The 44,163-nt window shown below is 67.4% G+C and carries 37 protein-coding genes, 1 tRNA gene and 2 pseudogenes; 15 read left to right on the top strand and 25 right to left on the bottom strand.

Annotated elements, in window-relative coordinates:
* Positions 1–374: pseudogene (locus OS124_RS0121930) on the bottom strand (6-hydroxynicotinate reductase); the annotation flags it as partial.
* 194 nt (positions 375–568) lie between these two features.
* Here OS124_RS0121930 and OS124_RS0121925 point away from each other — a divergent pair.
* Positions 569–1,006, top strand: coding sequence for a MarR family winged helix-turn-helix transcriptional regulator (locus OS124_RS0121925; protein WP_010142162.1), 438 nt, complete (start codon positions 569–571; stop codon positions 1,004–1,006).
* 401 nt (positions 1,007–1,407) lie between these two features.
* Here OS124_RS0121925 and OS124_RS0121920 read toward each other — a convergent pair whose 3' ends face one another.
* The 6 genes from OS124_RS0121920 to OS124_RS0121895 form a co-directional block, all read right to left on the bottom strand.
* Complete coding sequence (locus tag OS124_RS0121920; protein ID WP_010142160.1) at positions 1,408–2,115, bottom strand: ABC transporter ATP-binding protein; 708 nt, start codon at positions 2,113–2,115, stop codon at positions 1,408–1,410.
* Positions 2,115–2,849 (bottom strand): ABC transporter ATP-binding protein, encoded by a 735-nt coding sequence (locus tag OS124_RS0121915; RefSeq protein WP_010142159.1) that lies wholly within the window; start codon positions 2,847–2,849, stop codon positions 2,115–2,117. Before OS124_RS0121915 ends, OS124_RS0121920 begins: the two co-directional genes overlap by 1 nt.
* Positions 2,846–3,784 (bottom strand): branched-chain amino acid ABC transporter permease, encoded by a 939-nt coding sequence (locus OS124_RS0121910; RefSeq protein WP_010142158.1) that lies wholly within the window; start codon positions 3,782–3,784, stop codon positions 2,846–2,848. The genes OS124_RS0121915 and OS124_RS0121910 overlap by 4 nt, the downstream gene beginning before the upstream one ends.
* The gene (locus tag OS124_RS0121905) at positions 3,781–4,716 is read right to left on the bottom strand and encodes a branched-chain amino acid ABC transporter permease (RefSeq protein WP_010142157.1); all 936 of its coding nucleotides are present in this window, start codon (positions 4,714–4,716) and stop codon (positions 3,781–3,783) included. The genes OS124_RS0121910 and OS124_RS0121905 overlap by 4 nt, the downstream gene beginning before the upstream one ends.
* A gap of 162 nt (positions 4,717–4,878) precedes the next feature.
* Positions 4,879–6,186 carry an ABC transporter substrate-binding protein gene (locus tag OS124_RS0121900; protein ID WP_010142156.1) on the bottom strand — a complete coding sequence of 436 codons (1,308 nt, stop codon included), beginning with the start codon at positions 6,184–6,186 and terminating at the stop codon, positions 4,879–4,881.
* Between the two features lie 173 nt (positions 6,187–6,359).
* Positions 6,360–7,742: a hypothetical protein gene (locus OS124_RS0121895; protein ID WP_237708155.1), complete on the bottom strand. Its 1,383-nt coding sequence runs from the start codon at positions 7,740–7,742 to the stop codon at positions 6,360–6,362.
* A gap of 188 nt (positions 7,743–7,930) precedes the next feature.
* Here OS124_RS0121895 and OS124_RS0121890 point away from each other — a divergent pair, with 188 nt between their 5' ends.
* Positions 7,931–9,982, top strand: a complete 2,052-nt coding sequence (locus OS124_RS0121890) for a hydantoinase/oxoprolinase family protein (protein WP_010142154.1) — start codon at positions 7,931–7,933, stop codon at positions 9,980–9,982.
* A 133-nt stretch (positions 9,983–10,115) separates the two neighbouring features.
* Positions 10,116–11,849: a hydantoinase B/oxoprolinase family protein gene (locus OS124_RS0121885; RefSeq protein WP_010142153.1), complete on the top strand. Its 1,734-nt coding sequence runs from the start codon at positions 10,116–10,118 to the stop codon at positions 11,847–11,849.
* A 160-nt stretch (positions 11,850–12,009) separates the two neighbouring features.
* On the opposite strand, the gene OS124_RS0121880 is transcribed toward OS124_RS0121885, so the two are convergent.
* Both OS124_RS0121880 and OS124_RS0121875 read right to left on the bottom strand, forming a co-directional pair.
* On the bottom strand, positions 12,010–13,716 hold the full coding sequence (locus OS124_RS0121880; protein WP_010142152.1) for an ABC transporter permease: 1,707 nt from the start codon (positions 13,714–13,716) through the stop codon (positions 12,010–12,012).
* A 3-nt stretch (positions 13,717–13,719) separates the two neighbouring features.
* On the bottom strand, positions 13,720–14,697 hold the full coding sequence (locus OS124_RS0121875) for an ABC transporter substrate-binding protein (RefSeq protein ID WP_010142151.1): 978 nt from the start codon (positions 14,695–14,697) through the stop codon (positions 13,720–13,722).
* A 276-nt stretch (positions 14,698–14,973) separates the two neighbouring features.
* Between OS124_RS0121875 and yghX the strand changes: the two genes are divergently transcribed.
* Entirely contained in the window at positions 14,974–15,873 is a 900-nt protein-coding gene (yghX, locus tag OS124_RS0121870) for a YghX family hydrolase (protein ID WP_010142149.1), read from the top strand.
* Positions 15,874–15,995: 122 nt separating this feature from the next.
* On the opposite strand, the gene OS124_RS26285 is transcribed toward yghX, so the two are convergent.
* The 7 genes from OS124_RS26285 to OS124_RS0121835 all read right to left on the bottom strand — a co-directional run bounded on the left by OS124_RS26285 (position 15,996) and on the right by OS124_RS0121835 (position 26,002).
* Positions 15,996–16,553 carry a YbjN domain-containing protein gene (locus OS124_RS26285; protein WP_010142148.1) on the bottom strand — a complete coding sequence of 186 codons (558 nt, stop codon included), beginning with the start codon at positions 16,551–16,553 and terminating at the stop codon, positions 15,996–15,998.
* Positions 16,554–16,763: 210 nt separating this feature from the next.
* Entirely contained in the window at positions 16,764–18,737 is a 1,974-nt protein-coding gene (gene rpoD / locus OS124_RS0121860) for an RNA polymerase sigma factor RpoD (protein ID WP_010142147.1), read from the bottom strand.
* Between the two features lie 144 nt (positions 18,738–18,881).
* On the bottom strand, positions 18,882–20,879 hold the full coding sequence (dnaG, locus tag OS124_RS0121855) for a DNA primase (RefSeq protein ID WP_010142146.1): 1,998 nt from the start codon (positions 20,877–20,879) through the stop codon (positions 18,882–18,884).
* 83 nt (positions 20,880–20,962) lie between these two features.
* Positions 20,963–21,517, bottom strand: coding sequence for a sarcosine oxidase subunit gamma (locus OS124_RS0121850; protein ID WP_010142145.1), 555 nt, complete (start codon positions 21,515–21,517; stop codon positions 20,963–20,965).
* Positions 21,510–24,443, bottom strand: a complete 2,934-nt coding sequence (locus OS124_RS0121845) for a sarcosine oxidase subunit alpha family protein (protein ID WP_010142144.1) — start codon at positions 24,441–24,443, stop codon at positions 21,510–21,512. Before OS124_RS0121845 ends, OS124_RS0121850 begins: the two co-directional genes overlap by 8 nt.
* Positions 24,440–24,697 (bottom strand): sarcosine oxidase subunit delta, encoded by a 258-nt coding sequence (locus OS124_RS0121840; protein ID WP_010142142.1) that lies wholly within the window; start codon positions 24,695–24,697, stop codon positions 24,440–24,442. The genes OS124_RS0121845 and OS124_RS0121840 overlap by 4 nt, the downstream gene beginning before the upstream one ends.
* Positions 24,698–24,748: 51 nt before the next feature.
* Positions 24,749–26,002: a sarcosine oxidase subunit beta family protein gene (locus tag OS124_RS0121835; protein WP_010142141.1), complete on the bottom strand. Its 1,254-nt coding sequence runs from the start codon at positions 26,000–26,002 to the stop codon at positions 24,749–24,751.
* Between the two features lie 270 nt (positions 26,003–26,272).
* Here OS124_RS0121835 and OS124_RS0121830 point away from each other — a divergent pair, with 270 nt between their 5' ends.
* The gene (locus OS124_RS0121830; protein WP_010142140.1) at positions 26,273–26,764 is read left to right on the top strand and encodes a flavodoxin-like protein; all 492 of its coding nucleotides are present in this window, start codon (positions 26,273–26,275) and stop codon (positions 26,762–26,764) included.
* Here OS124_RS0121830 and OS124_RS0121825 read toward each other — a convergent pair.
* Positions 26,761–28,191 carry a Glu/Leu/Phe/Val family dehydrogenase gene (locus tag OS124_RS0121825; protein WP_010142139.1) on the bottom strand — a complete coding sequence of 477 codons (1,431 nt, stop codon included), beginning with the start codon at positions 28,189–28,191 and terminating at the stop codon, positions 26,761–26,763. The genes OS124_RS0121830 and OS124_RS0121825 overlap by 4 nt on opposite strands.
* Before the next feature lie 349 nt (positions 28,192–28,540).
* Here OS124_RS0121825 and OS124_RS0121820 point away from each other — a divergent pair, with 349 nt between their 5' ends.
* Genes OS124_RS0121820 through OS124_RS0121810 form a run of 3 tightly spaced genes read left to right on the top strand, consistent with a single transcriptional unit; the run spans position 28,541 to position 31,037 of the window.
* Positions 28,541–29,956 (top strand): TadE/TadG family type IV pilus assembly protein, encoded by a 1,416-nt coding sequence (locus OS124_RS0121820; RefSeq protein ID WP_168161503.1) that lies wholly within the window; start codon positions 28,541–28,543, stop codon positions 29,954–29,956.
* On the top strand, positions 29,956–30,486 hold the full coding sequence (locus OS124_RS0121815) for a TadE/TadG family type IV pilus assembly protein (RefSeq protein ID WP_138919615.1): 531 nt from the start codon (positions 29,956–29,958) through the stop codon (positions 30,484–30,486). Before OS124_RS0121820 ends, OS124_RS0121815 begins: the two co-directional genes overlap by 1 nt.
* A complete protein-coding gene (locus tag OS124_RS0121810; protein WP_010142136.1) occupies positions 30,483–31,037 on the top strand; it encodes a TadE/TadG family type IV pilus assembly protein in 555 nt (184 codons plus the stop codon). Before OS124_RS0121815 ends, OS124_RS0121810 begins: the two co-directional genes overlap by 4 nt.
* On the opposite strand, the gene OS124_RS0121805 is transcribed toward OS124_RS0121810, so the two are convergent.
* On the bottom strand, positions 31,034–31,531 hold the full coding sequence (locus OS124_RS0121805) for a hypothetical protein (protein WP_010142135.1): 498 nt from the start codon (positions 31,529–31,531) through the stop codon (positions 31,034–31,036). The two genes, OS124_RS0121810 and OS124_RS0121805, sit on opposite strands and share 4 nt — an antisense overlap.
* 126 nt (positions 31,532–31,657) lie before the next feature.
* On the bottom strand, positions 31,658–32,266 hold the full coding sequence (locus OS124_RS0121800) for a TetR/AcrR family transcriptional regulator (protein WP_029375649.1): 609 nt from the start codon (positions 32,264–32,266) through the stop codon (positions 31,658–31,660).
* A gap of 90 nt (positions 32,267–32,356) precedes the next feature.
* On the opposite strand from OS124_RS0121800, the gene OS124_RS0121795 reads away from it, so the two are divergent.
* From OS124_RS0121795 to OS124_RS0121780, 4 genes are all read left to right on the top strand, one after another.
* Complete coding sequence (locus OS124_RS0121795) at positions 32,357–32,620, top strand: hypothetical protein (protein ID WP_010142132.1); 264 nt, start codon at positions 32,357–32,359, stop codon at positions 32,618–32,620.
* Between the two features lie 101 nt (positions 32,621–32,721).
* On the top strand, positions 32,722–34,038 hold the full coding sequence (locus OS124_RS0121790) for a homoserine dehydrogenase (RefSeq protein ID WP_010142131.1): 1,317 nt from the start codon (positions 32,722–32,724) through the stop codon (positions 34,036–34,038).
* 49 nt (positions 34,039–34,087) lie between these two features.
* A complete protein-coding gene (recJ, locus tag OS124_RS0121785) occupies positions 34,088–35,833 on the top strand; it encodes a single-stranded-DNA-specific exonuclease RecJ (protein ID WP_010142130.1) in 1,746 nt (581 codons plus the stop codon).
* A 126-nt stretch (positions 35,834–35,959) separates the two neighbouring features.
* A tRNA-Glu gene (locus tag OS124_RS0121780) sits at positions 35,960–36,034 on the top strand.
* A 135-nt stretch (positions 36,035–36,169) separates the two neighbouring features.
* Here OS124_RS0121780 and OS124_RS0121775 read toward each other — a convergent pair.
* Positions 36,170–37,315, bottom strand: a complete 1,146-nt coding sequence (locus tag OS124_RS0121775) for a mandelate racemase family protein (protein ID WP_010142129.1) — start codon at positions 37,313–37,315, stop codon at positions 36,170–36,172.
* Between the two features lie 258 nt (positions 37,316–37,573).
* On the opposite strand from OS124_RS0121775, the gene OS124_RS0121770 reads away from it, so the two are divergent.
* From OS124_RS0121770 to kduD, 3 genes are all read left to right on the top strand, one after another.
* Positions 37,574–38,272 (top strand): FadR/GntR family transcriptional regulator, encoded by a 699-nt coding sequence (locus OS124_RS0121770; RefSeq protein ID WP_237708154.1) that lies wholly within the window; start codon positions 37,574–37,576, stop codon positions 38,270–38,272.
* A gap of 93 nt (positions 38,273–38,365) precedes the next feature.
* Complete coding sequence (kduI, locus tag OS124_RS0121765; protein ID WP_010142127.1) at positions 38,366–39,190, top strand: 5-dehydro-4-deoxy-D-glucuronate isomerase; 825 nt, start codon at positions 38,366–38,368, stop codon at positions 39,188–39,190.
* Positions 39,187–39,915 (top strand): 2-dehydro-3-deoxy-D-gluconate 5-dehydrogenase KduD, encoded by a 729-nt coding sequence (gene kduD / locus OS124_RS0121760; protein ID WP_010142126.1) that lies wholly within the window; start codon positions 39,187–39,189, stop codon positions 39,913–39,915. The genes kduI and kduD overlap by 4 nt, the downstream gene beginning before the upstream one ends.
* A gap of 160 nt (positions 39,916–40,075) precedes the next feature.
* On the opposite strand, the gene OS124_RS0121755 is transcribed toward kduD, so the two are convergent.
* The 5 genes and pseudogenes from OS124_RS0121755 to OS124_RS0121735 all read right to left on the bottom strand — a co-directional run.
* Entirely contained in the window at positions 40,076–40,975 is a 900-nt protein-coding gene (locus OS124_RS0121755) for a PfkB family carbohydrate kinase (protein ID WP_010142124.1), read from the bottom strand.
* Complete coding sequence (locus OS124_RS0121750; protein WP_010142123.1) at positions 40,975–41,829, bottom strand: amidohydrolase family protein; 855 nt, start codon at positions 41,827–41,829, stop codon at positions 40,975–40,977. Before OS124_RS0121750 ends, OS124_RS0121755 begins: the two co-directional genes overlap by 1 nt.
* A 3-nt stretch (positions 41,830–41,832) precedes the next feature.
* On the bottom strand, positions 41,833–42,966 hold the full coding sequence (locus OS124_RS0121745; RefSeq protein WP_010142122.1) for a mandelate racemase/muconate lactonizing enzyme family protein: 1,134 nt from the start codon (positions 42,964–42,966) through the stop codon (positions 41,833–41,835).
* A gap of 8 nt (positions 42,967–42,974) precedes the next feature.
* The gene (gene kdgD / locus OS124_RS0121740) at positions 42,975–43,877 is read right to left on the bottom strand and encodes a 5-dehydro-4-deoxyglucarate dehydratase (RefSeq protein ID WP_010142121.1); all 903 of its coding nucleotides are present in this window, start codon (positions 43,875–43,877) and stop codon (positions 42,975–42,977) included.
* 70 nt (positions 43,878–43,947) lie between these two features.
* Positions 43,948–44,163 (bottom strand): annotated as a pseudogene (locus OS124_RS0121735) (aldehyde dehydrogenase (NADP(+))); the annotation flags it as partial.

Below are 44,163 nucleotides of genomic sequence, written 5' to 3'. Positions count from 1 at the left end.
GTGTCGATCTTCACCTTGACGCCGCAGTAGGAATAGATCGCCTCGGTCACCACGGTGACGGTATCCACGCCCTCGACCTCGCGCGAGACGATGAAGGGGGCGGGCTTGAAATCGGGATAAGTTGTGCCGGCGCCCAGCCCCGAGACGAAAAGCTCGCGGCCCGGGATCATGCTGCCGTCCCAGTCCTCGGCGCCGGGCAGGAAGGGGCGCACCTCTTCCCCTGCAGCAAGGCGGCGGTCCAGCACCGTAACCGGATCGCAGCGCACGATCCTGCCGTTTTCATTGGCATATCTGTCGCAGGCCCCGGTCCTGCCCTCGGCCACGTAGCACATGACCGGGCAGGCATCGCATCTGATCTTGTCTACCGGTGCCATGGGCGACATCCTTTCAGGGTGACATTCAGGGTGGTGTCCCGATCCCCGCGCCTTGTCGAAGGTCAGGCCGTGCTGCGCGGGTTTCACGCTACGTCATTTTCGTTCGTACACAAATGGTATTGACTCGAACAGGTCGCGGGTGTCAATGCCTTTCGCAGTCGCCGATAGATTGAAAACCGGAGAGATCAGTTTCGATGCATTATGACTTCGCGGATGCCCGCGCCGCCAGCTACCGCCTTGACGAGCAGGTTGGTTTCCTGCTCCGGCGGGCCAGCCAGCGCCATCTCGCGATCTTCGCCCAGCGTCTGCCCGGGCTGACTGCGACACAGTTCGCCGCGCTGGCCAAGCTGTGCCAGCTCGGCCCGACGTCGCAGAACGCCCTGGGGCGGGCCACCGCCATGGATGCGGCGACGATCAAGGGCGTGGCGGACCGGCTGCGTGCCCGCGGTCTGGTCGAGGCCCGGCCCGACCCGGACGACCGGCGCCGCCACTACCTGAGCGTCACCGACGAGGGCCGCGCCCTCTACGAGGCCTCCGCCATCGCCGCGGTCGAGATCTCGACCGAGACCATGGCCCCGCTCTCGGCATCCGAGCGGGAAGCCCTGCTGGCACTGCTGGCAAAACTGGGCTGATCGGCCTATTGGCAGGCCCCGGGCAATGCGCGCCGGGGAGGAATTGACGAGGTGTGTGTCGGGCCTCCGCCCCGGTCTCTCTCTACGGGGGTCGGGAGGCCGTGACGGGGTCCGCCCGGAGCCAGTGGTTCCGGGCGGTTACTCTTTCGCCTGCCGGGCGCCGGAGGCTCCCGTGTGATCGGTCAGGCGCAGGCACCGGACGGATGACGACCGCCCCAAAGGGCAGGACAGCAAGACAGGATCGGTTCGGGAGCATACCCGGCCGCAACAACAAGGTCCGCGGCGCCTTCGCCCCGACGGACCCCGATTTTCAGGGGTATGCCGCGCCGCAGGGTGCGGAGGTTAAACGGTTCAGGGGCCGGGTCCGATGGATCCGGCCTCACTTCGTTTGCACAGCGCCCTCAGACGCCCAGATGTGCCCGCAGCCGCGCTTCGCCCGGCGCGATCTCGTCGCGGCCGAAGTCCTCGGCATTGCGGCCCATCTCGATCACGCTGATCCGGTCGGCAAAGCCCAGCACCGCGTCGATTCGCTGCTCGACCAGCAACACCGCCAGGCCACGGTCGCGCATCTGGACCATGACCTGCCGGATCGCCTCGATCATCGAGGGCTGCAAGCCCTCGGTCGGCTCATCCAGCAGCAGCAGCTTGGGCTTCAGGCAGAGCGCCCGCGCGGTGGCCAGCATCTGCTGTTCGCCTCCCGAGAGCGTGCCGGCGCGCTGCTGCATCCGCTCGGCAAGGCGGGGGAAAAGCTCGAGCATCTCGTCGCGGGTCTCACGGCGCGTCGCGGCATCTCTCGGGCCGGCACCAAGGCCGATCTCGATGTTCTGCGCCACCGTCAGCTCGGAGAACAGGCGCCGGCCCTGTGGCACGTAGCCCACGCCATTACCCGGAACCCGGTGTGGCGGCAGCAGCGCGAGGTCGGTATCGCCCAGCAGGATCTGCCCCGCCTGCGCCTTCACCAGACCCATGATGCACTTCATCAGCGTCGTCTTGCCCGCCCCGTTGCGCCCCATCAGGACGGTGATCTCGCCCGCCTCGGCGCTCAGGGCCACGTCGCGCAGGATCACCGCCTGGCCATAGCCCGCCGTCAGCCCGTCGATCTTCAGCATCACGCGGTCTCCGTTCCAAGATAGGCGGCCTGCACCGCCGGGTTGGCGTGGATCTCGGCCGCCGTGCCATGGGCCAGGATCTCGCCGAAGTTCAGCACGGTGATCTCGTCGGCCAGCTCCATCACCACCGACATGTTGTGTTCGATCAACAGGATCGTGGTCTCGGCCGAGAGCGCCCGGATCAGCGCCTTGAAGGCGGCGATCTCGCTTTCGGCCAGGCCCTGCGTCGGCTCGTCCAGGATCAGCAGGCGCGGTGCCGAGGCCAGGCCCATGGCGATCTCGAGCAGCCGCTGGTGGCCATAGGAGAGATCGCCCGCCACCTCGTCGGCCCGCTCGCCCAGGCCCACGCGCACGAGGGCATCGGCGACGACCGCCTCGACCTCGCCCTTGCCGCGCCCGGCCTTGCGGCGGGCAGCGAGGGCGACATTCTCGTGGCAGCTCAGGCGGCTGAAGACCGAGGTGATCTGGAAGGTATAGCCCATGCCCAGGGCCACCCGGCGATGCGCGGGCATCTCGGTCACGTTCTGCCCGTCGAACCAGATCGCCCCGTCGGTGGGGGCCAGCCGTCCGATCAGCATGGAAACGAAGGTGGTCTTGCCCGCCCCGTTCGGCCCGATCAGCGCATGAACGCGGTTCTTCCTCAGGGTGAAGTCGATGGCGTTGTTGGCGCGCAGCCCGTCAAAGCTCTTGCCCAGCCCCTCGGTCGAGAGGATCACGTCGCTTGCCTGTTTCATGGCAGGTCCTTCCACAGCCGGCGGCGGATCTCGCCCACGATGCCCTGCGGCGCAAAGAGCGTCAGCAGCACCAGCACCACGCCGGCGATCAGCATGTAGGCCTCGGTCACCTCGGTCGCGAGGTCGATCAGGTAGAACATGAAGAGCGTGCCGATGAAGGGGCCCAGCACGGTGCCCGCCCCGCCCAGAAGCACCCAGAGCAGGGCGAAAATCGAATATTGCACCCCCGCGAAGCTGCCCCCGACATAGCCGAAGAGCCCGGCATAGGCCGCCCCCGCGGCGCCCGAGATGGTGCCCGAGATGACCAGCGAGGCCAGCTTGCGCCGCCCGGTGTCATAGCCCAGCAGGCGGGCGCGTTCCTCGTTCTCGCGCAGGGCGACGAGGACCCTTCCGAAGGGATGGCGCACCAGCCAGAGCGAGAAGAGCAGCGCGGTCGAGAAGAGGATCCAGGCGACGATGTAGCGGGTGCCCTCGTCCGACAGGTCGAAGGGACCGATGGCGCGCAGCGCACCGGGGATGACGAAGCCGTCATCGCCCCGGGTGACCTCGGAGAAGTAGAGGATGATCAGGTAGGCCGCCTGGGCGAACATCAGCGTGACGATCATGAAGCTGACATCCTGGGTGCGCAGGGCCAGCAGGCCGACGACGAAGGCCAGCGCGGCGGCGCAGGCGACGCCGACGAACCAAGCAGGCAGCGCCGGAACCCCGAAGTGGTACGAGACCAGCCCCATGCCGTACATCCCGGCAGCAAAGAACATCGCATGGCCCAGCGACAGCAGGCCGGTGTAGCCGAAGGCGATGTTGTACCCGACGGCATAGACCGCCAGCACCATGACCCGGGCAAAGATCCCGTGATGATAGGCGGGCAGGATGAAATGCAGCGCGAACAGCAGGGCGACGAGGCCGAGGTGGAGGGTCAGGTCCTTGCGGCTCATCGGGTCTTCACTCCGAACAGGCCCTGCGGGCGGAAGACCAGCACCAGCGCGACGGCCAGGGTGGCGATGATCTTGGCCAGCGTCGGGGTGAAGAAGACCGAGATGATGCCGTCGGACATGCCGATGATCACGGCGGCAACCACGGTGCCGGCAAGACTGCCGAGGCCACCGATGATCACTACGATGAAGCTGAGCAGCAGCGCGTCCCCGCCCATCAGGTAATGGGCCTGCTGGATCGGCACGATCAGCACGCCCGCCAGGGCGGCCAGCGCCGCCCCGGCGCCGAAGACCAGCGCGTAGACCTTCTCGACCGGGATGCCGAAGGCGGTGGCCATGTCGCGGTCAAGCTGGGTGGCGCGCATCACAAGACCGGCGCGCGAGCGGGTCATGAAGAGGCGCAGCGCAAACAGCAGCACCACGGCGGCGACGATCACGAAGAGCTTGTAGGAGGTCGTCGACAGGCCCCAGGGATAGTACATCTGGAAGCCGTTCTCGCCGAACTCGAACCAGGGCAGCGCGATGCGCTGGTTGAAGGGGGCGACGACGGGGCGGGCGTCGGGGCCGTAGCCCATCAGGGTCGCCTGCTGGATCACGTAGAGAAGACCGATGGTGGCGACGATGACCCGCTCGGGGTCGTAGTCGAGCCGTTTCAGGATGGTGACATCGGCGGCGGCAGCAATGGCGCAGACGATCAGCGGCGCCAGCACGGCGGCGGCGATGAAGTTGACGGCGGCCCCGCCACCGAGACCGGCGAGGAACTGGGTCACCACCCAGGCCATCACGGCGCCCAGCATGTAGAATTCGCCATGCGCCACGTTGACCACGCGCATCACCCCGAAGACGAGGCTGAGGCCGCTGGCCATCAACGCCAGGACAGCCGCCAGCACGGCGCCTTCCAACATGGCCAGCAGAAGATAGGGTCCGAAGTCCATCGGTCTCTCACTTGGGAACAGTTCAGGGAACGGCCGGCCACCCGCGAGGGGCGGCACGAAGCCGGAGAGGGGCGCCCTGCCCCGCCCGCGGGGGGCGGGCCAGGGCGCGGTCCGGGGGCTGCGCCCCCGACCCCGTCCCGGCCCGCCCCGGATCGCGGAGGATCAGAAGCTCATCGACGTGTAGTCAACCTCGTCGGGGTAGATCGTCTCTTCGTAGGGGACGGTCTTGACCACCGAGAGCTTGCCGCCCTCGACCTTCGAGATGTACTGCGGCCCGAAGACCTGGTGGGTCTTGCCGTTGAACATCTTGGTGCCCTGGGGATGGGCCGGCCCGGCCTCCATCATCGACATGACCTCGACGGCCTCGACCAGCTTCTGGCGGTCGGCGGTAGACTGGTAGCCCGCCGCCTCCATGCCGGCCTTGATGATGTGCAGGGTCTCCCAGCAGCCGAACATGTGGGCCGAGGTCGAGACATCCGAGGGATCGGAGACCGAGGCGCCGTTCTCGTCCAGCCCGACCGCATCGCGATAAGCCTTCACGTAGTCGGGCGCATCGGCCTGCAGGTAGCGCGGGTTGCCTTCCCAGAAGTAGGTGCCGTCCAGGAACTCGAGTCCGGGCGAGGTCAGGTCGGTGGCCTCGAGGCTGTCGATGAAGCCGAAGATCTCGGGGCGGGAGGGACCGAAGAACTCGCCCATTTCCTTGACGAAGGTCAGCACGGCGGGGCCGATCATCACGTGGTAGATGACATCGGTATCGCGCGGGATCTGCGGGAAATACTTGGTGAAGGAGGTCTCGGTCGGCGGGATGGCGATCTTGGCCACCACTTCGCCGCCAGCCGCCTCGATGGCGGGGGCAAGGTTGTCACGGTGATCGTAGCCGAAGGCATAGTCGGGGTAGATCATGGTGACCTTCTTGCCGAGCGTGCCGGTCAGGAAGGGCGCCATGGCCGAGATCTGGCTTTTGACGTCGGTGATGCCCGGCTGCAGCGTCCAGCGGTTCAGCATCCCCGAGGCAACGTGGTGGCCTTCGGAGACCACGAAATAGGGCAGCTTCAGCTCTCCGGCGCGGGGCGCGGCACCGACGACGACATGGCTGAAGAGCGTGCCGAAGGCGACATCGCAGTCGGACTGGTTGGCGAATTTCTCCAGCACCTCGGCGGCGCGGCGGGGATCGGTGCCGTCATCCTCGGTCACCAGCTCGACCGGGCGGCCGTTGATCCCGCCCTCGGCGTTGATCTTGGCCAGGGCGGCGACGGAGGTGCGCTCGTACCAGCGGCCATAGGCAGCGCCGATGCCGGTGGCGTGCTTGCCGAAGCCGATCTTGATCGGCGCGGCGCTCTGCGCGCTGGTGTAACGGGCCCAGAGCGGCATGGTGGCGGCTGCCCCGGCGCCGGCAGCCAGCGTCTTCAGCGCGCCCCGGCGGGTCGGGCTGATCAGCCCTGTCTTGGTCTTGCTGGGTATCTCGGTCATGTCCACATTCCCTGTTGGAGACGGATTTATCCTGGATCTTATTAAGCTGACCCTAGGGTCGAAGTCTGTAGGCACACAAATGATCTGTCCAGTGCTTTGACGATTTCGTCGAAATTCCCTGTCGCCCTCCGGGGCGGCTCTGCCCAAGACGCGGGCAGCCATAGAGGGACGCATCAGGCTCCACGCGGCGAGGCCAGCAGCCAGAGGCCGAAGAGGGTGTAGAGCACCATGAACAGGGCCAGCGGTGCCTGGCTGAGCGCTGCGCGCCGGTGGCTGGCATGCAGGCGAATCGCCGCGGCGTGGCTCATCAGGATGGCCAGGACATGGCCCAGGACCACCGCCCCCGCCTGGCTGAGCCAGATCACCCGGACCGAGGCCTGTCGGTTGAAAAAGCCAGTGGTGACAGGAATTTCGGGCAGACCAAGCAGGGTCCGCAAGAGGTTCCAGAGGGACTGCCCCTCGACCAGCGCGGCGGGCAGGTAGTGGGCGATGTGATAGCCGAAGGCGATCGGCAGGATCGCCGGGGCCAGGGCGCGGAAGCTCTGCCGGAAACCGCCCGCGTCGATCAGCACCAGCCCGGCCTTGATGGACAGCCCGTAGACCGCCACCAGCAGCGGGCCGGCCAGCAGCAGGCCCGCCAGGTTCTGCCCGACGACCGCCGAGCGGCCGGTGAATTCCAGCGGGTTCATCCCGATCCAGCCCAGCCAGGCAAAGGTCTCGTTCAGCCCGTCGAAGGAGCCGAGGGCGAGGGTCAGCAGCATGAAGACCGCCAGAGACAGTGCGGGGGCGGCGCGGCGCTCCAGCTCCCAGCCGGGCAGGCCGAGGCGCCAGGCCCCGCCCTGCCGGCGCAGGGGGGCGAGGCGGGCAAAGAGGCGCATCAGCAGGGTCAGCCCCTCGCCGCGCAGCAGCCAGCGCGGGCCGAACAGCAGGCAGCCCGCCAACGTCCAGCCCCAGTATCCCAGCACCATGACCGCCAGCCGGTCCGGGTCGGTCGGGGCGATGTGCACCATGAGCACCCCGGCAAAGGCGAGGTAGCCGAGCAGCGCGGGCCAGTACCCCCAGCGGGGACGATAGCGCAGCAGGGGGCGCAGCCCGAACAGACCCGGCAGCGCGGCGGTCATCCGGAACGGGCTGAGCCAGCCCCAGAGGTCCCCAAGCACCCCCTGTCCGCTCAGCAGGAACAGCCACATCCCGCTCCAGACCAGTAACGGCAACGGGTTGCGCACCGGATCCTGAGTGCCCGCCAGCCCCTGCGAGACCGCCCAGAGCAAGAGCACCGCCGAGAGCGCCGAGGTCACCATCTGCCCGCGCCACCGCCCCGCAGAGGCGATGCGACGTGCGCCGAACATCCCGTGCGCCCGCGCCTCGGGCACGAGCGCGATCAGCAGCACGGTCAGCGCCACCGAGGCGACCCCGCCTGCGATGTAGGCATCGGTCGGCAGCAGCAGCACGAAAGCCCCTTCCGAAGCATGGGCCAGCGCCGCTTCCGGCAGGTTCACCGCCATGCCGCCCGCCACCATCCCTGCCGCGACCGCCCTGCCTCTGCCCTGTTTCACCGCGTGCCCCACTCTTGTTGCGCCCTGTCCCCACCATCCGCCGGCGGCGTGGTCACGGGCTGGGCATCCCTCGACGCAAGCTGCCCCCTCCGCGCCCGGGATGCAAAGAGGGAATTGACTTCACGCTCCGCATCGGAAATTCATTTGCACACAAATGTATCGACAGCAGGTCAACACGGGGGAGTGCCATGGAAACCGGACAGGTCATCGGCTGTGACGTAGGCGGCACCTTTACCGACCTGATCCTGATGGATCCGGCAACCGGAGAGGTGCGCATCGCCAAGGTGCCCTCGACGCTGGACGACCAGTCGCGCGGGGTGATGAACGCCGTGGCCGAGGCCGAGGCCGACCTGCCCGGCACCGCGCTGATCGTGCATGGTACCACGACAACAACCAACGCGGTGCTCGAACGCAAGCTGGCGCGGACCGGGATCATCACCACCAGGGGCTTCCGTGACGTGCTCGAGCTGGGTCGTCGCACCCGCCCGCAAGCCTATGGGATGAAAGGTGATTTCCGCCCCCTCATCCCCCGCGACCTGCGCCTTGAAGTGCCCGAGAGGATGGATGCCGAAGGCCGCGTGATCATCCCTCTGGACGAGGACGCCCTGCGCGCGGCGGCGCAGAAGCTGCTCGACCTCGGATGCACGGCGCTGGTGGTCCATTTCCTGCACGCCTACCGCAACCCCGCCCATGAGCTGCGCGCCGGAGAGATCCTGCGCGAGGTCTGGCCCAATCCCTATGTCACCCTCGGCCATGCCCTGCTGTCGGAAAGCCGCGAGTACGAACGCGGCGTGACGGCGGCGGTCAATGCCTCGGTGCAGCCGATCCTCGACCTCTATGTCCAGAACCTCGCCGGCTCGCTGGAACGCGGCGGCTATGCGGGCGAGCTCTTGGTGATGAACGGCAATGGCGGCATGGTCTCGGCCCGCCGCGTCGCCGAAGAGGCGGCCCGCACGGTCATGTCCGGCCCCGCCTCCGGCGTCATGGCCGCTGCCTTCACCGGCCGCGCCGCCGGGATCCCGGACCTGCTGACCTACGACATGGGCGGCACCTCGACCGACGTGGCGCTGATCCGCAATGCCCAGCCCGCGGTCTCCAACGAGATCGAGGTCGAATACGCCATGCCGATCCACGTGCCGATGGTCGACGTGCGCACCGTCGGCGCCGGGGGCGGTTCGATCGCGCGGGTCAATGCGGCGGGCCTGCTGGAGGTCGGCCCCGAGAGCGCCGGCGCCACCCCCGGCCCGATCTGCTACGGGCGCGGCGGGCAAGAGCCGACGATTTCGGATGCCAACCTGCTGCTTGGCCGCCTCGACCCCGCGCGGCTGAAGTCCGTCGAGGGCGGCGTCACTTTGCAAACCGTGCGGGACATCTTTGCAAAGAAGCTGGGCGACCCCCTGGGCCTGACGCCGGAACAGGCCGCCGAGGCGGTGATCCAGCTGGCCAACGTCAAGATGGCCGGGGCGATCCGCATGGTCTCGGTCTCGCTCGGGGCCGATCCGCGGGACTTCGCGCTTTTCGCCTTCGGCGGCGCGGGTCCCTTGCACGCCGCCTCGCTGGCGCGAGAACTCGGGGTGCCGACGGTGCTCACCCCGGCCCGGCCCGGCATCACCAATGCGCTCGGCTGCCTCGTCGCCGATCTGCGCCACGACTTCACCCGAACGGTCAGCCAGCCGCTCGACACACTGGACATGGACAGCCTCGCGCAGATCCTCACTGAACAGGCCGAAGAGGGCCGGGCCTTGATCGGTCGCGAGAAGGTCGAAATCACCGAGACCCGCGTCCTGCATTCCCTCGACATGCAGTTCATCGGCCAGACCCACCTGCTGCGGGTCGAGCTGGACGGCCCGCAGATCACCCGCGAGGCGCTTCAGGCCGCCTTCGAGGAGGTCTACTGGAACCGCTTCCACGTCCGCCTCGACACGATCCGCGCGGCGGTGGTCAATGCCAATACCTCGGTCATCGGCACCCGCAACGCGCTGGACCCCGCCCGCCTGATCCCCGCCGAGCAGCGCAAGGCGACCCTGCCCGAGGCCCTGCGTGCCACCCGGCCCGTGATCTTCGACGGCCAGCCCCATGAAACACCGCTCTACCAGCGCGACCTGCTGCCGGCAGACGCCAGCTTCGACGGCCCGGCCATCCTCGAGCAGATGGACACCACCATCCTCGTCCCGCCCGGCGACTGCGTCACCACCGATGCCATCGGCAACATCCTGATCCACGTGGGGGCCGCGCAATGAAGGCGCCCCTCGCGACCACGCGCCAGATCCGCCCCCGGGGCGCTGCCCCCCTGCCCTATCCGATGGCTGAAAATACTGCCGCCAGAGGCATCGCCCCCCGGGGCGATACACCACCTGCCAAGGAGACCCCCAGATGAGCATCGACCCCATCACCCTCTCGGTCATCCAGGCGGGCCTGCAACAGGTCTGCGACGAGATGGACCTCTCCTTCTCGCGCGCCGCCTTCTCGCCGGTGATCGCCGAGGCCAACGACCGCTCGGACGGGATCTATTCCGCCGAGGACGGATCGCTGATCGCCCAGGGCAACCAGGGCCTGCCGGTCTTCGTCGGCACCATGCAGCATTCGACCCGCGTGCTGGTAGAGCGGATCCGCGATGGCGTGACCCCGGCCCCGAAGCCGGGTGACATCTACATCGTCAACGACCCCTACCTGGGCGGCACCCACCTGATGGATGTGCGCTTTGCCCGGCCCTACTACCGTGACGGCGAAATCTTCTGCTGGCTCTCCAACACCGGCCACTGGCCCGACACCGGCGGCGCGGTGCCCGGCGGCTTCTCTGCCTCGGCCACCTCGGTGGAACAGGAGGGGCTGCGCCTGCCCCCGGTGCGGCTGTTCAAGGAGGGCGTGCTGGACCAGGAGATCTACCAGATCATCTGTTCGAACATCCGTGTCGCCGATCAGCGCATCGGAGACGTCCAGGCCCAGGCGGCGGCGCTGAAGGTCGGCGAGGACCGCCTGAACCAGCTGCTCGACCGCTACGGCGACGCCGTGGTCGCCGAGGCCATTTCCGAACTGCGCGCCCGGGCGGCGGCGCAGATGCGCAGCTACGTGGCGCAGATCCCCGAGGGCACCCATGCGGCCTCGGCCTGGATCGACAGCGACGGCGTGGTCGATACCCCGCTGGAGATTCGCCTCTCGGTCACCCGGACCGGCGACAGCCTGAGCTTCGATTTCACCGGTTCTTCCGCGCCCTGCACCGGGCCGATGAACTCGGTCCTCGCCACGACGCTCAGCTCGGTCTACCTGGCGATGCGGCATATCTTCCCCGAGGTGCCGATCTCGGCCGGGGCCTTCGAGCCGCTGCAGGTCACGGGCTACGAGGGCACCTTCCTAGACGCCCATTACCCGCGCCCGGTCTCGGGCTGCGCCGCCGAGGTCAGCCAGCGCATCGCCGAGGCGGTCTTTGCCGCCCTCGCCCCCGCCCTGCCCGACCGGGTGACGGCGGCACCGGCGGGCAGCTCGGGCAACTTCGCCCTTGGCGGGCACGACCCCGAAAAGGGGCGCGATTTCGTCATGTACCAGATCTCGGGCGGCGGCTACGGCGGCAATGCCGATCATGACGGGCTGTCGAACGGCTGTTCGACCATCGGCATCTCGAAGGCGCCGCCGGTCGAGATCATGGAGGCGCAGTTCCCGGTGCTCTATCACCACTACGCCCTGCACGAGGGCTCGGGCGGGGCGGGGCTGCACCGGGGCGGCTTCGGGCTGGACTACGCGGTCGAGTTGCGGCGCGGCGAGGCGCGGGCCAGCTTCGTCATGGATCACGGCCGCACCGGTCCGCTCGGCGCGCTTGGCGGCCGGGACGGCACGGTGAACAAGGTGCAGGTGATCCGCGATGGCACGGTCCATGTGCCACCCCATCTCAGCAAGGAGCAGGACATCCCCCTGGCCCCAGGCGACGTGGTGCATGTGCGCACCCCCGGCGGTGGCGGCTACGGCGATCCGATGCAACGCGACCCGGCGGCGGTGGCCGAGGATGTCCGCCTCGGGCGCTACACGGCGGAGCAGGCGGCAGAGCTCTTCGGGGTGGTCGTCACGGCCGGCGGTGTCGACCGGGCGGCAACCGGGACGCTGCGCGGCGCCTGACGGCACGGTGGGTTGGCACCCACCCTACGACCGGCGGCACCGCCTGCCCGGCGCGCGGCCCCTGCCCTGGAGTGTAGGGTGGGTGCAACCCACCTTCGGCGCGTCCGGCTCAGATCCGGCCCGGACTTCCGTCGAGCGGGGCCTTCAATGCGTCTGGGCCTCAGATCCGCCAGGGCACCACGCCCGGCGGCAACCGCCGCCCCAGCAGGTCCAGCGCCACCATCAGCCCAATGGTCGCGGCCACCGTCACGCTGGCCATGGCGGCGGCCAGCACGGTGTAGCCTCCGTCCTCGTAGTTGAAGATCGTGGTGCCGATGGTCTCGTTCCCCGTCGACCAGAGCAGGGCCGAGACGGTGATCTCGTTATAGGCGGTCAGGAAGACCAGGATCGCCCCGGATCCGGCCGCCGGGGCCACCAGCGGCAGGAAGATCCGCCACATCCGCCGCCCGAACCCCGCCCCCGAGACCCGCGCCGCATCGTCCAGCGACGGATCGAGCTGGCCATAGGCCGCCGCCACCGGCTTCAGCGCAACCGAGAAGAAGGCCGTCAGATAGGCCAGCGCGATGATCCAGAGCGTGTTGTAGAGCGACACCCCCAGCCCCGGCAGCGGCCGCAGGAAGGCCAGGATGAAGGCGATCGAGATCACCAGGCCGGGCACCGCGTAGCTGACCTCGGCCAGGGTGGCGATGCCGCCCGAGACCCGGCGCGCGCCCCGGCTGCGCGCGGTCAGGAAGTAGGCCAGCAGGCAGGCGAGCCCGGCCAGCACCAGCGCCGCGCCGCCTGCCGTCACGGTCGAGTTGAGGAAGGCGCGCAGGGTCACGCCCTGGCGCAGCAGCACCTCGGCGAAGTTGTCCCAGGTCAGGGTCGCGAGGGTCAGCTTGACTCCATAGGTCGGCACAAGCGCCGTCGCCACCAGCGAGGTCAGCGGCAGCACCAGCGTCGCCACGGCGTAGAGCACCAGCGCCGCCGTCACCCAGAGCCGCCAGCGGCCAAGCGCGATGCGCAGGCTGGCCTGGGGCGGGCCGATCACCTGGGCTCGGGCGCGCCGTTGCAGCACGCTCTGCAGCCAGATCGCCAGAACCGCCACCACCGCCAGCAGGACCGAGATCACCGCCACGTCGCGCAGCACCGAGGGGCCGAAGCTGGACAGGCGTCGCCAGATCAGCACCGGCAGGGTGGTGTAGCGCGCCGGGATCCCCAGCAGGGCCGGAATGCCGAAATTGCCGAGCGCCGAGACGAAGGCCAGCGCGAAGCCCGCCAGCAGCGAAGGCGCCAGCAGCGGCAGCAGCACCCGCGACAGCAGGCGCAGCGGGCGGGCGCCGGCGATCCGCGCGGCCTCGGACATCTCGCGCGGTAGGGCGCGCAGGGCGGCCAGCACGACAAGGAAGACCAGCGGCGCATGTTGCAGCGTCAGCAGCAGCCAGACACCGGCGGCGGAATAGAGCGGATGGGTCGCGCCGACCGGCGGCGCCAGCCCGAGCGCCTGCAGCACCGGTGAAGCGGGCCCGAGCGCCTGCACCCAGGCAATGGCCGTGACATGGGGCGGGATCATCATTGGCAGCAGCAGCACGAAGACGAACACCCCCTTGGCACGCAGGTCGCTCAGCCCGATGGCCAGCGCCATGGCCGTGCCGATCAGCAAGGCGCCAAGGGCCGAGATCATCGCGCTTTCCAGCGAGTTCCAAAGCGCCACGCGGACCGAACGGGCGGCCACCGCCTCGAGCAGCGGCGTGAGGCTGGGCAGGCCGTCCTCGGTCAGGCCGATGCGGAACAGCAGCCCGAGGGGCAGCGCGAAGAGCAGAAGGCAGAGAAGGCAAAGCGCGGCGAGCACCAGGGGCTCGCCGCGCAGCAGTCGCTTGAGGTGCAAGGGTCAGCCGCCGAAGATCGAGAGGAAGCGTTCCTTGTTCTCCATGTCGTCGGCCAGGGCGGTGGCCGGATCGAAGTCCATCAGCTTGATCGCGTCGCGCGCGGGGAAGCCCTCGGGCGCGGCGACACCGGGATGGGCGGGCAGATAGCCCATGTCGGCGGTCAGCTGCTGGCCCTTCTCGGAGATCAGGAAGTCGATGAAGGCCCTGGCCGCGTCGGGGTTCTGCGCGCTCGACAGGATCGCGGCAGGTTCCGTCACCGCCGAGACGCCCTCTTCGGGGAAGACGAAGGCGACGGGGGCGCCCTTCACCGCTTCGCGGATCGGCAGGTAGTCGACGACGAATCCATAGAGCTTCTCTCCGCCGGCGATGGCCTTGTAGACGCCGCCGTTGCCGCCCTGTGGGTTGGCCCCCTGGGCGGCGAGGCCTTCATAGAAGTCCCAGCCCAGGTCCGGGTTCGAGGTCAGCGCGGCCATGTGGATGGTCGCAGCGCCCGAGGTCAGCGGCGAGGGCATGGCCAGCATGTCCTTGGCCTCGGGCTTCAGCAGGTCCTTGTAGGAGGTCGGCTGCAGCGGCGCCTCGGTGTTGTACATGATGCCGGTGGTGATCAGCTTGGTCGAGAACCAGTAGCCCTCGGGATCCATGACGCCGGCCTCGTAGGCCGAGGTATCGGCATCGGCATAGGCCATCAGGCGGCCTTCGGCCTTCAGACCCTCCATGGTGACGCTGTCGGCGATCAGCAGCACGTCGGGCTGCGGCGCTCCGGCTTCGAATTCGGCGGCCAGCTTGGCCATGACCTTGGTGGTGCCTTCGCGGAACCATTCGACCTCGACCTCGGGGTATTCGACCTTGAAGGCATCGACGGTCTGCTGCGCATCGGCATTGGGCTGGCTGGTATAGAGCACCAGCTTGCCCGAGACATCGGCGAGCGCGGCGGTGGTGGTCAGCGAAAGGGCGGCGGCGAGAGTGAGGGCGCGTTTCATGGGCGTCATCCGATCATCTGTCTGAAACTGGACCGGCTGGGGAGTGGAGCCTTGCCGGACGGGCGGGTGGGCCACAGGGGCCTTGCGCCGGGTTAGCGTCGCCGCGTGACAGTTTTCCGACAGAGGGGTGACAGCTTTGCTGTACCGCACGGACAGCGCCCTGCCCCCGCCGGCCGATCACGACAGAGTGAGCGCGCTGATGCAGAATTGATCAGCCGCGCGCCCCGTGCAGGCTAGGCTGGCATCGCACCGACACCCATCGCAACGGAGACTGCCGTGACCCGTCTGACTGCTCGCGATTTCGCGCCGGAACTTCTGCAACTTTACGATTTCTATGCCCATGGGCAGATCACCAAGCGCGAGTTTCTCGACCGCGCGGCCCGCTACACGGTGGGCGGGGTGACGGCCCTCGCGCTCTTCGACCTGATGAAGCCGAACTATGCCCTGGCCGAGCAGGTCAGCTTCACCGATCCCGAAATCCACGCCGAATACATCTCCTATCCCTCGCCCGAGGGCCACGGAGAAGTACGCGGCTACCTCGTCCGCCCCGCCGCCGAGGGCGTGCCCCTGGCCGAGACCCGTCCGGGCGTGGTGGTGGTGCACGAGAACCGTGGGTTGAACCCCTATATCGAGGACGTGGCGCGGCGTACCGCCAAGGCGGGATTCGTCGCGCTTGCGCCTGACGGGCTGTCCTCGGTGGGCGGCTATCCGGGCAATGACGACGCCGGGCGCGACCTGCAGCGCCAGGTCGATCCGGTGAAGCTGATGAACGACTTCTTCGCCGCGGTCGAGTTCCTGATGGGCAGCGAGATGACCACGGGCCGGGTCGGGATCACCGGCTTCTGCTATGGCGGCGGCGTGGCGAATGCCGCGGCGGTGGCCTATCCGGAACTGGGCGCGGCGGTGCCCTTCTATGGCCGACAGGCGGCGCCCGAGGACGTGCCGCGCATCCAAGCCCCGATCATGCTGCACTACGCCGAGCTGGATACCCGGATCAACGAGGGCTGGCCGGCCTACGAGGCCGCGTTGCAGGCTCATGGCAAGACCTACGAGGCCTTCATCTACCCCCAGGCCAATCACGGCTTCCACAACGACTCGACCCCACGCTACGACGAGGCCGCGGCCGAACTGGCCTGGACCCGGACGGTGGACTTCTTCCGCCAGCACCTGTCCTGACGCCGCCCCGCAGGGGACGGCAACAGGCCTGCACCCGGGGCCGTGACAGGGCTTACGACAGGGGCGGGATATCTCCCGCCCTACACCCCTGGCGAGTGGCGACGCCAGGGGCGGTCAGCGGATCACCAGTCGATGAACTCGAGGAAGTCGCCGAGCGCGTATTCCCATTCGCCGAGTGCATATTCGAAGACCTCCAGCGGGATACCGCTGCGGGTCAGGATGTAGTGCTGAAGGTAGGGATCGCCCTCGTCGTCGAGATAGGCGCTGGCGACCACCGATTCCTGGTTCCAGGCGTTGATCTTCGCCGGCTCCAGCCCTTCGGTCAGGTCGAAGCCCGAGGACAACATGATCGAATCGCAGCCCGCGTTCTCGACGCAGCCATAGAAGTAGATGTTGAAGCCGGTGCCCGAGCTGGCCGAGCGGATCATCGGATCGCCGACACCGTCGGTATCCAGTTCGGCGCGGTAGCCAAGGTCCTGCAGGGCCTGGGCCATGCCCGCCGGATCGGCGGCCGAGACCAGGCCCGCTTCGGCGGTGACACCGCTGTCATTGTCGCCAGCAGCGCGCAGCGCCGAGCCGATGGCACCGCTGACAAGCCCGCCGGAGGACTTGGCGAGGACTGGCTGTGCGGTCAGGGGAAGCAGGGCCAGGCAGGCGGCAGCGAAACGAATGGCGGTCATGGAAACCCTCATATGGCTTTTGAAAATTTCCTCTCGTTTGCCCTGCCCGCCGCCATGACGCAACCGTTCAGCGCCGTTGCGCCGGCGCGCCCGGACAGGGTTTGCGAAGTTCCGCCGGTCCGGCGCCGCAGGTTCGCACCGGCCCTGAACGGCAAAGCCCCGCCCTCCGGCACGCGGAGGGCGGGGCTTTTGTCTTGAAATAACAGTCGCTTACTGGTCGAGGAAGCTACGCAGCTTGCGCGAGCGGCTCGGGTGCTTCAGCTTGCGCAGCGCCTTTGCCTCGATCTGACGGATCCGTTCGCGGGTCACGCTGAACTGCTGGCCGACCTCTTCCAGCGTGTGGTCGGTGTTCATGCCGATGCCGAAGCGCATCCGCAGAACCCGTTCCTCGCGCGGGGTCAGCGAGGCCAGAACGCGGGTCGTGGTTTCCTTCAGGTTCTCCTGAATGGCGGAATCCAGCGGCAGGATCGCGTTCTTGTCCTCGATGAAATCGCCCAGCTGGCTGTCTTCCTCGTCCCCGATCGGGGTTTCGAGGGAGATCGGCTCCTTGGCGATCTTCATCACCTTGCGGACCTTCTCGAGCGGCATCTGCAGCTTTTCGGCCAGCTCTTCCGGGGTCGGCTCACGGCCGATCTCGTGCAGCATCTGACGACCGGTGCGGACCAGCTTGTTGATCGTCTCGATCATGTGGACCGGGATACGGATCGTGCGGGCCTGGTCGGCGATCGAGCGGGTGATCGCCTGGCGGATCCACCAGGTGGCGTAGGTGCTGAACTTGTAGCCGCGGCGGTACTCGAACTTGTCGACGGCCTTCATCAGGCCGATGTTGCCTTCCTGGATCAGGTCGAGGAACTGCAGCCCGCGGTTGGTGTACTTCTTGGCGATCGAGATCACGAGACGCAGGTTCGCCTCGACCATCTCCTTCTTGGCCTGACGTGCCTCTTTCTCGCCCTTCTGGACCTGCTGGACGATGCGGCGGAACTCGCTGATGTCCAGGCCGACGTACTGACCGACCTGCGCCATGTCATTGCGCAGCTCTTCGACCTTGTCGGAGGAGCGCTCGATGAACATCTGCCAGCCGCGACCGGACTTGCCGGCCATCCGCTCCATCCAGTTCGGATCCAGCTCGTGGCCGCGATACTCGTCGATGAACTCGCGCCGGTTGATGCGCGCCTGGTCCGCCAGCTTCACCATCGAGCCGTCAATGGCCATGACACGGCGGTTGATGCCGTAGAGCTGGTCGATCAGCGCTTCGATCCGGTTGTTGTGCAGGTGAAGCTCGTTCACCAGCAGCACGATTTCCGAGCGCAGCTTCTGATAGGTCGCCTCATCCGCGGCCGAGAACGAGCCGTCCTCGTTCAGCGTGGCGCTGATGCGCTTGTCCTGGATTTCCGACAGGATCTCGAAATCGTGGGCGATGCGGTCGAGGGTTTCCAGCACGCGGGGCTTCAGCGCCGATTCCATGGCCGCGAGGGACATGTTCTGCTGATCGTCTTCGTCGTCGTCATCGTCCTTGGACAGCGGGTTGCCGTCGGCGTCCAGCTCGGGGCCGTCGTCGCGCTTGGGCTGGGCCGAGACGTTGGAGGCGTCGACCACCGGCTCGTCGCTTTCGCCGTCAAGCTGGTCGCCGAAGGTGGTTTCAAGGTCGATCACGTCGCGCAGCAGGATGTCTTCGGACAGAAGTTCGTCGCGCCAGATGGTGATCGCCTGGAAGGTCAGCGGGCTTTCGCAGAGGCCCGCGATCATCGTGTTGCGGCCGGCCTCAATGCGCTTGGCGATGGCGATCTCGCCCTCGCGGCTCAGCAGTTCGACGCTGCCCATCTCGCGCAGGTACATGCGCACCGGGTCATCGGTGCGGTCCAGCTTCTCCTGCCCGGTGCCACCCAGAGCTACTTCGCGGTTCTGGTTGGTCGTGGCAACAGCGGTGGTCTTCTGCTCTTCTTCCTCGGCCTCTTCATCCTCGATGATGTTGATGCCCATCTCGGAGAGCATGGACATGACATCCTCGATCTGCTCGGACGAGACCTGATCCGGCGGCAGGACCTGGTTCAACTGATCATAGGTGATGAAGCCACGCTCGCGGGCTTCCGCGATCATCTTTTTCACCTGTGCCTGGCTCATGTCGAGGGAGACTTCTGCCTCCTGCTCGTCCATCTGGGCGTCGTCGTTGTCCTTGGCGGCCATGGCGTAACTCCTGCGCAGTGGATGCGGCGGCTGTGAGGCTGTGATTCGATAGATCCGAATCAATACCTGCTTTCACCGATTCGCACACCCGTTTACCCTGATTTTCTTGAGGATCCCTGTCATTTCGCAAACTTGACCGTACGCTCAGCGGTTCCGGCGTGGTTTGTCGAAGCGAATCGTCTGCATCAACGCGTCCAAGGCGCTGCGCTCATCACGATTGATCGGGGCCCCGTTTTCTCCGATGTCATATTCCGCGCTGTCCTCCTGAAGTCCACGCAGGGCGTCCTGGCTGCTGCGGGCGGCATCGCCCAGGCGCCATGTGATCGCCTCGTCCTCGACATGATCCATATCCTGCGTCGCCTCGTCGATCTCGTCGCGCAAGGCCCGGACCGTCTGCAGCTTGGCGAATTCCTCGTTCAGCGTCAGGCGGGCCTGTTCCTCGTCGCCGGGGTGACGCACCGGCGGACAGAGCGCCACATGGGTCCGCCGCAGCAGTTCGTCAAGGGCTTCGCCGCCAAGAGCGGCCCGCGCGCGCTCGGGGAATTCCGCCGGGGCGTGCAGGGCATGGGCCAGAATCAGGTCGCGCAGGGCGGCGTGCATCTCGTCCCGGCAGTGCATCCGCAGCAGGTCGCCCTCGAACTGTTCGGCAACTGTCGGCGTGACCACCAGCGAGGCCAGGATCACCGCCTCGCGCAGGTATTCCGTCGCCTCGGGATTCTGCGCCGCCAGCAGACTGGCCTTGGTGCTGGGCAGCGGGATGACCGGGGCAAAGCGGTTCCGGGCAAAGCTGCCCTTGCCGCCCTTGCCGCGCTGGAAGGGCTGGGAATAGCCGTTGCCATTGCCCCCGCCCGAGCGGGCCGGGCGGAAAAGTGCGCGGGTCTTTTCCTTCAGCGCCTGATCGTAGTGGTAGCGCAGCCCCTCGTCGGGGATCTGGTGCGTCGCGATGCGCAGCGCCTTGTCCAACGCCGCCCGGCGGTCGGGGCTGTCAAAGCTCCTGCCTTCCGTCTCGCGCTGCCACAGCAATTCGACCAGCGGCAGCGCCGCCTCAAGCTGGGCCTCCATGCCGCTGCGGCCCTTGGCCTTCAGCAGCTCGTCCGGGTCCTGCCCTTCCGGCATCAGCACGAAGCGAACCGAACGCCCGACCGAGAGCTTGGGCAACGCCAGGTCCATCACCTTGCGCGCCGCACGCAGTCCCGCCTTGTCGCCGTCCAGCGCGATCAGCGGCTCGGGCGAGAGCCTCCAGAGCATTTCCAGCTGGTGTTCGGTGACAGCGGTGCCAAGCGGAGCCACGGCGCCGGTGAACCCCGCTTCGGACAGGGCGATGACATCCATGTAGCCTTCGGCCACGATCAGCGGCTGGCCCTTGCCGACCGCCTCGCGCGCGGGGCCGTGATTATACAGCGTCCGCCCCTTGTCGAAGAGCTGCGTTTCCGGCGAATTCAGGTACTTGGCACTGTCGTCGGGATCCATCGCCCGGCCACCGAAGGCGATGCAGCGCCCCCGCGTGTCGCGGATCGGGAACATGATGCGGTTGCGGAAGACGTCATAGGGCTTGCCGCCCCGGTTTGACGGCTTGGCCAGGCCACAGGCCATGATCTCGTCCGGCTTGGCGCCCTTTCCGATCAGGTGATCCCACAGCCCCTGCCAGGCATCCGGCGCGAATCCGAGGTTCCAGCGCTCGCGCGCCGCCTGGTCGAGGCCGCGCCGGTCGAGATAGGCCGAGGCATCGCGCCCCGCCCCGCCGCGCAGGCAGAGCGAGAAGAACTTCACCGCCTCTTCCATCAGGTCGGTCAGCGAGGCGCGTTTCTCGGCCTTCTGGGCCGCCTGGGGATCACGTTCGGGCAGCGGCATCCCGGCCTCGCGGGCGAGGATCTCGATGGCCTCCATGAACTCGACGTTCTCGGTCTTGCGCACGAAGGAAATGGCGTCGCCCTTCTCGTGGCAGCCGAAGCAGTAGTAGAATCCCTTGCGGTCATCGACGTGGAAAGAGGCTGTCTTTTCCTGGTGGAACGGGCACGGAGACCACATGTCGCCCTTCGAGGGAACGGATTTGCGGTTGTCCCATATGACCTTGCGCCCTGCCACCTGTGACAGGGAGATCCGGTTCCGCAATTCGTCTAGGAAGGAAGGGTCCAGCTTCATGAGCCGAATATCGGTCTTCGCCGGGGCGAAGTCCAGATGGGCCGAGGCCCCTCCCCCTTTTCCCGGGCGTCAGAACGCCACCTTCAGTGCGCCTGTCGCGCCGCGACCGTCTCCAGCGTCTCGCGCAGCGCGCGCAGCAGCGTCTCGGCCATCGAGCGGAAGACCATCAGCCGATAGCCATCCGGCGTCACGCGGGTCAGCGCACCCTGCATGTGGGCAATTTCGCTGCGTGCACTGGCGCCTTCGGGCAACGCCCGGTCACGCAGGTCCAGCGGGGTCAGCCGGGCCAGCACGGCCCGCGCCAGCGGCCCCTCCAGCAGCACCGAGGTCCAGGCGTCGGACTGGTCGGTCATCGTCGCCGTGCCAGCAAGCAGCGGAGAGGGCGGCTCTCCGATCAGCAAGTACTGGTCGCGCCCGAACCAGAGGCATTCCGCCTCACCGAAGCGGCTGCATTGGCCCGGCTCAGGCAACACAAGACCGTGGTGCTTCTTCAGCGCCTGCCTCAGCGGTGCGGCATCGCGCCCCGGCATCAGCGAGGTCAGGCGGCGCATCGCAAGCACCTCGATCCGGGTCCCCGCAAGGGTCCGGACCTCGCCCTGCGGCAGGGCATTGCGGGCAGTCAGCATCAGGTCAGCCACGGGTTCTCTCCCCCTCGGGATCCAGGAAACAGGGCTCGCAGACCTCGCAGAGGGTGACGGCCTCGCGCAGGTGATCGACCACGCGCAGCCGCTCGCCCATGCGCTCGGGGCCGCCCTTCAGGAAGGCCAGCGCAAGGGTATCGCCCAGCGTCGGCGAATAGCAGGACGAGGTCACGTAGCCCTGAGCGTTGACCCGTACCGGCTCGGCCGCCTCTTCGAAGAGGAAGGCGCCCGGCAGAATCATCTTCGAGGCGCCGAGCGGGCGTAGCCCGACCAGCCGCTCGCGGTCCTCGGCGACCAGCCCGGCCCGGGTGGCGGCGGCCTTGCCGATGAAGGACTTCGACGGCGACATCATCCGCTCCAGACCGAGGTCATAGGCGGTGGTTCGACCATGCAGTTCCGCGTGGGTCAGCAGCCCCTTCTCGATCCGCAGCACGTTCAGCGCCTCCATCCCGTAGGCGCCACCGCCACGCGCCTCGGCGCGCTCGACCAGCGTGGCGAACAGGCTTTCGCCATAGCGTGAAGGCACCGCCAGCTCATAGGCCAGCTCTCCCGAGAAGGAGATCCGGAACAGCCGCCCCTCGATACCGCCCACCGTGACCGGCATGCACCCCATGAAGGGCAGGACCGCGGTCGACAGGTCGCGGCCCAGCAGCTCCTCGAGCAGGGCACGCGACTGCGGCCCGGCAACGGCGAACTGGGCCCATTGCTCGGTCACCGAAATCAGGCGCACGTCCCAGTCGGGGCGCAGCACCTGGGCGGCGAATTCCAGGTGGCCCATTACCTCGCCCGCCGCGGCGGTGGTGGTGGTCATCACGTAGTGCTCGGGCCCGATCCGCGCGGTGGTGCCGTCGTCCATGACGTGGCCGTCCTCGCGCAGCATCAGCCCGTAGCGCACCCGCCCCTCGGCAAGGGTGGAGAACTTGTTGGCATAGACGAAATCGAGGAAACGCCCCGCGTCCGCCCCCTGCAGGTCGATCTTGCCCAGGGTCGAGACATCGGCCACCCCGACCGCCTGGCGCACATGGCCGACCTCGCGGTCGCAGCTCTGGCGCCAGACCTTTTCGCCCGGGCGGGGGAAGTAGCTGGGGCGATACCACAGGCCCGCCTCGATCATCGGCGCGGACATGGCGAGGCTTTGCGCATGGCTGGTGGTCAGCCGTTCGGGTGCAAAGCCCCTGCCCTTGCCACCGGCGCCAAGCGCCGCGATCGGCAGCGGTACGAAGGGCGGGCGATAGGTGGTGATGCCGGTGGCGGCCATGTCGCGCCCCGTCGCATCGGCCAGCACCGCCATGGCGCCCAGGTTCGAGGTCTTGCCCTGGTCCGGCGCCATGCCCTGCGTGGTGTAGCGCTTCATGTGCTCGACCGAGCGGAAGTTCTCGCTGGCGGCCAGGCGCACGTCCTTCACGGTAACATCATTGGCCAGGTCCAGCCAGGCGCGGCCCCTGCCCGGCACGGCCCAAAGCTCGGCGATGCCGTAGCCCTGCGCCTCGGCCTGCGGCAGGTCGAGCGGCGGCGCAGTCAGGCCCAGCTCTGCCAGCGCGCACCCCGCGGCCTCGGCCCCCGAGGCCAGGCAGGCGTCGGTCGCGAAAACACCGCCCGCGGCTCCGGCGACCTGCATCCCCGGCACGGCGCCGGGCTGCGGCAGGAAGGCGGCCAGCTCGTCGTTCCAGCTCGGGCGGCCGTTGAGATGGCAGGTCAGATGCAGCGAGGGGTTCCACCCGCCCGACACCGCCAGCGCGTCGCTTTGCAGCTTCACCTCGCCCGAGGCGGTGCGCAGAGAGACCGTCTCGAGCCCCATGCGGCCCGACACGCGCGAGACCACTGCCCCGGGATGGAACGGCAGGTCGAGGGCACAGGTCGCCCCCGGGCGCGCATCGACCAGCGCCGTCACATGCACCCCCGCCGCCTGCAGGTCGCGGGCGGTGCGATGCGCGTCGTCGTTGTTGCCGAAGACCGTCACCGCATCGCCCGGCGCCACGGCGTAGCGGTTGAGATAGCTGCGCATCGCGCCCGCCATCATCACCCCGGGCCGGTCATTGTCCTGGAAGGCCACGGGCCGCTCGATCGCGCCCGCCGCCAACACAGAGGCCTTCGCCACGATGCGCCAGAAACAATCCACCGGCAGGACGCCGGGACGGTGCCTCTGGTGCCGCCCGACCCGCTCGAGCGCGCCGAAGGTGCCGTGATCATAGACGCCGGTGACCGTGGTGCGGGTCATGATCCGCACGTTTTCCATGGCCGTCAGTTCCGCAACGGTGGCGGCGACCCAGTCCATGGCAGGCGCCCCGGCGATCTCTTCAACCTCGGACAGCAGGCGCCCGCCCGGTTCTCGGTCCTCGTCGCAGAGGATCACGTCGGCCCCGGCGCGGCCTGCCTGCAGTGCCGCCATCAGCCCGGCGGGACCGGCCCCGATGACCAGCAGGTCGCAATGGGCGAAGGCCTTCTCGTTCGGATCCGGGTCGGCCTGCCCCGAGAGCGCCCCCAGCCCCGCCGCGCGGCGGATCACCGGCTCATAGAGCCATTCCCAGGCCTTCCGCGGCCACATGAAGGTCTTGTAGTAGAAGCCCGCGCCGAGGAAGTCGGCAAAGAGGTCGTTCACCTCGAGCAGGTCCCAGTCCAGAGAGGGCCAGCAGTTCTGGCTGCGCGCCTCGAGCCCGTCGAAAAGCTCCTGCATGGTGGCGCGGACATTGGGTTCGGCCCGCGCCCCGGCGCCGAGGGTGACCAGCGCATTGGGTTCTTCGGACCCCGCCGAGAACACACCGCGCGGACGGTGGTACTTGAAGCTGCGCCCGACGACCTTTTGGCCCGAGGCCAGCAGTGCCGAGGCCAGCGTGTCGCCCGGATGGCCAGACAGCACGCGCCCGTCGAAGCTGAAGCTGACCGCGCGGGAGCGATCGATCCGTCCGCCCTTGGAAAGCCTCATGCGCCCGCCCCCCGCGCCAGCCCGACCGAGAAGACTTCGTGCGTGCGCGTGTCGCGGCTCACCAGCAGCACCGCGCCGCAGCCCGCGCGGTGCGCCCAGTATTCCCGGCTTTCACCCGCCGGGTTGTCGCGCAGGTGGACATAGTCGTGCCAGGCCTCGTTCCAGTCATCGCCCTCGGGGCGGGCCAGGGCCGCTCCGCGAAAGGTGAACTCGCGCAGGTCCCGCGCACCGCAGAGGGGACATGTCATCCGCATCGGACCAACCCTTTCATCTTGCCGTAGGTCGTTCCGCCAGAGGCGAAAGGCTCAGTGAGTGACGTGCTGCGCACCGGTGCCCTCCTCGTCCATCAGGCCGACGCCATCGCGGAAGCGCTCAAGTCGGAAGCCCCTGGCACTGTCATGCGGGCGGTCCGTCGCCAGCAGGTGCGCCAGCGCATAGCCCGAGCCAGGCACCGCCTTGAAGCCGCCGTAGCACCAGCCGCAATCGAGGTAGAGCCCCTCGATATGCGTGCGGTCGATGATCGGAGAGCCGTCGGGCGTCATGTCCATGATGCCGCCCCAGCTTCGCAGCACCCGCGCCTTGCCGATCATCGGCATCAGCGTCATGCCCGCCTCCATCACGTGCTCGGCCGTGGGAAGGTTCCCGCGCTGCGCATAGGAGGGGTAGAAATCGAGGTCTCCGCCGAAGACCAACCCGCCCTTGTCGGACTGGCTGATGTAGAAATGGCCCATGCCGAAGGTCACCACGTTGTCGATGACGGGCTTCAGCCCCTCGGTGACGAAGGCCTGCAGGATGTGGCTCTCGATCGGCAGGCGCAGGCCCGCCATGGCCGCCACCTGTCCCGAGCGGCCGGCCGTGACAATCGCCACCTTGCGCGCCCTGATCATGCCGCGTGTGGTCTGCACGCCGGTCACCTTGCCGCCCGAGGTGTCGATGCCCGTCACCTCGCAGTTCTGGATCAGGTCGACGCCGCGCGTGCTGGCGCCCCGGGCAAAGCCCCAGGCCACCGCATCGTGGCGCGCCGTGCCGCCGCGCCGGTGGTAGAGGCCACCATGGATCGGGAAGCGCGCCTGATCGTAGTCGAGATAGGGCAGAAGCCGCCGCACGCCTTCGCGGTCGAGCAGTTCGGCATCGTCGCCCTGGTTGATCATCGCGTTGCCACGCCGCGCCGCCGCATCGCGCTGCCCGTCCGAGTGGAACAGGTTGATCAGCCCGCGCTGCGAATGCATCACGTTGTAGTTCAGTTCCGCCTCCAGCCCCTCCCAGAGCTTCAGGGAGTGCGAGTAGAACTCGGAATTTCCCGGCAGGACGTAATTGGCGCGCACGATGGTGGTGTTGCGCCCCACGTTGCCGCCGCCGAGGTAGCCCTTCTCCAGCACGGCGACATTGGTCAGCCCGTGCTCTTTCGCCAGGTAGAAGGCCGTCGCCAGACCGTGCCCGCCGCCGCCGATGATGACGATGTCATAGGCCGGCTTCGGCGCCGGGTCGCGCCAATGGGGGCCCCAGCCCCGGTTGCCGGTGAGTCCCTCTTTCAGGACCCGCAGCCCGGAAAACCGCATGTCGTGCTCCTTCTGTCGTCCGCCCGAGCTAAGCCTTTCGCGCCTGCTTTCGCAATCTCAGCCTCTGACCTGCTCAATTTTTCGCCACATCCAGGCCGACCGAAGGCGAGATGCCGCGTTTTTCTGCACAGCAGAAACTTCTCCAATGACAAACAATCACGCGCTTGACACAGTTCTGTCAAAAAGAGCCCGCCAAGGGGCCGACCGATAGCCGGGACAGCGGCCCAGCCCGAGGGGCACGGGGGCCGCGGACATGACGGGGGACTTTGCATGACGTGCCGCATCCTGCTCCATTCGATACGGGGCCGCACCCACAAGGTCGGTGAGGAACTGGCCTGGGAACTGGGCGCGCAGTTGCACGAGATCGACGCCGAGAACACTGACCAGACGATCTTCGGCCGGCTGCGCTCGGGCTTCTCGGCGCTGGTGGCGCGGGGGATCTCCATCGCGGTGCCGGATCAGCCCTGGGACCGCAGCGACCTGCTCATTCTCGGCGCGCCGGTCTGGAACGGCAAGGCCGCGCGCCCGATGCGTCAATGGCTGGAAGGGCGCCCCGCCCTGCCGGCGCGGGTCGCCTTCCTACTGATCTCGGACGAGACCGACTATCCCGCCGAAGCGGTCGAGGACCTGTCCAGCCTGACCGGCCGCAAGCCGGTCGCCGTGCTGCATGTCAGCGATACCGACTTCAGCGGCGGCACCTGGAAGGGACGGCTGGAGCATTTCCTCGACCAATGCGTCGTGCGCTATCGCAACTCGGCCTAGAGCCCCTTGGCACGATAGCTGGCCGCGACCCGCTCGATGGCGACAAGGAAACCCGCCATCCGCAGGTCCTCGACATCGCCGCGACCGTGCCAGAGATCACGCATCGACTGGAAGGCCGTGCGCATGGTGTCGTCCAGTCCCGAGCGCACCAGTTCCAGCTCGCCCGCGCCGCGCAGGTATTTCTCCTTGAAGCCGGGGGACAGCTGCCAGCCCACGCCGCTGTCGGCCGAAAGGCGTTCCAGCTCGTCCACCAGCAGCTGGTGGCGCGCCTCTTCCTGGCGCCGCTGCATCCGGCCAAAGCGGATATGGCTGAGGTTCTTCACCCATTCGAAGTAGGAGACCGTCACGCCGCCGGCATTGGCGTAGAGATCGGGAATGATCACCGTACCCTTCTTGCGCAGCACCTCATCGGCGCCGAAGGTGATCGGGCCGTTGGCCGCCTCGATGATCAGCGGCGCCTTGATCCGCTCGGCATTTGAAAGGTTGATCACCCCCTCGAGGGCCGCCGGGATCAGGATGTCGCAGTCCTCTTCCAGCAGCGAGGCGCCGTCTTCGACGTAAGAGGCATCGGGATAGCCCGCGACACCGCCATGGCTGGCGATCCAGTCATGCACCGCGTGGACGTTGATGCCGGCCTCGCTGAACAGCGCACCGTCGCGCTCGATCACGGCGATGATCTTCGCGCCGTCCTCTTCCTGCAGGAACTGCGCGGCGTGATAGCCCACGTTGCCCAACCCCTGCACGATCACCCGCTTGCCGTCGAGAGAGCCCGCAAGCCCTGCCGCCGCCACATCCGCCGGCTCGCGGAAGAACTCGCGCAGGGCATATTGCACGCCCCGGCCCGTCGCCTCGACCCGACCGGCAATGCCGCCGGCGTTCAGCGGCTTGCCGGTGACGCAGGCGCGGGCGTTGATGTCGGTGGTGTTCATACGTGCATATTGATCGGCCATCCAGGCCATCTCGCGCTCGCCGGTGCCCATGTCGGGGGCGGGCACGTTCTGCGACGGGTTGATCAGGTCGCGCTTGATCAGCTCGTAGGCGAAACGACGGGTGATCAGCTCGAGCTCCTGGTCGTTGTACTCGCGCGGGTCGATGCAGAGCCCGCCCTTCGAGCCGCCGAAGGGGGCCTCGACCAGGGCGCACTTGTAGGTCATCAGCGCCGCCAGGGCCTCGACCTCGTCCTGGTCCACGTTGGGGGCGTAGCGAATCCCCCCCTTCACGGGCTCCATGTGTTCCGAGTGGACCGAGCGGTAGCCGGTAAAGGTCTGGATCTGGCCCCGCAGACGCACGCCGAACCGGACCGTATAGGTCGAATTGCAGACACGTATCTTTTCCTCGAGCCCCGGCGGCAGGTCCATCAGCGCCACGGCGCGGTTGAACATCAGGTCCACGGAGCGGCGGAAGCCGGGTTCCTTGATCGGTTGCATAGCGGTCCTCCCGGGTGATGGCTGCGGGCCATGCGGGCCCGTCAGCCCCTTCGAACATGGCGCAGATTCTTAAACTGTCCATGAACTCCCCCAATGCTTAACCCTCCCCGCCGCAGGGCGAAACCCCGCGTTCCGACCCGGCCCGCCTCACCCGTCGCAACCCCGCGGCGGTCCCCCCGGCGCCACGCTGCCCCTGGGTCACGCAAGATCCGGGCATCCCATGACGAATCTGGACAGGCTCTCCCTGATCACGCCCAATTTCCGCCGCTTTCCCCGCCTAGGGATTTACGCGACCAGAAGCGCCAGCCAAGGGCCGCGAGAGCCGGCGGCGCGGGTAGGGAAAGCGATGATGAGTACGCATGGAACAGACCGCAGCCCCCGTCCGTTGACGGACCGCCTGCGCCGCAGCCTGGAGGGCTTCGCGCGCTCCGAGTCGGGTGCGATGCTGCCGCTGATCGTCTTCTTCCTGCTGATCACCCTGATTCTCGGCGGCATGGGCGTCGACTTCATGCGCCATGAGATGGAGCGCGCGAAGCTTCAGACCGTGCTGGACCGCGCGGTGCTGGCCGCCGCCAACACCCGCAACGACCTGGACCCGGAAGCGGTCGTGCGCGACTATTTCGCCAAGGCCGAGATGACCGACTACCTCAAGTCGATCTCGGTCGACGCGGGCTCGGGCTACCGAACCGTCTCGGCCTCGGCCAAGAACCCGATGAAGACCCAGTTCCTCGGCACGCTCGGCGTCCCGACGCTGGACGTCAACGTCTCGGGCACCGCCGAGGAAAGCATCGGCGACGCCGAGGTCTCGCTGGTGCTCGACATCTCGGGCTCGATGGGCAGCAACAGCCGGATCTCGAACATGCGCACCGCGGCGCAGGATTTCATCGACACGGTGATCACCGAGGACCAGACCGGCACCGTCTCGGTCTCGGTCGTGCCCTACACCAGCCAGGTCAACGCCGGCCCCGAGATCATGAGCCGCCTCAACGTGCTGACCCTGCATGGCTATGCCAACTGCATCGAGTTCGACCCGGCCGATTTCGCCACCACCGAGATCACCACCACCAAGTCCTATCAGCAGTTCGCCTATTTCTCGTCCGGTTCGGGCAATACCAGCAACCGGATCAACGATCCCGGCTGCCCCGACAAGAGCTACGAGCGGATCACGCCCTTCAGCCAGGATGCCGCGGCGCTGAAGACCCAGATCGGCAACATGCAGGCGCGTCAGAACACCTCGATCCACCTCGGCATGAAGTGGGCGGCGGGGCTTCTCGACCCCGCCTTCCAGCCGGTCATCGCCGACATGGTCGACGACGGTCTAATCGACGCCGCCTTCGACGGCCGGCCGCAGAACTGGGGCGCCGGCGCCCTGAAGGCCATCGTGCTGATGACCGATGGCGTGAACGTGCAGACCACCCGTCTGAAGAACCAGGTCTATGAAACCCCGGACATGCGCTACTTCTGGAGCCGCAACCGCCTCGGCTGGTTCGAAGGCTACATGAGCTCGAGCCTCGACAGCCAGTTCTCGGAGACCGCCTATACGGCCAGCGCCGGGGACTACTACCTTCAGCAGGTCTGCTCGGCCGCCAAGGCCAAGGGCATCATCGTCTATACCATCGGCTTCGAAGTCAGCAATCACGGCGCCGACGAGATGGAGGAATGCGCGTCCTCCCCCGCACATTTCTATCGCGTCGAGGGGATCGAGATCTCGGAGGCCTTCGACTCCATCGCCCGCCAGCTCAACGCCCTGCACCTGACCAACTGATGAGAAAGCTGCGTCATATGCTGCGACGCTTCGGCGCGGATGAGGCGGGCAACGTCACGGTGGAATTCGTGATCCTCTTCCCGATCATCATCACCATGTTCTTCTCGACCGTCGAACTGGGGATGCTGACCGTGCGCCAGACCATGCTGGAACGCGGCCTGAACCTGGCCGTGCGCGACCTGCAGATCGGGCTGACCGCGAATGTCGACCACGACACCATCAAGGAGCTGATCTGCGACAACGCCGGTCTGCTGCCCGACTGCGACAATGCACTGAAGCTCGAGATGATGCCGATCGACCTGCGCAATTACACCAGCATGTCCGACGACGTCGACTGCGTCGACCGCGCCGAAGAGGTGAACCCCGTGCGCAGCTTCACCAACGGACAGGCAAACGAGCTGATGTTGCTGCGCGCCTGCCTGAAGTTCGAACCGATCTTCCCGAACGCGGGTCTGGGGCGCAACTTCGGCAAGGACGCCAACGGCGATGCGATCATGTTCGCCGTCTCTGCCTTCGTGAACGAACCATGAGCTGGCTGAGGCGTCATATCCGCCGCTTCGCGGGCGATGAATCCGGCGTGATCACGGTCGAATTCCTGATCCTCTTCCCGCTGCTGGTCTGGGCCTACATGGCCTCTTTCGTCTTCTTCGACATGCTGCGCGCCACATCCCAGCACCAGAAGGCGTCCTTCGTCATCTCGGACATGCTCTCGCGCGAGACCGAGTACATCACGCCGACCTATATCGACAATTCGATGAAGCTCTTCGACTTCCTGATGCGGGTCGACCGGAACAATGCGCTGCGGATAAGCTCGATCGGCTACGACGAAGAGAACGAGACCTACGACGTGGTCTGGTCACAGGCGCGTGGCGGCAAGCAGGCCCTGGTCGACAGCGACATCGAGAACTGGGACGATCGGCTGCCGCTTCTGGCCGCCGGGGACGAGCTGATCCTGGTGGAAACCTGGTACGACTACAAGATCGCCTGGGGGCAGTTCGACATGAGCGACCTGAACCTGCACAGCTTCGTCTACACCCGGCCCCGCTTCGCCGCGGTCCTCAAATACAACGCGAACGGTTAATCCGCGCGTCCCTGCCGGGCGAGGTGAAGCGCCAGCGCATCCGCCATCTGCTTGGCCTCGGCCCCGCGCACCAGCCCGCCAACCCCCAGTCGCCGCCCGAACTGCCAGTAGAGGCCCGGACGGAACCGCCGGGGTCCGCGGCTTGTCAGCTTCAGCAGGAAGCCGTTCGAGGGCTTGAAGGCGAACAGGCCGCGGTCCACTCCCTCGATCTGCGCCATCTCGGCCAGCATGACGCCGTCCTCTTCGAAGAGCCCCTCGGTGGTCAGCACCAGCACCTGCTGGCTGGCCTGCAGAAGCCGCCAGCTGACAAGTGCGGCCAGCCCGGCGAGCACCAGCAGCAGAAGCCGCAGGACGAGGGGCGCGCTTTCGGGCTCGGGCGCCGGGCCAAGCGCCAGCCAGGCCAGCGACAGGGCCAGCCCGCCGGTCACCACAAGCCCCACGACGCGCCGGACGCTGCCGATGCCAAGTCTTGCCAGTTCCGTGCTCTGGGTCATTGCCCGCCCTCCCTCTGCCTTGCCTGACCGCTTCTAAGCGGCAAAGACGCGGAAGGCGAGGCCCGTCGCCATGCGCCGCCCCTTCCCTGCCCTTCGCCCGGCCACCGGCCAGCACGCGGCGGATCATCAGCCGGTCACCAGGCCGTCCTGGGCCGCCACCAGCCGACGCACCATTTCCCAGTAGATCGCCTCGATCTCGGCCAGGCTCTGGTCGCCGCTGTCGCGAAACCAGGTGGTAATCCCGGTCAGCATGGCGATGATCGCCCGCGTCGCGATGCGCGCATCCGCCATCCGCATCGCGCCATCCGCCTGCCCCGCTTCGAGGATCAGCCGCAGACGCGCCTCGTAGGCCTTCCGCTGCTCGTCCAGCAGGGCGAAGTTCGCCTCGGTCAGGTTGCGCAGTTCCATGTACGAGATGAAGACGGCCTCGGGCCGCGCCGCATGGTGACGGATGTGAAAGCGGGTGAAGCCCTCGAGCGCCGCCATCGGCTCCGCCGGCAGATCCTCGGCCGCCACCGCCTGCAGCAGCTCTGTCATATGCTCCGAGAGCAGGCTGAACAGCAGCGCCTGCTTGTCGGCAATGTGGTTGTAGAGCCCGCCGACGTGAACGCCCACCTCGGCCGCGATCTGCCGCATCGAGACGGCGGCATAGCCGTGGCGGGCGAAGAGATGCAGCGCGGCGTGGCGCATTCTCTGGGCCGTGTCGGCGGTCTGCATCGGGTCAATCACGCTCATCCTACCGTTCTAGCCTGCCCCGCCGCGCCGGCAAAGGGGGCAGTCACGGCGGGGCTTGCCAAGCCCTTCGCCCTGGGGCACTTCTGGGCCATGACCGCCCGCGCGCCCCACTTGCCGACTGCCGCAGCGCTGCTGCTGATCGCCCTGGCGGGCTGTGGCCGGCCGCCCCTGCCCGAAAGCGCCACGGCCGCCGCCGAAGGCCCCTACCCAGAGCTTGTTCCGGCCTACCGGATCCTCGCCGGCACAGCCGCAGAGCCACGCATCGGCGAGACCACCGAGGCAGATCTGGCCGCCCGTGCCGCCCTTCTGCGCCGTCGCGCCGAGGCCCTGCGCGCCCGGGAATTCGACACCTGACATCCAATCCGCCGCAGGCGCGCAGAGTCGCGTTGCATGGGGCTTCCGAAGGCGGTAGGCCCATGCAACGGAAATCCCGCGACGAAATTCGGAGTCATCCCATGAGCCTGTCCAAGCGCCCCGACCCCCAAAAAGCAGGCCCCCTGCGACTGGGGATTGCCGGCCTCGGCACCGTCGGCATCGGCGTGCTGAAGATCCTGCGCAAGGAGGCCGCGATGCTGACCGCCCGCACCGGGCGCGAGATCACCGTCACCGCCGTCTCGGCGCGCAATCGCAGCAAGGATCGCGGCGTGCCCCTGGACAGCTACGCCTGGGAAGACGACCCCGTGGTCCTGGCCGTGCGCGATGACGTGGACATCTTCGTGGAACTGATGGGCGGCTCGGACGGCCCGGCCAAGGCCGCGACCGAAGCAGCGCTGAACGCCGGCAAGGACGTGGTCACCGCCAACAAGGCGATGCTGGCGATCCACGGCCAGGAGCTGGCCGAGCTGGCCGAGGCCAAGGGCCGCGTGATCCGCTTCGAGGCCGCCGTGGCCGGGGGCATCCCCGTCGTGAAGGCCCTGACCGAGGGCCTGGCAGGCAACAACATCACCCGCGTCATGGGCGTGATGAACGGCACCTGCAACTACATCCTCACCCGGATGGAAGCCACCGGCAGCAGCTACGAGACGCTCTTCGACGAGGCCGGCAAGCTGGGCTACCTCGAGGCCGACCCGACCCTGGACGTCGGCGGCATCGACGCTGGTCACAAGCTGTCGCTGCTGGCCTCGGTGGCCTTCGGCACCCGCGTCGCCTTCGGCAAGATGGAGCTGGAGGGCATCCAGCGCATCACCCTGGAAGACATCCGCGCCGCCGCCGACATGGGCTTCAAGATCAAGCTTCTGGGCGTCAGCCAGATGACCGGCCGCGGGCTGGAACAGCGCATGGCGCCCTGCCTGGTGCCCGCGACCTCTCCGCTGGGCCAGCTTGAGGGGGGCACCAACATGGTGGTGCTGGAAGGCGATGCCGTGGGTCAAATCGTGCTGCGTGGCGCCGGTGCGGGCGAAGGCCCGACGGCCTCGGCCGTGCTGTCGGACATCTGCGACGTGGCACGCGGCTTCCGCCTGCCGGTCTTCGGCCAGCCCGCCGCGACCCTGCGCGAGACCAATGGCGCCGTTTCCAACACCCCGGCCCCCTACTACCTGCGCCTGACGCTGCAGGACAAGCCGGGCGCGCTGGCCAAGGTGGCCTCGGTGCTGGGCGAGGCCGGGGTCTCGATTCACCGGATGCGCCAGTACGACCACGAGGGCGCCGGCGCGCCGGTGCTGATCGTCACCCACAAGACCGCCCGCGCGGCGCTGGACATCGCCATCGCCGGCATGGCCGGCACCGGCGTGGTCGAGGGCCAACCGGTGGCCCTGCGCATCGAGACCGTCTGAACCTGAGGGGGCCGCGGGCCCCCTCCATTCGTGAGGCAGAGGCAAGGCCATGGATTTCCTCGACGTTTCCGCTTCCCTGACAGGCCGACGCTGGATCGGTCCGGGGGCCGAGGTCGAGCGCCAGGCCGAAGCCATCGTGCAGGAAGACCACCTGCCCGACGCCCTTGCCCGCATCCTCGCCCGCCGCGGCGTGGCCCCGGGCGAAACCGCCGCCTTCCTCGATCCCAAGCTCGGCAGCCTGCTGCCCGATCCGCGCTCGCTGCTGGACATGGAAGCCGCCGCCGCGCGCTTCCTTCTGGCCGTGAAGCAGCGCCAGCGGATCGCCATCTTCGCTGATTACGACGTCGACGGCGGCAGCTCTGCCGCACTGCTGATCGACTGGCTTCGCCGCATGGGACGCGAGGCGACGCTCTATATCCCCGACCGCATCGACGAGGGCTACGGCCCGAACGTCCCCGCCATGCAAGAGCTTGGCCGGGCCCACGACCTGATCCTCTGCGTCGACTGCGGCACCCTCAGCCACGAGCCGGTGGCGGCGGCGGGCTGCGACGTGGTGATCCTGGATCACCACCTGGGCGCAGAGACCCTGCCCGACTGCGTGGCCGTGGTGAACCCCAACCGGCAGGACGAGGACGGCGCATTGGCCCATCTCTGCGCCGCGGCCGTGGTCTTCCTGATGCTGGTCGAGGCCAACCGCCAGCTGCGCGAGGAAAAGGTGCAGGGCCCCGACCTGATGAGCCTTCTCGACCTCGTGGCCCTGGCCACCGTGGCCGATGTGGCGCCGCTGATCGGGGTCAACCGGGCGCTGGTGCGGCAGGGGCTGAAGGTGATGGCCCGGCGCGAACGCCCCGGCCTTTCGGCGCTGTCGGACGTGGCGCGGCTGACCACCGCCCCCGCCGCCTATCACCTCGGCTTCCTGCTGGGGCCGCGCGTCAACGCAGGCGGGCGGATCGGCGCCGCCGACCTTGGCGCGCAACTACTGGCAACCGACAACCCGACGGAGGCCAGGCGCCTGGCCGAGCGGCTGGACCAGCTCAACACCGAGCGCCGCGAGATCGAGGCCGAGGTCCGCGCCCATGCCATGGCGCAGGCCGAGGCCCGGGGCCTCGAGGCGCCGCTGGTCTGGGCCGCCGGCGAGGGCTGGCACCCCGGCGTCGTCGGCATTGTCGCCTCGCGCCTGAAAGAGGCCACCAACCGTCCGGCCGTGGTGATCGGCTTCGACGGCGACGAGGGCAAGGGCTCGGGTCGCTCCGTCGCGGGGGTGGACCTTGGTGCCTCGATACAGAAGCTGGCCGCCGAGGGGCTGCTTGTGAAAGGCGGCGGACACAAGATGGCGGCGGGGCTGACCGTGGCCCGGGACAAGCTGGAACCGGCCATGGCGCGGCTGGCCGAACTGCTGGACAAGCAGGGCGCGGGCGCAGCCGGTCCGGCGGACCTGCGCATCGACGCCATGCTGATGCCCGGCGCGGCCACCCCCGAGCTGGTCGAGATGCTGGAGCAGGCCGGCCCCTACGGCGCCTCGGCCCCTGCCCCACGCTTCGCCTTCCCGGCGCAGCGGATTTCCTTCGCCAAGCGGGTTGGCGAAACCCACCTGAAGATCGCCTTTTCGGACGGCATGGGCGGGCGGATCGAGGCAATCTGCTTCGGCGCTTTCGACGGCGACCTCGGCCCCGCGCTGGAAGGCCACGGCGGACGTCCCTTCCACCTGGCGGGCAAGCTCGAGATCAACGACTGGGGCGGCCGCCGCAAGGTGCAGCTGCGCCTGGAAGATGCCGCGCCCGCCTCTGAAAGCTGAGGCAATTCAGCGGGTTACGGCTCCCCTGGCAGCCTCGCAGCCCGGCCGTAAAAAAACTGCCACAAAGGCAAAGAAAACCCTTGCGGAGGATGCCCGGTTTTCATAGAAACCGCCTCACGCCAGCGTGGCCCGTTCGTCTATCGGTTAGGACGCCAGGTTTTCAACCTGGAAAGAGGGGTTCGATTCCCCTACGGGCTGCCACTTTTCCCAGATATTTGCTTGCCAGAACCCGCCCTGCAGCGGCGCTTTTGCATGTCCGGCCCCTGCACCCGGGTCCATGCAAACGGCCCGAGACAGCGCTGTCACGGGCCGTGGATGGGCTTGCGCGGGACGCCGTCAGACGCGGCGGGACTCGATGAAGGCAAAGTCGATGTCCTCGCCCAGTCCGGGACGATCCGGGACATGGACGAAGCCCTCGGCGTCCATCGGGTCGGACAGGGACTTCAGGTAATCATAGCCATCATCGTATTCGAGGAAGGGATGCAGCAGCCCCCTTTCGTACCAGCGGCAATTCTTGGTGGCAGCGACAAGCTGCAGGTTCATTGCGGTATTGCCATGCACCTCGCAGTCCATGCCGAAGGCCTCTGCCATATGCATGGTCTTCAGCGCCGGGGTGATACCCCCGACATCATTGACCCCGGTCCGCAGGATGTCGCAGGCCCCCGATTTGATCCACTCGGCGCGGTGCCAGTGCTTGCCATGGGCGGATTCGGGACCGATCACCGGGATATCCAGCTGATCGGCCAGCCAGGCGTAGGAAGACATGGACTGTTCGTCCATCGGCTCTTCGATCCAGTCGAAGCCCAGCTTCTCGAGGCCACGCCCAAGCGCCAGGGCATCGGTGCGGCTGTACCAGTGGAAGGCGTCGATCATCAGCCGGATATCGGGACCGACCGCCTCGCGCACGGCGGCACAGGCGCGCAGGTCGGCCTTCACGTCGGGGGCCCAGCTGACCGGAGGCATCCAGGTGTGCAGCTTGATGCCCTTGTAGCCGCGCGCCACCAGGGTCTCGGCGAAGCGGCCGTAGTCTTCGGGGGTGGCGAGGCCGCCGGGGATCTCGTCTCCGCACATGATGCTGCCATAGGCCAGGACCTTGTCGCGATAGCTGCCGATCAGCTTGTGGACGGGCTGGTCCAGCGACCTCCCCGCCAGGTCCCAGAGCGCGCAGTCCACCACCGCCAGCGTGCGGTCAGTCAACTGCGCCGCCGAGCCGCGCTGCCAATGCGCCAGCTCCTGCCAGAGCCTTTCGCGGTCGCGGTGATCCTGCCCGATCAGCACCTTGCGGACGAACTTGTCCAGCACATGCGGCCGCACCACTTCGGGCGGGCAGAAGGAATAGCCGGCATGGCCATCCTCGGTCCGAATGACCAGCATCGCCTGCAACACGTCATGTGGATCGCCCGGATGGGCATGGCCTGCGCTGTCGGAATGGCGGCGGGTGGTGTGGCGGAACGTGATCGCCTCGATCTCGCGGATCAGCATGGAGCCCTCCCCTGTCATGCGCCCTTTGGGTAGGCCCGGCACCGAGGGGTGTCAACAACTTGTATGACAATTTCTCAGGTGCGCCACAAAGTTGCCGGTTCCGCGGGATGAATACAGGTTCCTTTTTCTGATCACCCCTGCTAATTTGGCCGTCGCAAGCCAATTATCCGCCGCACCGCTGCCTCTCCGGGCCAAAGACATCATACAGGTTCGGCGCCAGCGGAAGCGATGCAGAACGGAGCCGAGCCAGAGATGCAGATGCCCCCGAAGAGGAAGACCCTTGTGGTCGAGGTGCTGGACAGCCTGCGGGCCCAGATCACCTCGGGTCAGTACAAGCCCGGCGACCGCCTGCCCAGCGAGGCCCGGCTGACCGAGGAGTACGGCGTCTCGCGCACCGTGGTCCGCGAGGCCGTCGCTGCCCTGCGCGCCGATGGCCTTGTCGATCCGCAACGTGGCGCCGGCGTGTTCGTGATCGAGCCCGCCCCGGCCGCCGTGGCCCCCTTCTCGGACGTGGATACCGACAGGCTGTCCTCGATGATCGAACTGCTGGAACTGCGTGCCGCGATCGAGGTCGAAGCCGCGGCCCTGGCGGCACAGAGGCGCTCTCCGGCACAGGAAGAGAAGATCATCGGCGCCCTGCGGGCGGTCAATGACGGCGCCGAGGACAGCGGCATCAACCACGAGGCCGACTTCAACCTGCACATGGCCATCGCCGAGGCAACCAACAACCCGCGCTTCGTCGAAGTGCTGCGGATGCTGGGCGCCCAGATGATCCCGCGGCACGGGCTGACCTCGAACGGCGGGGCGGTTTCGGCCGACTACCTTGCGCTGCTGAAGCAGGAGCACGAGCGCATCGTCAACGCCGTGCTCGACGGCGACGAGACCGCCGCCCGTGCTGCCATGCGCCAGCACCTGAAGGGCAGCCAGACCCGCTATCGGCGCCTGCTGCGCGGCTGAGCCGGGCGCGGCGTCTATCGTTTGACAGGCGGCTTACTGTATGACAACTACTCATATAAGTAAGACAACCGCCTGCCATCAAACGAGGACGCCATGCTTTCCGTCGAAACCCGCCACGCGATCCACCCCGAGCATGCCAAGGGCATGGATACAGAGGCGCTGCGCGCGCATTTCCTGACCGAGGGGATGTTCACCAGCGGCGAGATCCGCCTTGTCTACACCCACTACGATCGCTTCGTCCTGGGCGGCGCCGTGCCCGCAGGTGGCACCCTGGTGCTGGACAAGGTCGAGGAAACCAGGACCGCGACCTTCCTCGAGCGGCGCGAGATGGGCATCGTCAACATCGGCGAAACCGGCACCGTCTCGGCCGGAGGCGAAAGCTGGGAGATGGCGCGCGGCGACGTCCTCTACCTCGGGATGGGCGCCGGCGCGATCAGCTTCTCGGGCGAGGGCCGGTTCTACATCACCTCGGCCCCGGCCCATGCCACCTACCCCAACCGGCTGATCACCGTGGAAGATGCGGTCAAGGTCGAGATGGGCGCGTCCGAGACCTCGAACAAGCGGGTGATCAAGCAGTTCATCCACCCCACCGTGATGCAAAGCTGCCAACTGATCCTCGGCTACACCTCGCTGGTCGACGGCTCTGTCTGGAACACCATCCCGAGCCACATCCATGACCGCCGGATGGAGGCCTACCTCTACTGGGGCATGTCCGAAGAGGCCCGCGTGCTGCACCTGATGGGCGAACCGCAAGAGACGCGCCACCTGGTGGTGGCGGACGAACAGGCGGTGCTCTCGCCCTCCTGGTCGATCCACTCGGGCGCGGGGATCGGCGAATACACCTTCATCTGGGCCATGGCGGGCGACAACGTGGATTACACGGACATGGACTTCATCCAACCGAAGGATCTGAAATGAGCCGCTTTTCTCTGGAAGGAAAGAAGGCGCTGGTGACCGGTGCCAATACCGGGATCGGCCAGGCCATCGCCATCGCCCTGGGCGAGGCCGGCGCCCATGTGGTCTGCGCCGGACGTCGCAGTTGTGCCGAGACGGTAGCGCAGATCGCCTCGGCAGAAGAGATCCTACTGGACTTCGCCGACCCCATGGCGGCAACGGGCGTCTTCGCCGGCGCGGGCTACGACATCCTGGTCAACAACGCCGGCATCATCCGCCGCGCGGATTCGGTCGATTTCACGGAAGAGGACTGGGACGCGGTGATGGACGTCAACGCCAAGGCGCTGTTCTTCACCTGCCAGGCCTTCGCCCGCGCCGCCCTGTCCGATGGGCGCCCGGCGAAGATCGTCAACATCGCTTCTCTGCTGTCCTACCAGGGCGGCATCCGGGTGCCTTCCTATACGGCCTCCAAGCATGCCGTGCAGGGGATCACCAGGATCCTGGCCAACGAATGGGCGGCGAAGGGCATCAACGTCAACGCCATCGCTCCGGGCTATATCGAGACCAACAACACCGAGGCCCTGCGCAACGACCCTGACCGCTCGAAGGCGATCCTCGACCGCATCCCCGCCGGTCGCTGGGGCGCGCCGCAGGACATCGCCGATACGGCGGTCTTCCTGGCCGCGCCCGCATCCAACTACGTGCATGGCGAGACAATCGCCGTGGATGGCGGCTGGCTGGCGCGATAAGGATATCGGCCTCACGGCCGATTGCCTCCGGCGGCAGTATTTATGGCCGTCGGATAGATACATGCGGGAGCCCTCAAGCACCCAATTGCCTCTATCAGACGGCTGAAAATACTGCGGGGGGATCTCCGCAGGAGATGGGGGCAGAGCCCCCTGCCCCCTCTCAAGCTTTCAGCAGATCCATCGGCATCAGTGCCCCCGGGTGCCGCACCACCTGAGCCGCAACGGCATGGCCCTTCCGCGCGGCTTCCTCCAGCGAAGCCCCCGCAAGACGGGCCGAGAGATAACCACCGTTGAAGCTGTCGCCCGCCCCCGTGGTATCGACCGGCGTCACCGGTGCGCCGGGGGTCACCGGGGCCATGGCGCCGCGATACCAGGTCAGCATGGCGCCGCCGCCATTCTTCACCATCACTTCCGAGGCTCCGGCCTTTGCATAGCGCTCCGCCGTCGCCTGCAGGGAGATATCACCGAAATGCCCTGCCTCGTCGTCGAAGCTGGGCAGGGCGATGTCGCAGCAACCCGCAGCCTCGGTCACCGCCGCGCGCATCTCACTGCTCGAGGACCAGAGACGCGGCCGCAGGTTGGGGTCGAAGGCGACGCGGGCGCCGGCCTCGCGCGCGGTTTGCAGCGCGTCCAGCAGCACGGCGCGGCGGGCGGGCTCCAGGATCGCGAATGTGATGCCTGAGACGTAGATCATCTCGACCCCCGACAGCACTTGCCCCAGCCAATCCGGATCATCCGCCAGCAGCCGCGCTGCGGACTGGCCGCGCCAGTACGTGAAGCTGCGTTCTCCGTCGGCCAGCGAGATCATGTAGAGCCCGACACTGCGGCTGTCGTCACGACGGATGCACGAGGTGTCGATGCCTGCGCCCGTGATGAAGGTCTCCATCGCGTCGGACATGGCATCGCGTCCCAGCACCGTGGCGTAGCCCACGCCCCCGCCCAGAAGCGCCTGCATGTACCAGGCCGTATTCAGCGTATCCCCGGCGAAACCGCGCCGAAAAAGCCCCCCCTCCGCCGGAGAGAGTTCCACCATGGCTTCGCCAAGGGAGAGAAATTTCATCATTTGAATCCGTAGAGTTCCACCGGGTTGTCGACCAGCGCCAGCCTACGGGCTTCATCATCCGCGCACCAGCCCAGGGCGGTGTCCAGAAGCGCGGCATCATCGGGATAATCCTCGGTCACCCGGGCCGCGTTATGCGGCCAGTTGGTGCCCCAGACGATCCGCTCGGGCGCATGGGCGCCGATCTGGCGCGCCACCATGGCGATATCGGGGAAATCCGGGCCGCCGTCGCGGCTGCTTTCGTAGCAACCGGCGAATTTGAACCAGGCGTTGCCTTTATCCAGCAGGCGTTTGATTACTTCAACATGCGCCGCCGTGGCGCCCGAGAAGATCTTGGCGTGATGGTCGATAACCCAGCGGGATCTGAGGCTTGCAAGCCGGGGCTCAAGTTCCGGCAGGTGCGATCCGTCGAACTGCACCGCCATCATCCACCCCGCCGCATGGGCCTTGGCGTCGATCGCTTCCAGAGCTTCCAGACCCACGGCACCGCCCGGCAGGTCCATGATCCGGGCACCGACGCAGCCTGCATTCGAGAGCGTCTCGATCTCTGCCTTGGTGGTCTCGGGCGTGATCACCGCGACGCCAAGGGCAGCCTCGCCCATCTCGGCCAGACAGGCCAGCAGGCAGGCGTTATCCTTCTGATGTGCGTTGCCCTGGGTGACCACCACCCGGTCGATGCCCAGCCAACCCATGGCCTGCCGGTACATGTCGGGCGTGGGGATCGGATCGGGCGGCAGGCCGGGGCCACCGGGCAGGGCCGGGAAGCCTGGCAAATACATGTGCATCTGCGTGTCGACGGCACCTTTCGGCATTGCGGTCAGGGGCTTGGCGCCCGAGAGCTTGCGGTCGATCATGCGTCAGCCTTTCGGAGCGAAACGGGTCAGCGCGTCGCGGTCGATCTCAATCCCCAGGCCCGGGCCGTCGGGGACAGTGACGAAGCCGCCCTGATGTTCCAGCGGCGTGGTGACCACGGCCTGGCGGAAGGGGTTGTGGGTGCGGTCGAACTCCAGGATCGGGGCGACCGGGGAGTTGCGCACCGGGTCAGGCACCATGGCCGACATGAACTGCAACGCCGTGGCGATCTGCACCGCCGTGCCCCAGACATGGGGCACAACGCGGATGCCGTGGACCGAGGCCAGATCTGCTACCTTCCTGGCCTCCGACAGCCCGCCCATGCCGCAGATATCGGGCTGGATGATGTCGATCACACGCTTTTGCATCGGATCGCGGTACCCCCAACGGGTGTGCCAGGTTTCTCCGGCAGCCAGCGGGATCGGCTGGCGGGATTTCACCTCGAGATAGGCGTCGAGCTGTTCCGGCACGACGGGTTCCTCGAACCAGTCGATGCCGTATTTCGCCGCCCTGTTCCCCAGTTCCACGGCCTCGTTAACCGTATAGCCATGGTTTGCGTCGATCATCAGGCGGCGATCCGGGCCGATGGCCTCGCGGACGGCGGCGATCACGCGCAGATCCTCCTCGACCCCGAAGCCGATCTTCACCTTCATGCGGCGGAACCCGGCAGCCGCATGGCCTGCCATTTCCTCGGCGTTGTCCGCCACGCGGTCCACGCCGTCCCGTTTGAAGGAGCCCGTTGCATAGGCCTCGATCTGCTCGCGCCAGCGCCCGCCGAGTAGGACGGAGACCGGCTGTTCCAGGATCTTGCCCTTGAGATCCCAGAGCGCGATATCGATGCCCGACAGCGCCGTGATGGTCAGCCCGCGCTGGCCCTGATCGCGCAGGGCGTTGTAGCAGGTGGCCCAGATCTTCTCTGTTTCCAGGGGGTTCTGGCCGATCACATGGGGCGCATAGGCGGCGACAATCGCTGCATTTGGACCGGCCGGGCCGAGGCACTCGCCCCAGCCCGTTGTGCCGTCTTCGCAGATGACCTCGACCAGCAGGTGCTGGCGACGGTCGAAGCGCATGGTGGCGCTTTCGAACGCCGTCTCAAGCCGGTGTTCCAACAGGTGGGTGCGGATCTCCGCGACCTTCATGGGGGCCCTCACGTATTGGCGGCAATGATCTTGGCGAGGGTATCTTCCTCTGCCGGGGTCAGATCGTCCAGAGGCGGACGCACCTTGCCGGCATCGAACCCGGCCAGGCGCACGCCGGCCTTGATCGCCGAGACCGCGTAGCCCTTGCGGCGCGCGCGAAGCTCCATGAAGGGGTAGAAGAAGTCGTTCAGGATCTGCTCGCAGGTGGCCCGGTCTCCGGCGCGCAGGGCGTCGTAGAACTTGTTGGCGAGAGCCGGGACAAAGTTGAACACGGCCGAGGAATAGGTCTCGTAGCCGATGCCAAGGTAGGCTTCAGCAAAGAGTTCGGCCGTGGGCATCCCGCCAAGGTACGTCAGGCGGTTGCCGATCTTGGCGGTGATCTGGCGCATGCGCCCGATATCGCCGGAGCCGTCCTTGAAGCCGACCATGTTCGGGCAGGCATCGCAGAGGCGCGCCACCGTATCGACCTCATACTGCGCATTGTCGCGGTTGTAGATCATCACGCCGATGTCCACCGCATCGCAGACTGCCTTGACGTGGGTGAAGAGGCCCTCTTGCGGCGCGTCGATCAGGTAATGCGGGATCAGCAGGATGCCGTCGGCGCCCGCCGCCTGGGCCGATTGGGCGATCTCGATGGCCAGCTCTGTACCGTAGCCGCAGCCCGAAACGATGGCCGTGTCGCCCGAGACTTCCTTGGCGGCCGCAACCACCGGGCCGATTTCCGAAGGGGTCAGCGAAAAGAACTCGCCCGTACCGCCCGCAGCAAAGAGCACCGGGGCATCGTAGCCAGCCAGCCACTCCACATGGGCCTTGTAGCTCTCCGGGGCGAAGCGGCCCTCGGCGTCGAAATGGGTGACCGGGAAGGACAGCAGGCCGGAGCCGAGGGCGGTCTTGAGGGTATCGGGGGTCATTTCGTGGACCTTTCAAAACTTATCATACAGGTTGTATGATATATTTGCGTAACCGTCAAGGAACGGCAACTCAGATAAGATCGGCGGGCAACAGCGCTTCCGGCAGGTTCTGGTAGCAGACGGGGCGCAGGAACCGGCGAATCGACAGGGTGCCGACCGAGGTCGCGCCGAAGTTGGTCGATGCCGGGTAAGGGCCGCCGTGGACCATCGCGTCGCAGACCTCGACGCCGGTCGGGAAGCCATTGGCCAGCACCCGGCCCGCCTTGCGCTCGAGGATCGGCAAAAA

This window comes from Oceanicola sp. S124 (assembly GCF_000220565.1).
Taxonomy (GTDB): domain Bacteria; phylum Pseudomonadota; class Alphaproteobacteria; order Rhodobacterales; family Rhodobacteraceae; genus Pseudooceanicola.
The sequence above is the reverse complement of the archived record's forward strand: the minus strand, read 5'-3'. Positions and strand labels throughout refer to the sequence as shown.

Bases quoted from the DNA above. Each gene is read 5' to 3' on its own strand.
- rpoD (WP_010142147.1), bottom strand. From the start codon at position 18,737: ATGGCCGCCAAGGACAACGACGACGCCCAGATGGACGAGCAGGAGGCA.
- OS124_RS0121815 (WP_138919615.1), top strand. From the start codon at position 29,956: ATGAGAAAGCTGCGTCATATGCTGCGACGCTTCGGCGCGGATGAGGCG.
- OS124_RS0121745 (WP_010142122.1), bottom strand. From the start codon at position 42,966: ATGAAGGTCGCGGAGATCCGCACCCACCTGTTGGAACACCGGCTTGAG.
- OS124_RS0121810 (WP_010142136.1), top strand. From the start codon at position 30,483: ATGAGCTGGCTGAGGCGTCATATCCGCCGCTTCGCGGGCGATGAATCC.
- OS124_RS0121790 (WP_010142131.1), top strand. From the start codon at position 32,722: ATGAGCCTGTCCAAGCGCCCCGACCCCCAAAAAGCAGGCCCCCTGCGA.
- kdgD (WP_010142121.1), bottom strand. From the start codon at position 43,877: ATGACCCCCGATACCCTCAAGACCGCCCTCGGCTCCGGCCTGCTGTCC.
- OS124_RS0121825 (WP_010142139.1), bottom strand. From the start codon at position 28,191: ATGCAACCGATCAAGGAACCCGGCTTCCGCCGCTCCGTGGACCTGATG.
- OS124_RS0121840 (WP_010142142.1), bottom strand. From the start codon at position 24,697: ATGCGGATGACATGTCCCCTCTGCGGTGCGCGGGACCTGCGCGAGTTC.
- OS124_RS0121805 (WP_010142135.1), bottom strand. From the start codon at position 31,531: ATGACCCAGAGCACGGAACTGGCAAGACTTGGCATCGGCAGCGTCCGG.
- OS124_RS0121845 (WP_010142144.1), bottom strand. From the start codon at position 24,443: ATGAGGCTTTCCAAGGGCGGACGGATCGATCGCTCCCGCGCGGTCAGC.
- OS124_RS0121830 (WP_010142140.1), top strand. From the start codon at position 26,273: ATGACGTGCCGCATCCTGCTCCATTCGATACGGGGCCGCACCCACAAG.
- dnaG (WP_010142146.1), bottom strand. From the start codon at position 20,879: ATGAAGCTGGACCCTTCCTTCCTAGACGAATTGCGGAACCGGATCTCC.
- OS124_RS0121755 (WP_010142124.1), bottom strand. From the start codon at position 40,975: ATGAAATTTCTCTCCCTTGGCGAAGCCATGGTGGAACTCTCTCCGGCG.
- recJ (WP_010142130.1), top strand. From the start codon at position 34,088: ATGGATTTCCTCGACGTTTCCGCTTCCCTGACAGGCCGACGCTGGATC.
- OS124_RS0121795 (WP_010142132.1), top strand. From the start codon at position 32,357: ATGACCGCCCGCGCGCCCCACTTGCCGACTGCCGCAGCGCTGCTGCTG.
- OS124_RS26285 (WP_010142148.1), bottom strand. From the start codon at position 16,553: ATGACCGCCATTCGTTTCGCTGCCGCCTGCCTGGCCCTGCTTCCCCTG.
- kduD (WP_010142126.1), top strand. From the start codon at position 39,187: ATGAGCCGCTTTTCTCTGGAAGGAAAGAAGGCGCTGGTGACCGGTGCC.
- OS124_RS0121900 (WP_010142156.1), bottom strand. From the start codon at position 6,186: ATGACCGAGATACCCAGCAAGACCAAGACAGGGCTGATCAGCCCGACC.
- OS124_RS0121890 (WP_010142154.1), top strand. From the start codon at position 7,931: ATGGAAACCGGACAGGTCATCGGCTGTGACGTAGGCGGCACCTTTACC.
- OS124_RS0121770 (WP_237708154.1), top strand. From the start codon at position 37,574: ATGCCCCCGAAGAGGAAGACCCTTGTGGTCGAGGTGCTGGACAGCCTG.
- kduI (WP_010142127.1), top strand. From the start codon at position 38,366: ATGCTTTCCGTCGAAACCCGCCACGCGATCCACCCCGAGCATGCCAAG.
- OS124_RS0121885 (WP_010142153.1), top strand. From the start codon at position 10,116: ATGAGCATCGACCCCATCACCCTCTCGGTCATCCAGGCGGGCCTGCAA.
- OS124_RS0121775 (WP_010142129.1), bottom strand. From the start codon at position 37,315: ATGCTGATCCGCGAGATCGAGGCGATCACGTTCCGCCACACCACCCGC.
- OS124_RS0121750 (WP_010142123.1), bottom strand. From the start codon at position 41,829: ATGATCGACCGCAAGCTCTCGGGCGCCAAGCCCCTGACCGCAATGCCG.
- OS124_RS0121800 (WP_029375649.1), bottom strand. From the start codon at position 32,266: ATGAGCGTGATTGACCCGATGCAGACCGCCGACACGGCCCAGAGAATG.
- OS124_RS0121905 (WP_010142157.1), bottom strand. From the start codon at position 4,716: ATGGACTTCGGACCCTATCTTCTGCTGGCCATGTTGGAAGGCGCCGTG.
- OS124_RS0121835 (WP_010142141.1), bottom strand. From the start codon at position 26,002: ATGCGGTTTTCCGGGCTGCGGGTCCTGAAAGAGGGACTCACCGGCAAC.
- OS124_RS0121820 (WP_168161503.1), top strand. From the start codon at position 28,541: ATGAGTACGCATGGAACAGACCGCAGCCCCCGTCCGTTGACGGACCGC.
- OS124_RS0121915 (WP_010142159.1), bottom strand. From the start codon at position 2,849: ATGAAACAGGCAAGCGACGTGATCCTCTCGACCGAGGGGCTGGGCAAG.
- OS124_RS0121920 (WP_010142160.1), bottom strand. From the start codon at position 2,115: ATGCTGAAGATCGACGGGCTGACGGCGGGCTATGGCCAGGCGGTGATC.
- OS124_RS0121875 (WP_010142151.1), bottom strand. From the start codon at position 14,697: ATGAAACGCGCCCTCACTCTCGCCGCCGCCCTTTCGCTGACCACCACC.
- OS124_RS0121925 (WP_010142162.1), top strand. From the start codon at position 569: ATGCATTATGACTTCGCGGATGCCCGCGCCGCCAGCTACCGCCTTGAC.
- OS124_RS0121910 (WP_010142158.1), bottom strand. From the start codon at position 3,784: ATGAGCCGCAAGGACCTGACCCTCCACCTCGGCCTCGTCGCCCTGCTG.